The 57,421-nt window shown below is 57.3% G+C and carries 50 protein-coding genes and 5 pseudogenes (1 of these 55 cut by a window edge); 35 read left to right on the top strand and 20 right to left on the bottom strand.

Features of this window, described 5'->3' with window-relative positions; all coding sequences use genetic code 11:
* The 5 genes from V8L71_RS00280 to V8L71_RS00260 form a co-directional block, all read left to right on the top strand.
* On the top strand, nt 1-795 hold the 3' portion of the coding sequence (locus V8L71_RS00280; RefSeq protein WP_290702762.1) for a branched-chain amino acid ABC transporter permease. The gene continues 198 nt to the left of window position 1, outside the view; the window shows 795 of its 993 coding nt (coding positions 199-993); its start codon lies beyond the left edge, outside the window; it ends in the stop codon at nt 793-795.
* A 239-nt stretch (nt 796-1,034) separates the two neighbouring features.
* Entirely contained in the window at nt 1,035-2,189 is a 1,155-nt protein-coding gene (locus V8L71_RS00275) for an acyl-CoA dehydrogenase family protein (protein ID WP_295708962.1), read from the top strand.
* Between the two features lie 16 nt (nt 2,190-2,205).
* The gene (locus tag V8L71_RS00270) at nt 2,206-3,321 is read left to right on the top strand and encodes an enoyl-CoA hydratase/isomerase family protein (RefSeq protein ID WP_336272894.1); all 1,116 of its coding nucleotides are present in this window, start codon (nt 2,206-2,208) and stop codon (nt 3,319-3,321) included.
* A gap of 30 nt (nt 3,322-3,351) precedes the next feature.
* A complete protein-coding gene (gene mmsB / locus V8L71_RS00265; RefSeq protein ID WP_336273028.1) occupies nt 3,352-4,251 on the top strand; it encodes a 3-hydroxyisobutyrate dehydrogenase in 900 nt (299 codons plus the stop codon).
* Between the two features lie 96 nt (nt 4,252-4,347).
* Nucleotides 4,348-4,974 (top strand): glutathione S-transferase family protein, encoded by a 627-nt coding sequence (locus V8L71_RS00260; protein WP_336272893.1) that lies wholly within the window; start codon nt 4,348-4,350, stop codon nt 4,972-4,974.
* Nucleotides 4,975-4,999: 25 nt separating this feature from the next.
* Here V8L71_RS00260 and V8L71_RS00255 read toward each other — a convergent pair whose 3' ends face one another.
* Nucleotides 5,000-5,449, bottom strand: coding sequence for an Lrp/AsnC family transcriptional regulator (locus tag V8L71_RS00255; protein ID WP_336272892.1), 450 nt, complete (start codon nt 5,447-5,449; stop codon nt 5,000-5,002).
* Between the two features lie 107 nt (nt 5,450-5,556).
* On the opposite strand from V8L71_RS00255, the gene V8L71_RS00250 reads away from it, so the two are divergent.
* Complete coding sequence (locus V8L71_RS00250; RefSeq protein WP_290702727.1) at nt 5,557-6,150, top strand: LysE family translocator; 594 nt, start codon at nt 5,557-5,559, stop codon at nt 6,148-6,150.
* A gap of 178 nt (nt 6,151-6,328) precedes the next feature.
* A complete protein-coding gene (locus V8L71_RS00245) occupies nt 6,329-7,078 on the top strand; it encodes an SGNH/GDSL hydrolase family protein (protein ID WP_336272891.1) in 750 nt (249 codons plus the stop codon).
* Nucleotides 7,079-7,128: 50 nt separating this feature from the next.
* Here the strand turns inward: V8L71_RS00245 and V8L71_RS00240 are convergent, their stop codons facing one another.
* The gene (locus tag V8L71_RS00240) at nt 7,129-8,052 is read right to left on the bottom strand and encodes a ketopantoate reductase family protein (RefSeq protein ID WP_336272890.1); all 924 of its coding nucleotides are present in this window, start codon (nt 8,050-8,052) and stop codon (nt 7,129-7,131) included.
* A 132-nt stretch (nt 8,053-8,184) separates the two neighbouring features.
* Here V8L71_RS00240 and V8L71_RS00235 point away from each other — a divergent pair, with 132 nt between their 5' ends.
* The 9 genes from V8L71_RS00235 (at nt 8,185) to V8L71_RS00195 (ending at nt 18,465) form a co-directional block, all read left to right on the top strand.
* A complete protein-coding gene (locus V8L71_RS00235; protein WP_336272889.1) occupies nt 8,185-8,811 on the top strand; it encodes a LysE family translocator in 627 nt (208 codons plus the stop codon).
* A 143-nt stretch (nt 8,812-8,954) separates the two neighbouring features.
* Entirely contained in the window at nt 8,955-9,272 is a 318-nt protein-coding gene (locus tag V8L71_RS00230; RefSeq protein ID WP_336272888.1) for a GNAT family N-acetyltransferase, read from the top strand.
* Between the two features lie 476 nt (nt 9,273-9,748).
* Entirely contained in the window at nt 9,749-11,158 is a 1,410-nt protein-coding gene (locus V8L71_RS00225; protein WP_336272887.1) for an aminotransferase-like domain-containing protein, read from the top strand.
* A gap of 99 nt (nt 11,159-11,257) precedes the next feature.
* The gene (locus V8L71_RS00220; protein ID WP_336272886.1) at nt 11,258-11,713 is read left to right on the top strand and encodes a FixG Ig-like domain-containing protein; all 456 of its coding nucleotides are present in this window, start codon (nt 11,258-11,260) and stop codon (nt 11,711-11,713) included.
* Nucleotides 11,710-13,767: a putative bifunctional diguanylate cyclase/phosphodiesterase gene (locus tag V8L71_RS00215; protein WP_336272885.1), complete on the top strand. Its 2,058-nt coding sequence runs from the start codon at nt 11,710-11,712 to the stop codon at nt 13,765-13,767. The genes V8L71_RS00220 and V8L71_RS00215 overlap by 4 nt, the downstream gene beginning before the upstream one ends.
* A gap of 269 nt (nt 13,768-14,036) precedes the next feature.
* Nucleotides 14,037-16,775, top strand: a complete 2,739-nt coding sequence (locus tag V8L71_RS00210) for an ATP-dependent Clp protease ATP-binding subunit (RefSeq protein WP_336272884.1) — start codon at nt 14,037-14,039, stop codon at nt 16,773-16,775.
* A 142-nt stretch (nt 16,776-16,917) separates the two neighbouring features.
* Complete coding sequence (locus V8L71_RS00205) at nt 16,918-17,337, top strand: phosphate-starvation-inducible PsiE family protein (RefSeq protein ID WP_176303196.1); 420 nt, start codon at nt 16,918-16,920, stop codon at nt 17,335-17,337.
* Nucleotides 17,338-17,496: 159 nt separating this feature from the next.
* Nucleotides 17,497-18,018: an LLM class flavin-dependent oxidoreductase gene (locus tag V8L71_RS00200; protein WP_336272883.1), complete on the top strand. Its 522-nt coding sequence runs from the start codon at nt 17,497-17,499 to the stop codon at nt 18,016-18,018.
* Nucleotides 18,019-18,084: 66 nt separating this feature from the next.
* Entirely contained in the window at nt 18,085-18,465 is a 381-nt protein-coding gene (locus V8L71_RS00195) for an LLM class oxidoreductase (RefSeq protein WP_336272882.1), read from the top strand.
* A 48-nt stretch (nt 18,466-18,513) separates the two neighbouring features.
* On the opposite strand, the gene V8L71_RS00190 is transcribed toward V8L71_RS00195, so the two are convergent.
* Nucleotides 18,514-19,335: a CmcJ/NvfI family oxidoreductase gene (locus V8L71_RS00190; protein WP_336272881.1), complete on the bottom strand. Its 822-nt coding sequence runs from the start codon at nt 19,333-19,335 to the stop codon at nt 18,514-18,516.
* A gap of 244 nt (nt 19,336-19,579) precedes the next feature.
* Between V8L71_RS00190 and V8L71_RS00185 the strand changes: the two genes are divergently transcribed.
* Nucleotides 19,580-20,908 (top strand): DUF3422 family protein, encoded by a 1,329-nt coding sequence (locus tag V8L71_RS00185; protein WP_336272880.1) that lies wholly within the window; start codon nt 19,580-19,582, stop codon nt 20,906-20,908.
* A 291-nt stretch (nt 20,909-21,199) separates the two neighbouring features.
* Here V8L71_RS00185 and V8L71_RS00180 read toward each other — a convergent pair whose 3' ends face one another.
* Nucleotides 21,200-23,044, bottom strand: coding sequence for a monovalent cation:proton antiporter-2 (CPA2) family protein (locus V8L71_RS00180; protein WP_336272879.1), 1,845 nt, complete (start codon nt 23,042-23,044; stop codon nt 21,200-21,202).
* Nucleotides 23,045-23,062: 18 nt separating this feature from the next.
* Here V8L71_RS00180 and V8L71_RS00175 point away from each other — a divergent pair.
* Both V8L71_RS00175 and V8L71_RS00170 read left to right on the top strand, forming a co-directional pair.
* A pseudogene (locus V8L71_RS00175) lies at nt 23,063-23,716 on the top strand (IS256 family transposase); the annotation flags it as partial.
* Between the two features lie 24 nt (nt 23,717-23,740).
* Nucleotides 23,741-24,094, top strand: a pseudogene (locus tag V8L71_RS00170) (integrase core domain-containing protein); the annotation flags it as partial.
* A 120-nt stretch (nt 24,095-24,214) separates the two neighbouring features.
* Here the strand turns inward: V8L71_RS00170 and V8L71_RS00165 are convergent.
* The 6 genes from V8L71_RS00165 to V8L71_RS00140 all read right to left on the bottom strand — a co-directional run bounded on the left by V8L71_RS00165 (nt 24,215) and on the right by V8L71_RS00140 (nt 31,120).
* Entirely contained in the window at nt 24,215-26,866 is a 2,652-nt protein-coding gene (locus V8L71_RS00165; RefSeq protein WP_336272878.1) for an excinuclease ABC subunit UvrA, read from the bottom strand.
* A gap of 58 nt (nt 26,867-26,924) precedes the next feature.
* Nucleotides 26,925-28,259, bottom strand: a complete 1,335-nt coding sequence (locus tag V8L71_RS00160) for a DUF3422 family protein (RefSeq protein WP_336272877.1) — start codon at nt 28,257-28,259, stop codon at nt 26,925-26,927.
* A 185-nt stretch (nt 28,260-28,444) separates the two neighbouring features.
* Nucleotides 28,445-28,843 carry a VOC family protein gene (locus tag V8L71_RS00155; RefSeq protein WP_101146948.1) on the bottom strand — a complete coding sequence of 133 codons (399 nt, stop codon included), beginning with the start codon at nt 28,841-28,843 and terminating at the stop codon, nt 28,445-28,447.
* Between the two features lie 43 nt (nt 28,844-28,886).
* On the bottom strand, nt 28,887-29,996 hold the full coding sequence (locus V8L71_RS00150; protein WP_003291553.1) for an S-(hydroxymethyl)glutathione dehydrogenase/class III alcohol dehydrogenase: 1,110 nt from the start codon (nt 29,994-29,996) through the stop codon (nt 28,887-28,889).
* 59 nt (nt 29,997-30,055) lie between these two features.
* Entirely contained in the window at nt 30,056-30,280 is a 225-nt protein-coding gene (locus V8L71_RS00145; protein WP_336272876.1) for a metal-sensing transcriptional repressor, read from the bottom strand.
* 60 nt (nt 30,281-30,340) lie between these two features.
* Nucleotides 30,341-31,120, bottom strand: a complete 780-nt coding sequence (locus tag V8L71_RS00140; protein ID WP_431313158.1) for an SDR family oxidoreductase — start codon at nt 31,118-31,120, stop codon at nt 30,341-30,343.
* Between the two features lie 108 nt (nt 31,121-31,228).
* Between V8L71_RS00140 and V8L71_RS00135 the strand changes: the two genes are divergently transcribed.
* From V8L71_RS00135 to V8L71_RS00110, 6 genes are all read left to right on the top strand, one after another.
* Nucleotides 31,229-32,143, top strand: a complete 915-nt coding sequence (locus V8L71_RS00135; RefSeq protein WP_101146947.1) for a LysR family transcriptional regulator — start codon at nt 31,229-31,231, stop codon at nt 32,141-32,143.
* A gap of 181 nt (nt 32,144-32,324) precedes the next feature.
* Nucleotides 32,325-32,501: a hypothetical protein gene (locus tag V8L71_RS00130; RefSeq protein ID WP_336273040.1), complete on the top strand. Its 177-nt coding sequence runs from the start codon at nt 32,325-32,327 to the stop codon at nt 32,499-32,501.
* A gap of 17 nt (nt 32,502-32,518) precedes the next feature.
* Nucleotides 32,519-33,679: an alkene reductase gene (locus V8L71_RS00125; RefSeq protein WP_336272875.1), complete on the top strand. Its 1,161-nt coding sequence runs from the start codon at nt 32,519-32,521 to the stop codon at nt 33,677-33,679.
* Between the two features lie 66 nt (nt 33,680-33,745).
* Nucleotides 33,746-34,729 carry an LLM class oxidoreductase gene (locus V8L71_RS00120; RefSeq protein ID WP_336272874.1) on the top strand — a complete coding sequence of 328 codons (984 nt, stop codon included), beginning with the start codon at nt 33,746-33,748 and terminating at the stop codon, nt 34,727-34,729.
* A 137-nt stretch (nt 34,730-34,866) separates the two neighbouring features.
* Complete coding sequence (locus tag V8L71_RS00115) at nt 34,867-35,172, top strand: ArsR/SmtB family transcription factor (RefSeq protein ID WP_176305007.1); 306 nt, start codon at nt 34,867-34,869, stop codon at nt 35,170-35,172.
* A 212-nt stretch (nt 35,173-35,384) separates the two neighbouring features.
* Nucleotides 35,385-36,374: a zinc-dependent alcohol dehydrogenase family protein gene (locus tag V8L71_RS00110; RefSeq protein ID WP_003291522.1), complete on the top strand. Its 990-nt coding sequence runs from the start codon at nt 35,385-35,387 to the stop codon at nt 36,372-36,374.
* Nucleotides 36,375-36,720: 346 nt separating this feature from the next.
* Here the strand turns inward: V8L71_RS00110 and V8L71_RS20710 are convergent, their stop codons facing one another.
* On the bottom strand, nt 36,721-37,029 hold the full coding sequence (locus V8L71_RS20710; RefSeq protein ID WP_412458233.1) for a helix-turn-helix domain-containing protein: 309 nt from the start codon (nt 37,027-37,029) through the stop codon (nt 36,721-36,723).
* 768 nt (nt 37,030-37,797) lie between these two features.
* Between V8L71_RS20710 and V8L71_RS00100 the strand changes: the two genes are divergently transcribed.
* The 3 genes from V8L71_RS00100 (at nt 37,798) to V8L71_RS00090 (ending at nt 41,686) form a co-directional block, all read left to right on the top strand.
* The gene (locus tag V8L71_RS00100) at nt 37,798-38,100 is read left to right on the top strand and encodes a putative quinol monooxygenase (protein WP_007182542.1); all 303 of its coding nucleotides are present in this window, start codon (nt 37,798-37,800) and stop codon (nt 38,098-38,100) included.
* Nucleotides 38,101-38,401: 301 nt separating this feature from the next.
* Nucleotides 38,402-40,183: a DUF3422 family protein gene (locus V8L71_RS00095; RefSeq protein ID WP_101146943.1), complete on the top strand. Its 1,782-nt coding sequence runs from the start codon at nt 38,402-38,404 to the stop codon at nt 40,181-40,183.
* Between the two features lie 285 nt (nt 40,184-40,468).
* A complete protein-coding gene (locus V8L71_RS00090) occupies nt 40,469-41,686 on the top strand; it encodes a hypothetical protein (protein ID WP_101146942.1) in 1,218 nt (405 codons plus the stop codon).
* 17 nt (nt 41,687-41,703) lie between these two features.
* On the opposite strand, the gene V8L71_RS00085 is transcribed toward V8L71_RS00090, so the two are convergent.
* The 5 genes and pseudogenes from V8L71_RS00085 to V8L71_RS00065 all read right to left on the bottom strand — a co-directional run bounded on the left by V8L71_RS00085 (nt 41,704) and on the right by V8L71_RS00065 (nt 46,692).
* Nucleotides 41,704-43,584: a monovalent cation:proton antiporter-2 (CPA2) family protein gene (locus V8L71_RS00085; RefSeq protein WP_101146941.1), complete on the bottom strand. Its 1,881-nt coding sequence runs from the start codon at nt 43,582-43,584 to the stop codon at nt 41,704-41,706.
* Between the two features lie 413 nt (nt 43,585-43,997).
* Nucleotides 43,998-44,192 (bottom strand): annotated as a pseudogene (locus V8L71_RS00080) (IS1380 family transposase); the annotation flags it as partial.
* A 141-nt stretch (nt 44,193-44,333) separates the two neighbouring features.
* Nucleotides 44,334-44,954 carry a tyrosine-type recombinase/integrase gene (locus V8L71_RS00075; RefSeq protein WP_101146939.1) on the bottom strand — a complete coding sequence of 207 codons (621 nt, stop codon included), beginning with the start codon at nt 44,952-44,954 and terminating at the stop codon, nt 44,334-44,336.
* Nucleotides 44,955-44,996: 42 nt separating this feature from the next.
* On the bottom strand, nt 44,997-46,382 hold the full coding sequence (locus V8L71_RS00070; RefSeq protein ID WP_336269447.1) for an MFS transporter: 1,386 nt from the start codon (nt 46,380-46,382) through the stop codon (nt 44,997-44,999).
* Nucleotides 46,383-46,416: 34 nt separating this feature from the next.
* Nucleotides 46,417-46,692: a metal-sensing transcriptional repressor gene (locus tag V8L71_RS00065; protein WP_008957440.1), complete on the bottom strand. Its 276-nt coding sequence runs from the start codon at nt 46,690-46,692 to the stop codon at nt 46,417-46,419.
* 133 nt (nt 46,693-46,825) lie between these two features.
* Here V8L71_RS00065 and V8L71_RS00060 point away from each other — a divergent pair, with 133 nt between their 5' ends.
* From V8L71_RS00060 to V8L71_RS00050, 3 genes are read left to right on the top strand one after another with little or no spacing between them, the layout of a single operon-like run.
* Entirely contained in the window at nt 46,826-47,194 is a 369-nt protein-coding gene (locus tag V8L71_RS00060; protein WP_176304977.1) for a hypothetical protein, read from the top strand.
* 53 nt (nt 47,195-47,247) lie between these two features.
* Nucleotides 47,248-47,982: a HupE/UreJ family protein gene (locus tag V8L71_RS00055; RefSeq protein WP_176304976.1), complete on the top strand. Its 735-nt coding sequence runs from the start codon at nt 47,248-47,250 to the stop codon at nt 47,980-47,982.
* A gap of 16 nt (nt 47,983-47,998) precedes the next feature.
* A complete protein-coding gene (locus tag V8L71_RS00050; protein WP_336272873.1) occupies nt 47,999-48,814 on the top strand; it encodes a RodZ family helix-turn-helix domain-containing protein in 816 nt (271 codons plus the stop codon).
* A 396-nt stretch (nt 48,815-49,210) separates the two neighbouring features.
* Here V8L71_RS00050 and V8L71_RS00045 read toward each other — a convergent pair.
* Nucleotides 49,211-50,640 (bottom strand): annotated as a pseudogene (locus tag V8L71_RS00045) (IS1182 family transposase).
* A gap of 83 nt (nt 50,641-50,723) precedes the next feature.
* On the opposite strand from V8L71_RS00045, the gene V8L71_RS00040 reads away from it, so the two are divergent.
* From V8L71_RS00040 to V8L71_RS00020, 4 genes and pseudogenes are all read left to right on the top strand, one after another.
* Nucleotides 50,724-51,776, top strand: a complete 1,053-nt coding sequence (locus V8L71_RS00040) for an efflux RND transporter periplasmic adaptor subunit (RefSeq protein ID WP_336272872.1) — start codon at nt 50,724-50,726, stop codon at nt 51,774-51,776.
* Nucleotides 51,773-52,980, top strand: a pseudogene (locus tag V8L71_RS00035) (efflux RND transporter permease subunit). The gene V8L71_RS00040 and the pseudogene V8L71_RS00035 overlap by 4 nt, the downstream one beginning before the upstream one ends.
* A complete protein-coding gene (locus tag V8L71_RS00025) occupies nt 52,904-54,829 on the top strand; it encodes an efflux RND transporter permease subunit (RefSeq protein WP_336272869.1) in 1,926 nt (641 codons plus the stop codon). The pseudogene V8L71_RS00035 and the gene V8L71_RS00025 overlap by 77 nt, the downstream one beginning before the upstream one ends.
* Nucleotides 54,830-54,958: 129 nt before the next feature.
* Nucleotides 54,959-55,102, top strand: a complete 144-nt coding sequence (locus V8L71_RS00020; protein ID WP_336272868.1) for a hypothetical protein — start codon at nt 54,959-54,961, stop codon at nt 55,100-55,102.
* 200 nt (nt 55,103-55,302) lie between these two features.
* Here the strand turns inward: V8L71_RS00020 and V8L71_RS00015 are convergent, their stop codons facing one another.
* The 3 genes from V8L71_RS00015 to V8L71_RS00005 all read right to left on the bottom strand — a co-directional run bounded on the left by V8L71_RS00015 (nt 55,303) and on the right by V8L71_RS00005 (nt 57,117).
* Nucleotides 55,303-55,845, bottom strand: coding sequence for an invasion associated locus B family protein (locus V8L71_RS00015; protein WP_336272867.1), 543 nt, complete (start codon nt 55,843-55,845; stop codon nt 55,303-55,305).
* Between the two features lie 234 nt (nt 55,846-56,079).
* The gene (locus V8L71_RS00010; protein ID WP_336272866.1) at nt 56,080-56,835 is read right to left on the bottom strand and encodes a phosphatase PAP2 family protein; all 756 of its coding nucleotides are present in this window, start codon (nt 56,833-56,835) and stop codon (nt 56,080-56,082) included.
* Between the two features lie 150 nt (nt 56,836-56,985).
* A complete protein-coding gene (locus V8L71_RS00005) occupies nt 56,986-57,117 on the bottom strand; it encodes a hypothetical protein (protein WP_336272865.1) in 132 nt (43 codons plus the stop codon).
* Nucleotides 57,118-57,421 lie beyond the last annotated feature (304 nt).

Below are 57,421 nucleotides of genomic sequence, written 5' to 3'. Positions count from 1 at the left end.
GCGGGGTTGTTATCCTTCGGGCATGCAGCGTTCTTGGCCACCGGCGGCTACGTGACCGGCTACTTGCTAGCGAGCTACCCCGGGCTAACGCCAGAGCTGGGTATTATCGCTGGCACCGTGATGGCGACCTTATTGGGCGTGCTGTTCGGGGTGCTCTCCATTCGTCGCCAGGGGATCTATTTTGCCATGGTGACCCTGGCCATCGCCCAGCTGGTGTATTTTATGTTTGTGCAGGCGCCGTTTACCGGCGGTGAAGATGGCTTACACGGCGTACCGCGGGGCGAGTTGTTTGGCTTTATCAGCCTGAGCAGCAACCTGGCGATGTACTACTTCGTGTTTGCGATCTTCATCTTCGGCTTCGCGCTGATTCAGCGCACGGTGCACTCGCCGTTTGGCCAGGTGCTGAAAGCGATTCGTGAAAACGAGCCTCGCGCGGTATCGCTGGGCTACAACGCCGATGCCTACAAGCTGGTAGCGTTCGTGATATCTGCCGGTTTGGCCGGGCTGGCCGGTTCGACCAAAACCGTGGTCTTCCAGTTAGCCTCGCTCACCGATGCCCACTGGCATATGTCTGGCGAGGTCATTCTGATGACCCTGCTGGGTGGGGTAGGAACGCTACTGGGCCCCTTAATGGGCGCGGGCATAGTGGTTAGCCTCCAGCATATTTTGGCCCAATCGCCGCTGGGCAACTGGGTGAGCGTGATCCTCGGCATTATCTTTGTGTTCTGCGTGCTGAGCTTCCGCAGCGGTATCGTCGGCGAGCTGGACAAAATGTACCGGAAAAACTTCAAGTAGCCCTTAGAGACGGCTTTGTCTCGTGCTTATCGATTCTTCCCATTGGGCGCCGCTTGGCGCCCTTTTTTCTCGTCTCTTTTGTTATGCGACGCTCAAGATTTTCCATACGCCGCTTGAACCTCTACACCTAAGGTCGCAAGCGCATGCAGGTTGCTTGTGATCGGGTAAATGGATAAGTTAACGTTAACGTCAATTATAACGACAACAGCAGTGCGCACGCGCATTTGCGGAGATACGCCATGAATTTTGAACTCAACGAAGACCAGGTCGCCTTTGCCGATATGGCGCGGGCGTTTGCCCAAAACGAACTTGAGCCCCATGCGGCCGAGTGGGACCAAACCTCGTTCTTTCCGGTCGATGTGATTCGCAAAGCGGGCGAGCTGGGATTTTGCTCGCTGTATGCCCCAGAAAGCGTAGGCGGGTTAGGGCTTTCGCGGTTGGATGCCAGCATCATATTCGAGCAGCTCGCCATGGGCTGCACCTCGACCACGGCGTATCTAACCATTCACAACATGGTGACCTGGATGCTGGCGGATTTCGGCACACCAGATGCCGTAGAGCAGTGGGGCGCAAGGCTTGCTACGGGTGAACTGTTGGGTTCCTACTGCCTGACCGAGCCTAACTCAGGTTCCGACGCCGCCTCGTTAAAAACCACCGCCAAGCGCGATGGCGATCACTACGTGCTGACCGGCAGCAAGATGTTTATTTCCGGCGCGGGTAGCACCGATTTTCTGGTAGTGATGGCGCGCACCGGTGGTGAGGGAGCGAGCGGTGTGTCAGCGTTTGCGGTGGATGCCAAGAGCGACGGCATCAGCTACGGGCGCAAGGAAGAGAAAATGGGCTGGAACAGCCAACCCACCCGCATGATTACCTTTGAAGACGTGCGGGTGCCTGCCAATCACCTATTGGGCAACGAAGGCGACGGTTTCAAAATCGCCATGAAGGGCCTCGATGGCGGGCGGATCAACATTGCCACGTGTTCAATCGGCACCGCGCAGCAGGCGATCAACAAAGCGCGGGAATACATGCTCGAGCGCAAGCAGTTCGGCAAACGGCTCGCCGAGTTCCAAGCGTTGCAGTTCCGCCTGGCCGATATGGTCACCGAGCTGGTCGCGGCACGCCAATTGGTGCGCATGGCCGCTACCAAGCTGGACGCTGGCCACGCCGATGCACCGACTTACTGCGCCATGGCCAAACGCTTTGCTACCGATGTGGGCTTCAAGGTATGCGACGAAGCGCTGCAAATGTACGGCGGCAACGGCTATATCAAGGAGTACCCCATGGAGCGCTACGTGCGCGATACCCGGGTGCACCGGATTCTCGAAGGCACCAACGAAATCATGCGCCTGATCATCTCCCGCCGGGTATTGGCAGACGGCGCCACCGAGCTGTAAAGGATAAGGAATGCCCATGAGCAGTGTACTGTTTACCGAACACCCCGCCCAAGACGGCCACGTCATCGCCGAAATAAAGCTGGATGCCGAGCGCTCGCTGAACGCGTTAACGCTCGAGATGTGCGAAGCGATGTTGCCGCGCCTGCGCGAATGGGCCACCGACGAACGCGTGGTGGCGATACTGCTGGATAGCGCCGGCGAAAAAGCGTTCTGTGCCGGTGGGGATGTCGTCAATCTGTACAAAACAATTACCGGCGAGGGCGACCCCAGCTTTCCCGAACGCTTTTTCGAAACCGAGTACCGTCTCGACTATTTACTGCACACTTATCCCAAGCCGGTGATCTGCTGGGGGAGCGGTATTGTCATGGGCGGCGGCATGGGGCTATTGAGTGCCAGCAGCCACCGGGTGGTGACCGAAACCTCGCGCCTGGCCATGCCGGAAGTCACTATCGGCCTTTACCCGGATGTTGGCGCCAGCTGGTTTTTGAATCGCCTGCCCAACGGTACAGGGCGCTTTTTAGCCATGACCGGCTGTCAGGTCAGCGCGCCGGATGCCGTACACCTCGGCCTGGCCGATCGCTGTATTGCCAGTCACCACCGGGATGCCTTGCTACAGCAGCTCATCGATGCGCGCTGGGGTAAAGGCGCTGACACCGATGCCCACGGCGTGGTCAACCGCATTATGCGCGAGCTAGAGCAAACCTCGCAGCCGGTGTTTGCCGAGCTGGAAGCCCCCGTTTATCAGCACGCCACGCTGATTCGCGAATTGATGGATCACGACAGCGTCGAGCAGATCGTTGCCGCTATTGCCGCGGTAAAAAGCGACAACAAGTGGTTCAACAAAGCGCAGAAAACGCTGGCCCACGGCAGCCCGGTGTCCATCAAGCTGATCGATGAACAGTTGAAGCGCGCCAAACACATGTCGCTGGCGGAAGTGTTCCAGTTTGAGATGGCGCTTTCGGTACAGTGCTGCCGCCACCGCGAATTCCCTGAGGGCGTGCGTGCGCTGTTGGTCGATAAAGATGGCCAACCCGCGTGGACTTACCCGGATGTCGCTTCGGTGGAAGAAAGCTTTATCAATGAACTGCTGGCCTCTCCCTGGTCGCAAAATCCTCTGTCGGATCTGCGCTAACTTAATTTCCCAAACACGCTAACAAGGACAATAAAGATGACGACTGTTGCATTTATCGGTTTAGGCAATATGGGTGGCCCGATGGCCGCCAACCTATCGAAAGCGGGTTTTAACGTTCGCGCTTTTGACCTTTCAGAAGACGCACTAGAAACAGCCAAAGCCAACGGCTGCGAAGTCGCGTTTTCAGCCCAAGAAGCCGCCACCGGTGCGGATTTTGTCATCTCAATGCTGCCCGCAGGCAAGCATGTGCGCGGACTCTATGTTGAAGGCGATACGCCGCTGTTCGAAGTGATCAAGCAGAGCGCGCTGGTGATCGACTGCTCCACGATTGATGCCGATACAGCCCGCAGCGTAGCCGCCGAAGGCGAGAAGCTAGGCGTTGGCTTTGTGGATGCGCCGGTTTCCGGCGGGGTAGGCGGCGCGCAAGCGGGCACACTAACGTTTATCGTGGGTGGCTCGGAGGCTCAGTTCGAACAGGCCAAACTAGTGCTGGACGTGATGGGCAAAAACATCTTCCACGCCGGAGACCATGGCGCCGGGCAGGTGGCCAAAGTGTGCAACAACATGCTGCTATCCATCCTGATGGCGGGCACCTGTGAAGCGATCAATATGGGCGTCAAAAACGGCCTCGACCCAGCGGTGCTATCAGAAATCATGAAGCAGAGTTCCGGCGGCAACTGGGCTCTCAACGTTTACAATCCCTACCCAGGCGTCATGGAAAACGCCCCCGCTTCGAAAAACTACCAAGGCGGCTTCCAGGTAGACCTGATGATCAAGGATCTGGGCCTGGCCATGGATGTCAGCCAGCAAAGCGCCTCCGCAGTACCCATGGGCTCCGCCGCCCGCTCGCTGTTTACCCTGCATAAAGCCAAAGGCAACGGCAAACTCGACTTCTCCAGCCTGATGCAGTTTTATCAGGATAAAGCGTGAGGGTAAGTGGTAAGGCGTAAGGTGTGAATCGTGAAAGGCGAGGAGCACGGAGTGGTGTATTCTCTTCCCACCATCCATTAACAAAAAAGGACAACCATGATCACGCTTTGGGGCCGCAACAACTCCACCAACGTCAAAAAAGTGCTGTGGGTACTGGAAGAGCTGGAACTGCCTTTCGAGCAAATCCAAGCCGGTCTTCATCACGGTGTTAACAATACTCCGGAATACCTGACCATGAACCCCACCGGGCTGGTGCCGCTACTCAAAGACGACGCCACCGATAGCGTGCTGTGGGAATCCAACGCCATTATTCGCTACCTGGCCGCCCAATACGGCCAGAACAAGCTTTGGATCGAAGCACCCGCCGAGCGCGCCCAAATGGAAAAATGGATGGAGTGGGCCAACAGCACGCTAACGCCAGCTCACCGCAAGATCCTGATGGGATATGTCAGAACATCGCCCGAAAAACGCGATAACGCCGCCATTGAAGCAGCGGTGAAAGAGTCCGAAGCGCTATTCAAATTAATGGACAATGCATTGGCAAAGCAGGCTTGGTTCTCCGGTGACGAATTTGGCTTGGGTGATATCGCCATCGCGCCCTTTATTTACAACATGCTCAACAGCGGACTAACTTGGCAATCGCACCGCAATCTTGAACGCTGGTACCAACAGCTCACCGAACTACCCAGTTTCCAAAAAGTGGTGATGATCCCAGTAACATAAACAGTGGGCGCAAAATGAGCGGTGGTTAGCCCCGCTCATCTTTAGAAGAGTTCATCACAATGTGCGTAGCAATGGCACTCACATGTGTTTGAGTGCCCAGCACATCGGTATGAAAACGCTTGTAGCTGGCAAGATCGCTAGTTTCCACACGCAGCAGATATTCAAACGAGCCCGCAATGTTATGGCACTCGGCCACTTCACCGGCCACCAGCATGGCACGCTCAAACCCCTCTTGGGCGGCTTTGGTATGTGACGATAACCCCACCGTGACATAAGCCACAAACCCTTTGCCCGTATGCTCCGGCGCGGTCACCACGCGGTAGCCTTTAATAACGCCATTTTTTTCAAGCTCTTGGACGCGTCGCAAGCAAGCGGAGGGAGAAAGATCAACGCGCTGAGCCAGCTGTACGTTGCTGATTTTTCCATCATGTTTTAGTGCTTGCAATATTCTGCGGTCTATCGTGTCAATCTTCATGGTTTGTTGCATATAAAAAGAAACGAAGCCCACATTAGATCAAACGTTGCTCTATAACGCTTGTAAAATTCTTCTCTCACGTTGAGGTAAAGAGAAGGAGAGGCGCAATGACTTTTTCGGTAATAGTGGCGCTGGCTGCATTTGCGTTTGTTACCACGGTAACGCCAGGGCCTAACAACCTGATGCTGCTGGCCTCTGGCGCTAATTTTGGTTTTAAAAAGACGCTACCCCACATGGTCGGCATCGTTGTGGGGCTGAGTGCGCTAACGCTGGTGGTGGGCGGTGGGTTGATGGCGCTGTTTGAGGCTTACCCGATTCTCAATACCTGGCTAAGCATTCTTTCCGCTGCCTATTTGCTCTGGCTGGCCTGGAAAATCGCGACAGCCGCGCCGCTCAAAGAGAACGATGGCAAAGGCAAACCCATGACGCTACTGCAGGCGGCCGCGTTTCAGTGGGTAAACCCCAAAGCGTGGGCCATGGGCCTTTCCGCCATTACCCTTTACGCCCCCAATAAAACACTAGTCTCGGTGTTGATCGTAGCCAGCGTGTTTGCAGTGGTCAGCTTTCCCGCTATTTCTGTGTGGGCCTGGTTGGGCATCGTGGTGCGCCAATGGCTCAACAGCCACACCCGTTACCGTGTGTTCAATATCACCATGGCGCTACTGTTAATAGCATCGCTATACCCGGTGCTAAACCTTTAGAGCCTAAACATAGAGCAATGGCGTAGCGGGTGGTAACGAGTAGCGAGCGCCGCGAAGCTGCCCTAAGTTCCGCATACACAGTGACATCATTCCCGATTAGATAAGATTTAGGCACCGTGGCAAGTAGACACTTACTAGCCTAGTCTTACGTAGGAAAAACAAAAATAAAGGAATTCACATGTTTCTTACACGACACAGCTTCATCAGTGGCTTGGCAGCCATCGCGTTACTCGCTGGAAACATAACTTACGCTGCCGACGATGCTACCAAGCGAATTATGGTTTATGGAGACTCCAATACATGGGGTTATATGCCCGTCGAAAGCGGCCCTACAACGCGTTACCCAGCTGATGTACGCTGGCCCGGCGTCATGGAAACAGAGCTTGGCTCCGAATATGAAGTGATTGAGGAAGGCTTGAGCGCACGCACCACCGACGTACCTGACCCCACACTTCCTCACATTTCTGGAGCAGGACTTGATGGTTCCGCCTATTTGTCATCTGCTATCGCAACACATCACCCGCTTGATTTAGTTGTGATCATGCTTGGCACGAATGATGTTAAGGCAATGTTTGATCGCTCACCGTTTCGAATTGCACTCGGTGTGGGAAAGCTGATCGACATAGTGGAACAGACAGGCGGTGGGGTTGGAACCTCTTATCCAGCACCAAAGGTGTTGGTTCTCTCACCGCCTCCACTGGGAAATGTGGCGCCTGAGGGGCGCGCTGAAAGATTCGCTGGCGGCGTCGAGAAAACAGAAGCACTTCCACCCCTATACGAGGCAATTGCTGAGGCGGCTGGAGTGGAGTTTTATGACGTTGGTACGCTGGCAACCACGGATGGAATAGACGGCGTTCATTTCTCTCCGGAAACGCACAATGCGATTGGCGTCGGCGTCGCCGAAAAGGTCATGTCAATTCTTGAGTAGTCGTCGTTGGGTTCTGTAGTGCCTAGCATGCCTTCTCAATGATTAAGCGTTCATGAATAAGACGCTTCTAACACCGCTATCTCATCATTGAGCGCCTGCAACGTATCACATGCCAAGCCATGCCGCTCGGCGCTCTCAATCAACGGCCCCAAGATCGCCCCACGCTCGGTGGGGCGCTTGGCCTCCACATCCTGCAGCATTGAGGCTTTGTTATTTGCGGTGTTTTCAACCACCTGCCACACCAAAGCTAACCACGCTGCTTCATCTTGGCCGTTATTAGGTGGCGCAATGCCCTCGGCCAGCATAATCGCCGCGACTTCCTTCACCACGGTCACCACACGGCCCGCATACGCCTCACCGCGCAATTCCCCGTTACGCACATTATTCAATGCCACCAACGGATTTATCGCCGCGTTCACCGCCAGCTTCTGCCACAAACGCTGGCGAATATCAGTCACCGCCGTAGCAGTAAGCCCTGCCTGAGTGAGTGTTAGTGCCAGTGTTTCCGCCAACTCACCGTGTCGATTGTTCAAATCACCCACAAAGGTATGCCCGCGACCCGCATGCATGACGCCATCATCACCGGTTAAGTAAGCTCCTTCCGTGGTGGTCGCACACAGCACCGGGCCTGGCCACGCCTGAGTAATACGCGGCTGCGATAAAAATCCGTTTTGCCACAGTACCAATGGGGTAGTGGCAGGAAGGGCGTTAGCAACGCTTTCCAGGGCCCCCTCAGCAACCATCGCTTTCGTGGTGATATGCAAAAAGGCGGGTGGTTCATACGTTTCAGGAGCCAACTGAGCAACAGTAAGAGTGTTGAGAAGCTGCACACGCTGTTCGCCTTCCGGGGTGGTAAGCGTTTGCTGTGCAGGCAACGCTCGTCGGCCAATTAGCGTGGTGGCCGCTAAAGGTGAAAGCGAATGAGCCAATAGGCGGCCAATGGCCCCAGGGCCGATAATCCAGTGTGAAGACATGGCGAACACTTTGTTTGTGGTGGTAGCAGAAATTCAGAATGACAGAAAATGTTATAAAACCACTAGTAGAACGCTCCATCCCTTGTAAAGCTTATGCTAACTTAGCGTTAATCACTTGCTAGGTAGCGTCCCATGTCGATTGAAGTCTGGTTTGCCTTTGCTCTTGCATCTGTTGCCTTGCTCGCCATTCCTGGGCCGACAATTTTGACCGTGGTCAGCTACTCTATCGCCCAAGGTAAGCGTGCCAATATTCCGCTTGTCGCTGCGGTGGCGTTGGGTGATTCAACCGCGCTACTTTTTTCGCTACTCGGGCTGGGTGCGGTGTTAGCCACCTCGGCCTTTTGGTTCACCGTTATCAAATGGATCGGCGGTTTATATCTGCTTTATATGGGCATAAAGCTGTTACGTGCGGGCATATCGTCGGTGCAGCCGGTGTCATCAGCGGTATCAGGTTCGCGTTGGAAGCTCTTCAGCAATACCTATCTCGTTACCGCGTTGAACCCAAAGGGCATTATCTTCTTCGTCGCTTTCTTGCCGCAATTTGTTAATCCGAATAACGACGCGGGGCAGCAGCTTTGGATTCTTGCGGTTACGTTCGTAGTGTTGGCAACACTGAATGCCACTTTTTACGCCGTGTTCGCGTCATCAGTGCGTAAGTTACTGACATCACGCCGTGCGCAGCGCCGTTTTAATGTCGTAGGTGGAACGTTGCTTTTTTCCGCAGGTGTATGGGCGTTGCTTGCCAAGCGGCCCGCGTAATAAGCGTCCGGTGACATTAAACAGTCAGAATCTAAACGGAATAAATCATGATCAGAGATGCTGCAAAGGGCGATTCAGCCGCAATAGCGCACATTTATAATTACTAGATTGAAAATACCGTTATTTCATTCGAAGAAGCTCCCGTGTCGGATTCAGACATCCAACGTAGGATTGAGAATGTTCAGGGGGTAGGGTTACCGTGGCTGGTGGCTGTGGAAGACGATGCTGTGGTGGGTTATGCCTACGCTACAAAATGGAAGGAGAGAAGCGCCTACCGATTTTCAGTCGAAGCCAGCGTCTACCTTTTCCACCAGATGCAAGGCAGGGGCTTAGGCGCAAAACTCTATGAAACGATCTTTTCCAAGCTCTTAGAGGGCGGGATTCATACGGTGATCGGCGGCATTACGCTTCCCAACCCCGCCAGTGTCGCACTGCATGAAAAAATGGGTATAAGAAAGTAGCCTATTTTGAAAAAGTAGGGTTTAAATTCAATCAGTGGCACGATGTAGGCTACTGGCAGCTAAACTGGCACAGCTGATTGTAACGCACGCGCCTGTCCATCTCGTTCTCAATCAACAACGCTGAAACGCCCGGCGCTCCCTCCAGCCCGACATACAAAAAGAAGCTAATGATGTAGCCAATATTACGGGCGACTGATTTCTAATGACGGTAGTAGGCATAGTCTGGTAGCGTTGAGGCTAAGCAAAATTGGCCAATTGCAGGCTGCCTGAATAAGACTAAACGCAGTCGATTACTGCTGTGAGACTCTTTGCTAGGAGCCCGCTTTCGACCGAGGGTGTGTGAAAATGTAGTGGCCGTTATAGTTTGCCATGATGGCCTATGCACTACCTTTGAACCCCTTTTAAAATGGGTGGATTACTGAATCTATTACGCCAATGATGGCATGGTCCACACTAAGTTCCAGGGGAGGCTCTCTTTGGCTGAAGGAACGTACCGCTATCAGCAGTTGGAGCAGTGGATACTGCAAGGCATCATTGAAGGTCGTTGGACGCCGGGGGATCGTCTACCATCCATTCGAGAGATATGTACACAACAGGGCGTGTCAAAAGCCACAGTCCAGCATGCCCTGCAACGACTTGAGGCCCAGGGAGTTCTGGAGGTTAGGCCTAAGGCAGGACATTTCGTAACCCTGATGCCAAAAACCACGCAATCACCTCGGGTGATATCCCGTATCGATGCCCCGCGCCCCGTCAACGTTAGTGATTTCCTGCTGGACATTATGGATCGAAAGGCGGCGTTCGACCTTCTGCCCGAACTGCATGCCGGCAAACTGCCACCAGGAATCGTAAGTCTCAACCGGGCCATTGGGAGGGCGCTTCGGAGGCAGTGTGGTGCCGACTTCCAGTATTACGACACACCTGCAGGCGATATGAAGTTGCGGGAGCAGCTTGCGCTTCTGCTGGCTAAACGAGGGTGGCCAGTTACGCCAGATAAACTATGTATAACCTCTGGCTGTCAACATGCCTTATTCCTGGCGCTAATGGCCTGCTGTCAGCGCGGGGACGTCGTCGCCGTGGAATCGCCGGGTTTCTATGGTGTACTGCAACTGCTGGAACAACTCGGTTTGCAAGTCATGGAAATACCAGCCTCCACGGCAAGCGGTATGGATATGGATGCCCTTGAAGAAGCCCTGGGGCGCTGGAACATCCAGGCATGCGTCGTGTCTCCGGCGTTTGCCACGCCAGGGGGGGCGTTGATGCCTGAGGCTTCCCGGCGACGCCTGATGGCGCTGGCGGAAAAGTACGATCTGGCCATAATCGAAGACGATATATACGCCGAGTCCGGGTTTTCCCGGGTTCCCGACACCCTTAAGGCGCTGGATGATAGCAATCGTGTCATCCACTGCAGTTCGTTTTCCAAGGTGTTGTCCCGGGACCTGCGCCTGGGTTGGATTTCAGGGGCACGCTGGCATCAGCGGATACTGCATCTGAAAATGGTGACTCAACTGGCCAGTAGCCGCTATTTGCAACAGGGCGTTGCAGCCTATATGGAAGAGGGTGAGCTGTCCGCCCATCTTCGCAGGCAACGGAAGTTGATGAGTGAGCAACGCGACCGCCTACTGGCTTCACTGCTCGCATGGCCGGTGCCGGTAAGAGTGACGGCGCCCCAGGGCGGCCTGGCGGTCTGGCTGGAACTGCCTGCAACGGTCGACACCCTGGCTGCATACCCCAAGGCGCTTGACGCAGGTGTTGTGATCACGCCCGGCCCGCTTTTTTCCGCATCGGGTAAGTATGGCAATTGTCTGAGGGTCAGCTTTTCCCATCCCTGGGATGAGCGAAGAATCCATGCCCTGAATCAACTACCAGAGTTGCTGAATCTCACCTGACAGCCCATCTGTCCCTATCGAAAATTAAAAATTTGAACCTGCACCGATCCGGCGAAACTAGATAATCTCACTTTCAAATAGAACGAATGTAAGTGAGTAATGAGCCAGAATAAACTGCTTCGCAATATCGATACCAAGCCTTACAGCTCCAGGCTCATGGATAAAATTCATACCCGCAGTTTCAAGGGCTATTTCAGGCGCCTGAGAATCCTTGGTGGAGCCCTCCTCTTTGCCCTGTATTTTGGAACTGTCTGGTTAACCAGCGGAGACCGCCAGGCGGTCTTATGGGACCTTTCTGAATTGAAGATCCTCAATAAGGGTCAGCACAGCCAGAGTTATAACATCGGTGTGTCTGGAGTGGACGGCCTGCAACTGAGCTCTGTAGCGACTGTGTCTGTAGGAGCAGGGGAGAGAGTTGAGCTACCGGTTACCATATCCGTTGCACTGGAGTCCCTTGAGACTGAAGTCAGTGCTATCAATGTCCATCTTCAATCAGTGAAAGATCCGGCACTGAAACTCGTCGAGAACAGTAAATTTATGGGGACAATCCGATGACTGACCAGCCCGTGCATGAGGTCATGGATCGGCTTTCTCCCTCAATCTTCGCCGGTCTACTGACCGTCAATGGTGTGCTCACGTACGCCAATAAAGCCGCGTTGGATGCCATTGGCGCGCGAGCTGAGGATGTGCTGGGCCGACCGTTTGATGCTACCCCCTGGTGGGGATTCTCAGACCAGAGCCGGCAACGTCTGCGCGATGCGATACGGGCCGCCGGACAGGGGCATACATCCCGTTTTGACGTGCTTATCCTTGATCGCAACGGTCGAGTGCGGACCATGGATTTCAGCCTGCACCCGGTCTACGACGACAAGGGAAACGTCACCTATATGGTACCTTCCGCGCGCGACATCACGGAGCGCAGGCAGGCTGAGCGGGAGCTGCGGCTGACCCAGTTCGCAGTGGATCACGCGCGGGGCGCGATGTTCCAGATCGATGCCGACGGGCGAGTACGCTATGCCAATCGCGCGGCCTGCGACATGCTCGGGTACGCCCGCGAAGACCTTACAGGACGCTTGCTTTCCGATATCGATCCCACCATGACGGAAGGGGTCTGGCGGGAGCATTTGCACGAGTTGAAGGCGCAGGGCTCGGCACGACTTGAGTCACTCGCCCGCCGCAGCGACGGGGGACTGATCCCCATCGAGGTAACCGCCACCTACATCGAGTACGAAGGTGAGCCCGTCAGCTTCTCCTATGTCGACGATCTCACGGCCCGCAGGGCGTCCGAGGAGCGCATCCACTATCTAACCCGATTCGACGGTCTTACCCGGTTGCCGAACCGGACTGCACTCCACGAACGCCTCGAACAGGCCATCGAGTCGGCGCAACTCAGCAACTCGTCTGTGGCGCTTCTAATTGTCGGGCTCGACCGCCTGGGGCTGGTCAACGACGCCCTGGGGCACGCGGGCGGAGACGAGGTGCTCCGCGCCATCGCCGAGAGGCTGTCCGCATGCGCGGAAACACCCGCGACCGTGGCCCGTATTGGCGGGGACGAATTTGCGATCATGTACACGACAGATACGCAGCAGGATCTCCATGCCGAGTATTGGACTCAACGCATCCTTGAGTCGGTCTCAGAGCCCTTGCGGATCAACGATCAGGAGATCTGCGTAACCTGCAGCATCGGTTCTGCAGCCTATCCATTCGACGGAGCGGACTCGGGAGAGCTGTTCAAGAATGCCACGTCAGCACTGCGCCGCGCTAAGGGCCGGGGGCGCAACATGCACCTGGCCTATGTCTCGGCGGCGGCCAATCGGGATCCGGAGCGATTGGCCCTGGAGTTGGCGCTGCGCGGCGCGCTGAAGCACGGCGAGTTCAGCGTGCATTACCAACCCCGTATTGACGTGGACAGCGGTGCCCCCGTCGGCGCTGAAGCACTTCTGCGATGGCATCACCCCCACATGGGCATGATCTCGCCTGCGCGGTTCATCCCTGTTGCGGAGGAGACAGGCCTGATTGAATCAATCGGGGAATGGGTACTACGTGCGGCGTGCGAGCAGAACCGGCTCTGGCGTGAAAGTGGCCTGATGCCCGGACGCATCGGCGTGAACCTCTCTGCCCGACAGTTCCGCCACGCAGACCTCGCGCTGCGGGTGGTACAACTGCTCAAGGAGACCGGACTTGACCCGCAACACCTGGAACTCGAGCTAACCGAGAGCATGCTCATGGAGGATGTCGATACGGCGGTCGCAACGATGACGTGCCTCAAGAATTACGGCGTGAGCATCGCGGTGGATGACTTCGGCACCGGGTATTCCGGCCTGAGCTACCTGAAGCGTTTCCCGATCGATACGCTTAAGATCGACCAGTCGTTCGTCCGCGAAATCACCAGCGATCCGGCCAGTGCCGCGATCGCCGACGCCATCATCGCCATGGCTCAGCGCCTGAACCTGGATGTTATCGCCGAGGGCGTGGAGACACCGGAGCAGTGCCGATTGCTGCGTGAAAGCGGATGCCGGTATATGCAGGGTTACCTGTTCGCAAGGCCGGTGCCGACAGAGGATCTAACTAAACTGTTGCGTGTGGGGCACGTTGGCAGGCATCTCTGACGCGGTTTGTGGTGATGCGGCTTGTTCGAACACGGCCAGCAGTAAAACAGAACCAGGCTATGGAGTTGGTGCTGGCGGTTCATTCGCCCGGGATGGCGGGGCCCTGCTGCTTCGTGCCGCCTTGCTTTCAGTCTACCTCGGGCTATACTTATCTAATCTTCTCCCGGGCTCTGCCCCCTCCCAAGTTTTACTGGGCTCTGCCTCTTCTCCAAGGCTTAGCGGTTTCTATACGACTGTTGTAAGCCATACAACGGTACAAAGGAGGGATCATGAACAAGAGTCCAGAAAAATCACCCCAAGTATCATGCGATATCTGCCGGCAACGCCCTGCGGCTCTGCAGGTCACCGTTTCACAAGCCGGTCGAAGACGCACCCTCAACGTATGCCAAACGGATTATTTGCGTCTGAGAGCACGAAGTGCCTCTCCGTTTGAATCCCTTTTTGGAAGCGGGCTGCTCGCCGACGATTTCTTCGAGCGGCTGGCGCGAGACGAGGATTTCGGCTTTGGCAGTGTCGCCAGTCGAGAGAACGGCCGGCCGCAGGATAGCGAATCGGTCGCCCTCGGTGATCTGCTTAGCGAGCAAAGCGAGCAGATTCTGCAGCAAGCCGCGGCTACCGCGAAGGAGTGGGGTTCGCAGCTGATTGATACCAGCCACCTGCTTTACGCGCTGGCCGATAACGATGTGGTGCAGGCGCTCCTCAAGCGATACCAGCTATCGGCCAAAGACCTCAAGACCCAGGTTGAGCAACTGACACCCAAAGCTGCGAGCGAACCCGAAACGGACGGACCTACCAAGATCGGAGTTTCCCCACGGGTGAAAGCCGCGCTACAGCGCGCCTTCCAGGCGTCGAGAGACCTCGGGCATGGCTATATTGGTCCCGAACACCTTCTGATCGGTCTAGCCGAGGAGGAGGGGCTGGCCAGCGACTTGCTGAACCGTTATGGGCTCTCTGCACACGGTCTTCGGCAGAAGGCTGTGCAGGTGGTTGGAAAGGGGGCACAGGAGGGGCGGCTGCCGGAGCAAAGCGACACGCCCACCCTGGACAAGTACAGTCGGGATCTTACGGCATTGGCTAACGAGGACAAGCTCGACCCGGTGATCGGGCGAGCGGCCGAGGTCGAGACCCTGATCGAGGTTCTTTCCCGGCGCCGCAAGAACAACCCCGTTCTTATCGGTGAGCCGGGGGTCGGCAAGACCGCCATTGTCGAAGGGCTGGCGCAGCGAATTGTTCACAACGAAGTGCCGGACCTGTTGCAGAACAAACGGGTGGTTGAGCTAAACATTAACTCGCTGGTGGCGGGTTCCCAATATCGTGGTCAATTCGAGGAGCGGATCAAACAAGTCCTTGACGAGATTACGTCCCACCAAAACGAGATTGTGCTGTTCATTGACGAGCTGCACACCATTGTCGGCGCCGGATCGACCGGGGGCGAAGGCGGGCTGGACGTCGCGAATACCCTCAAGCCCCAACTGGCGCGTGGCGAACTGCATTTGGTCGGGGCGACCACGCTGGCCGAATACCAGAAGCACATTGAAAAAGACGCAGCGCTAGAGCGGCGGCTGCAACCGGTGTTCGTCGCCGAACCAACGATTGACCAGACCATCAATATACTAAGGGGGCTCAGGGATCGACTGGAGGCTCACCACAAGGTGACGATCACCGACGAGGCGATTGTCGCCGCCGTGGAGATGGCTGACCGCTACGTCACCAACCGGTTCCTGCCGGATAAGGCCATCGATCTGATAGATCAGGCGGCTGCTCGGGTACGAATCGGTGGCACTTCGCGGCCGCCGGAGCTTCACGAGCTCGGTGCACAGATCAACCAGCTGCGGCGTGAGCGTGACTACGCATCCAACCGCAAGAATTTTGAGCGCGCGAGCGCGCTGGAAGCTCGTATCGAAGAACACCAGGGCGACTATGACCAAGGCCTGGAGGAATGGAACACGACCCGGAGCACTAGCGCTAACCAGGTGGGCGTCGAGGATGTGGCACAGATCGTTTCGCGCCTGACCGGCGTTCCGGTGGCAGAGCTCACCACGGAGGAGCGCACCAGGCTGATGGAGATGGAACAGCGTCTGCATCAGCGGGTCGTCGGTCAGGACGAGGCGGTAAGAGCCATATCCGATGCCGTGCGTTTGTCTCGCGCCGGGCTGGGCGACCGTCGCCGTCCCATCGCAACCTTCTTCTTCCTCGGACCCACGGGAGTGGGAAAGACGGAATTGACCAAAGCCCTTGCGGAAACGGTATTTGGTGATGAAGAGGCGATGATCCGCGTTGACATGAGCGAGTACATGGAGCGGCATACGGTCGCGCGCCTCATCGGGGCGCCTCCCGGGTACGTCGGGTTCGAGGAGGGGGGGCAGCTTACCGAAAAGGTGCGCAGAAAACCGTACAGTGTCGTTCTACTGGACGAGTTCGAGAAAGCACACATGGATGTCCAGAACGTGCTGCTGCAGGTCTTCGAGGATGGGCGGCTCACTGATGGGAAAGGGCGTGTCGTAGACTTCACCAATACCATCATAATAGCCACAAGCAATATCGGTTCTGATCTCATCCGGGAAAACCTCGAGGCCCCGGAGGACGAGCGCAAGGACGCCGCGGAATTGAAGTCGGAACTGTTGAACGTGCTCCGTCGTTATCTCCGCCCGGAGTTCATCAACCGCATCGATGAGATCATTGTATTCCACGCACTCGACCGCAAACAGATCCGTGACATCGTAGGTATGCAGCTCGAGCGCGTGAAGCGTATCGCGCACGGACAGGGCTTGACGGTGGAGTTCGACGACTCGCTCATCGACCATTTGGCGGATGTCGGCTACCGGCCAGAGTTCGGTGCGCGCGAACTTCGTCGCCAGATCCGATCCCTGATCGAGACGCGCCTTGCGAGTGCCGTATTGCGCGGCGAAATAGAGGAAGGCGATAGCCTGCGCTTCATCTACGACAAGGATCGAGGTGAAATCCATTGGGAGAAGGAAACAAAGGTGCCTGCCACCGAACCGGAGTGACGAAGCCGCGCGGGCGGCGGACAGGAGGGCATGATACATGTCCAGAGGAAAGCCCCTACAAGGGGGTGGCGGTAGTAGGTCGCGCCGCGTAGGTTCCGCACTCGCTGGACGGTTCTCAGAGACACGCCTTGCTTGGCCGAACATGTCCTACTACCAGCGCTTCGAGCAGATTGTGGCGATAATTCTCACGCTGCTGCTCAGTCTCGTGGTCGCGGTGGCTCTCGTCCATCTGACCTGGCGCATCCTCACGCTGATTGTGCTTGGTGTTGTCGATCCTGCCAACCAATCTGTCTTCCAAGTGGTCTTCGGCATGGTCATGACGTTACTGATTGCCCTGGAATTCAATCATTCCGTGCTGAGTATAGCCGAGCGTCAGAATAGTATCGTGCAAATCAAGACCGTCCTGCTAATTGCGCTCCTCGCTCTGGTTCGAAAGTTCATTATCCTCGATGCCACAAAGATCGACCCCATGACTCTGCTGGGGCTGAGCGCGGCGATTCTGGCTCTCGGCGCAATCTACTGGCTGGTGCGAGAGCAGGAGGGGAGGCAGAAGCGCGAATAGTGAAGAGGCTAGCGGGAGGGTCGTTACGAGAGTGAGGTGCGCGCGAATCATGACACCATGATGCTCAGTGAGTATCAACCCGGGTCGGGTAGGCTTGTCGCACTCGACTGTACCGCTGTATCCCGCGGCCTTGCAGCGGGAATAAATGGAGGAAAGGGCATGTTTACTCCGAATTCCATTCCCTATCAGCAACAAGCTGGCTTTCAGCGCACCTATCGCCAAGGCCGCCTGAGCCTGGGCCTTTTCTTCCCTCTCGAAGCCTTTACCGGCGATATGCCAACTATGGCCAACCAGGTAAGCTTGGCCCAACTTGCCGAACAATTGGGTTTCTCTGCCCTCTGGTTTCGCGACGTGCCGTTACGCGATCCCAGCTTCGGTGATTCCGGTCAGGTGTTCGATCCCTGGGTCTACCTGGGTTTTATGGCAGCACACACTCGCTCGATTGCGCTGGGTACCGCCTCGGTCATCCTGCCAATCCGTAATCCCCTACACACTGCCAAGGCCGCAACGAGTGTTGATCAGCTCAGTGGTGGCCGTCTGTTACTCGGCGTGGCTTCCGGTGACCGTCCGGTAGAGTTTCCGGCATTCGGTGTCGACCCCGAGCAACGCGGCAGCCTGTTCCGCGAATACCTCAAGGTATTTCGCGAGGTTCAGCTCAGCAGTTTCGTGCCTTTGTCCTAGTCCGGCGGCACGCTTCAGGGAGCCGATCTGATTCCCAAGCCAACCACAGCGGAAATTCCGTTCTTCGTGACCGGCCATAGCCGTCAGACGCTGGAGTGGATCGCCCGCTACAGTCATGGGTGGATCAGTTATCCGCGCCCCCCGAAGGCCCAGCAAGTGGTTGTCGATAGCTGGCGCACGGCGGTTCGTGATGAATGTGGCGAGCTGTTCAAACCCTTCACCCAGTCACTTTACCTCGACCTGACAGATAACCCGCAGACACCACCACGGCCGATCCACCTGGGGTATCAACTGGGACGGCATCACCTTATTGCGCTGCTCCACAGTTTGCAGGAGATCGGCGTAAACCATGTGATTGTCAATTTGAAGTACGGCCAACGCCCTGCCGGCGAGGTCGTTGAGGAAATCGGCCAGTTCGTTTTACCTGACTTCGCCATGACGGCATAAAAGCCGGCCCGGAACTGCACGGGAGAGGTCACCGCCCGGGTTCAAAATCTAGCCGAAGAAGGCGAGGGTGCGAACCTCGATACTCTCTCGAGGCGGGGCTCCTGGCGGCGTATGGGGGTCCTGGAAGGCCGTATGGGGGGTGAAGCGGGCACGGCCGTCGTGACGCGAGTCATAGCCTTTGATCAGCAAGGCCTCGTCACGGAGCATGTCCGGAAAATAGTACCAGCGCTGGAGCGGATTGTACGCCAGGTGGTAGATCTCACCGATACGGTCCGGATAGACCAGGTCGGTGGCCAGCAGGTCATCGGGGTCGAGCGTCGATGCGTCCAGCAGGGCCAGCGGCGAACGCTTGACGGGCCCACTTATGGGGCGCCAGAGGTTGATCTGAGCTACCGGCATCGCCGCCAGCGTGTCGGCCTGCTCGCTGCCCAGCACGTCGCGGACACGCTCAGGCCCTGAGCGCTCGGTGTAGTCATTATGCACGCGGCTGGCCGGTCCTCGAATGCCCCGTTGCTCGGCATCGCTACGCCGGGTGTGGTCGAAGATGACGACCCGGCTCGCACCCGTCAGCTCTTTGATCAAAGCCTCGACTTCGGCGTAGTAGACGCTTTCCACCAACGTATCGTCGTAAAGGTTTTCGACCACCGTGTCCCGCCGATGAAGTTCGAACCCCTGCTTGTCCAGAGAAAGGCTGTCTACCAGCGGTCGGCCGTTGTGTATCGTGACGTCGCGCTCCTCCTGTTCTGCAAAGTAGTGCGGTTCACTGTCACCGGTCAGGGCTTCGGTATGCACATAGGGCTTCGCGTCATGCTTGACCAGATAGGTGAGCGTCGTGGTAATGCTGGCGGGCATGTCCTTTGAGTGCTGCAAGAAACACCTCCTGGTCCGCTGAACGCGTCCAGAGTGTGGTGTCATCGTGGGGGCGCGATAGCTTTAGAGTTCTTCACTACCAAGTATAGGCCATCAGACGGCAACTTTCCCTGCCTTGGCCCTGTTCTTTGGTCAAATGTTACGTCGCATCGTAATCGCTCACGGGGTGCACCTTCGCGTAGTGAGCTATAGTGTTAGTAGAGCCCCACTCAGTATTCTCTCAACCAGTCAACCTGAGGTCATTATGACCGAGTCGACCCACCCTCCGAACGATCAGCCGGCCTCAACCGACACCGTGTATGGAATGCCGGCCTATCCCGATAGGGCTGCGGCCGTCAACGAAGTGCATGCCCGCCCACACCTCATGATTCAGGCCCCGAGGGAGATGTTGCAGTTCGCTTTCATGACTGGAGGAGATCTGACTAAGGATAAGTTGGCGATGAATGAGTTGTCTGGTCGTCTCCACGTGGCTGAGCCTGACCAATCTACCGCATTTCATGGCTTGAGCTGGGAAGACGGAGGCTTGCATTGCGAAAAGCACTCGGAGTATTCAACGTATCTGTGGTGTGCCGAGCTCGATCCCGAAACCGGAGAACCGAAAGGCGAGAATCCTTTCAACCATGGATTCATACCTCCCGGCCCGGTGGTATCGGGCGTGCGCCTGACGTTTCTTCCATGGACGTCAGATACTGAGAAGGAGGTAGATCGCTTCGATCCTTCCAGCCTTTGTTACTCGCTGGTAGAAAGTGGGGACGCCGCCATCCTGACCGATTTTCGGCAGGATGACGAGGGCCTGACACACATCCTGATCCTTGCGCGTGATTTGAAACCCGCGCGAGCGGGTGCGCTGGCGCAACGTCTTCTGGAGATCGAGACCTATCGGACCTTGGCCTTATTGTCGTTGCCGTTGACCAGATCAATGAGGACGGAGCTGAGAAACATGGAGTCACAACTGGCCATGATGACCGATGAGATGTCTACGGACTCGGAAGCGCGGCGCGACAATCACCTCCTTCTGTCAGAATTGACCAGTCTGGCTGCAAAACTGGAGGCCTGTGTTGCTGCGAATCTCTATCGATTTGGCGCCAGCCGGGCTTACTACGAGATCGTTGAAGAGAGGTTGGCAGCGCTATCGGAGGAGGGCGTATCCGGATACTTCACCTGGCGGGATTTCCTTCAGCGTCGTATTGCGCCTGCGATGCGAACCTGCCTTTCGGTTAAAGAGCGCCAGGCCAAACTCTCTGACGAACTGACCCGAGACATCTCACTGCTGCGCTCCTGGGTCGATGTCGAGCTGGAACGTCAGAACCGGGACTTGCTGGCGTCGATGAATAACCGGGTCAAGCTGCAATTGCGTCTTCAGCAAACGGTTGAAGGCCTGTCTGTGGCAGCAATTTCATATTACGTCGTGAGTCTTTCAGGCTATTTCCTGAAGGGTATTCCATTCATTTACGATGTTGTCACACCGGTAATGTCGGTACTGGTACCCGTCGTGATGCTGTTGATCTGGTGGAGGGTTCGTCGGATCAGACATGCCCACGAGGATCCCTCGGCGTTGGAAAAATCTTACTGACGACCTGGCGGCTTGAGCGCGGAATGGGCTGGCGCCTTGGCGAAGGGGACTTGGCGGCTGAATCGACCCCCCTGGCATTTGACGGCGGCCCGACCTTCACCTTGGCCGGTGCACCGGTCGTCCGGGACACCAGTTAGCCAGTCAGAGCCAATAGGTCACCCCCATCCCTGGCAGTCAGTCCCTTCCGTCGTCAACGGCTCACGCCGTCCCCCATTCCTTTTTGTGACCATGAAGCCGCAGAACCACATTCGTTTCGGAACAATTCATCCAACCCGCCTTTTATTATGGTGATCAACCACTGTTCCTTGGTGGTGTCCACGCCGGTGCTTCGTCCTCGATTCGCCGGGCGTCTTCGCGCATGGCGTGCCCTAGCGACTCTTCCAGTTTCATGAACAGCTCCCCGTAGCGCGGGCTGAAGTGGATGCCTTCCTCGATGTTGTGCCAGGCGTTGAACAGTTGGTCTTCATTGGCTTTTTCGCTGGCGACAAAGGATTGGGTCATCCGGCGGGCGCGCTCTGGGTGGACGCCCATGGCGGTGAGGGCATCGCCGCCCAGTTCCAGGGCGGAGTAATAGGTTTCGCTTACCACATCGTCGGCGCCGGCCTCACGCAACTCGTAACCATGGCCTCGGTCGAAGGCGCGGGCCAGCACCCAGACCCCCGGGTACAGCTGTTTAACGTGACGCACCAAACGTACGGCCCGATCCCTGTCGTCAATGGCGACGACGAGCAGGCGCGCCTCGGCAATGCCGGCGGTTTCCAGTAGCTGGATGCGGGTGGCGTCGCCAAAGTAACTTTTCAGCTGGATCCGGCGCAGGTTTTCGATCTGCTCCAGGGCGTGGTCCAGGGCAACGCTGGGAATGTTGTTGGCGCGAAGCAACCGGCAGACGATCTGCCCGAAGCGGCCGACCCCTGCCACGATCACCGGCGCCTGCTCCTCTATCTCATCCGGCTCCGCTTCTTCATTGGAAGCCTTCTGATAGCGTGGCAGTACTACCCGGTCATAGACAATGAACAACAGCGGCGTCAGGAACATGGACAGAGCCACCACCAGTGACAGCATCTGCGCGGTGTCCGCCGGGATCACCCGGTTCTGGGTGCTGTAGGTCAGCAGGACAAACCCGAACTCACCGGCCTGGGCGAGCCCGAGAGTGAACAACCAGCCATCACTGCTGCGGATGCGGAAGGCGAGGGCCAGACCAACCAGAATCAGCGCCTTGCCAATGATCACCGCCAGGGCGAGAAGCAAGACGATATCCCAGGCCTCCGCCAGAACGCCGAAATTGATTCCCGCGCCCACGGTAATGAAGAACAGCCCCAGCAGCAGCCCTTTGAACGGCTCGATATTGGCTTCCAGCTCGTGCCGGAATTCGCTGTTGGCCAGCACCACACCGGCCAGGAATGCGCCAAGTGCCGGTGACAGGTTTACTAGACTCATGAGCGCCGCAATGCCGATAATCAGCATCAGGGACGTGGCAGTGAATACCTCCCGCATGCCGGACTGCACCACGTAGCGGAACAGCGGCCGGCTCAGGTAATGGCCGCAGACAATCACCAGCACGATTGCACCGACGACGGCCAGCCCATGCGCCCAGCCCGGCAGGTTCTCAACCAGGCTGAGGCTGCCGTGCCCTTGCTCTGCATCGGTGGCGGAGATTCCGGACACGGCCAGCAGTGGGATGACGGCCAGCATGGGAATCACCGCAATGTCCTGGAAGAGCAGCACCGAGAACGCACTCTGGCCACCTTCAGTTTTGACCAGGCCCTTTTCGGTCAGCGTCTGCAGGACAATCGCGGTTGAAGAGAGGGAGAAGAGAAACCCTACCGCCACGGCGGTTTGCCAGGCCATCCCCAGCGACCAGGCAAAACCGGTGGCGGCGGCTGCTGTCAGTGTGACCTGCAGGCCGCCGAGGCCGAGCAACCGGACCCGCATGGCCCAGAGGGATTTGGGATCAAGCTCCATCCCCACCAGGAACAGCATCATCACCACGCCGAATTCGGCAAAATGCTGAAGGGTGACGGCTTCCTGGCCTACCAGCCCGGTCACCGGTCCGATAACGACACCGGCCACCAGGTAACCGAGTACCGACCCTAGCCCGAGCCGCCTGGCCAGCGGCACCGCGATGACCGCAGCCACCAGGTATATAAACGCCTGAACAAGGAGCTGGTCGCCGTTGAGGACGGCTTTCGCGAGTCAGAAGCCAGTTGGTCAGAGCTGCTGCTGGGCCTGCGTGAGCGAGGCCTGACGACAAGTCCTAAGCTGGCGGTCGGTGACGGTGCTCTTGGGTTCTGGAAAGCAGTGGCCAAGTGTTACCCCGATACCCGTCATCAGCGCTGCTGGGTGCACAAGACAGCCAATATCCTGTCTGCACTGCCGAAGTCCGTTCAACCCAAGGTGAAGGCGGCACTGCATGATATATGGATGGCAGAGACACAGGACGAGGCACACAAAGCCTTTGACCGGGCGCTGGTTCGCTTCGAGTCGAAGTATCCTGGTGCCATGGAGCGCCTGCGCAAGGATCGGGAAGAACTGCTGGCGTTCTACGACTTCCCGGCAGAGCATTGGGTTCACATCCGGACAACCAATCCGATCGAATCCACGTTCGCGACTGTCCGGCTGAGAACCAAACGAGCGCGAAACTGCGGCTCGCGAGAGACCACGCTGGCGATGGTCTACAAGCTGCTGGAGTCAGCCCAGAAGAACTGGAAGCGGATCAAAGGATTTAATCTGCTGACTCTCGTGGTCAACAACGTGAAGTTCAAGGACGGCGAACAAGTACAGGATCAATCAGACAGGAACGTGGCCTGATGTCCGTACACCAGATTTGACAATAACTCCGATAATCCGTTTGCAGAGTCACTGTTCCGAACCTGCAAATATCGGCCGGACTGGCCATCAGCAGGCTTTAAAAGCCTTGATGAAGCAAGGGGATGGGTGCTGAAGTTTACGCGGTGGTACAACTACGAGCATAAGCACAGTAAGTTGCGGTTCGTCACGCCACATCAGCGCCATACAGGGCAGGATGTTGCGATACTGGCTCAATGCAAAGAACGAATTGAAGCCGCTAAAGCAGCTAACCCAAGTCGTTGGGGAAACCGCGAGGTTAGGAACTGCACACCAGTGGGACCGACAACGCTGAATCCTGAAAAACAGCAGACTAAACAGATAGAAAAAAAGGCCGCTTAAAACGGTCAATGGTGACAACTAACTTGAAAAACGCCGCTCAACTAGCCAAGATAGTTGTCATCAACAGGTCATCCTAATTGTCGCAAGCACCCAAATGGCCTGAACATTTGGCGAACTAAGCTACTCGGCCCGCGCTAACTCCCGTGCCAGGAACGGAGCGGTTCGGCTGCCAGACTTTCGGGCCACCTGCTGAGGGGAGCCCGCCACCACGATGCTGCCGCCGGCAGCGCCCGCGCCTGGCCCGACGTCGATCACCCAGTCGGCTTGGGCCACCGCACGCATGTCGTGCTCGATCATCACTACGGTATTGCCGGCATCGACCAGGCGCTGCAACTGCACCAGTAGCCGGTCGGCATCCGAGGCGTGCAGCCCGGTGGTCGGCTCGTCGAGCACGTACAGGCTTCGGCCGCGCTGGCTGCGCTGAAGCTCGGTCGCCAGCTTGATGCGCTGCGCCTCGCCACCGGAAAGCTCGGTGGCCGGTTGCCCCAGGGGCAGATAGCCCAGTCCGATGTCGCGCAGCAGTTGCAGGGGCCTTGCCACCGCGTCTTCACCCGCGAAGAATTCGCTGGCCTCGTCCACGGTCATCTGCAGCACCTCGGCGATGTTGCGCCCGTTCCACTGCACCTTCAGCGTGGCCTCGTTGTAGCGCGCGCCATGGCAGGCCGGGCACGGCGCGTACACGCTGGGCATGAACAGCAGTTCCACGCTAACGAAACCCTCGCCCTCGCAAGTCTCGCAGCGCCCCTTGGCGACGTTGAACGAGAACCGTCCGGCATCATAGCGGCGGCGTCGGGCATCGGGCGTGGCGGCGAACAGCTTGCGCACATGGTCGAACAGACCCGTGTAGGTAGCCAGGTTCGACCGCGGCGTGCGCCCGATCGGCTTCTGGTCTACCTGCACCTGGCGCTGTATGGCGTCCACGTCGCCCGCCAGATGGCCGCCGGTCGCTTCGACCACTGCCGGCCCTTCGCTGGTGGCGCTTTCGGCGGCATCGTCTTCAGGCTCGTGGCCCAGGTGCAGCAGCACCAATTCCGGCAGGGCCTGCGCGATGAGGCTGGATTTGCCGGAGCCAGAGATGCCGGTAACGGCTGTCAGCACGCCCAGCGGAATGCGCGTATCCACGCCATGCAGGTTATGGCGGTGGATGCCCTGCAGCTCCAACCAGCCGGTTGCTTCGCGTGCTCGGCTTCCGGGTGCGGGAATTTCGTCGAACAGGTAACGTGCAGTACGCGATTCGGCAATCTTGCGCAGCCCATCCGGCTCGCCGCTGTAGAGCACGCGGCCGCCACGCTCCCCGGCATCCGGCCCGACATCCACGAGCCATTGCGCGCGGCGCATCAGGTCCAGGTCGTGCTCCACCACAAACACCGAGTTGCCCGCGTCGCGCAGCCGGTCGAGTGCATCGTACAGGGCCTGGCTGTCGGAGGGATGCAGGCCCGCCGAGGGTTCGTCGAGTACGTACACGACGCCGAACAGCAGGGAACTTAATTGCGTGGCCAACCGCAAGCGTTGCAACTCGCCGGCCGAAAGCGTCGGCGTGGCCCGGTCCAGCGTCAGGTAGCCCAGGCCTAGCTCGCGCAGTTGGTGCAGGCGCGCCATCACGCCTCCAGCCAGGCGCTGCGCGGCGAGGCGCTTTTCTTCCGACAGCGCGGAGGTATGGCGCACGTCGGGCGATACCGCATGGACCGCATGGCCGGTGGCAGCGCGTTCGGCACGCTCGCGCCGGGTCGATTCCTTGTCTGTAGCCGCACCCGCTGCATGGGCGCGGAAATCGCCCTGTGCGATGGGTTCGAGCAATGCCGCCAAGTGGTCCAGCGGCATCTGCATAAACGCGCCGATGTCCACCCCAGCGAAGGTAACCGACAGCGCTTCGGGCTTGAGCCTCTTGCCGTGGCAGGTAGGGCACGGTTTGCCCTCCATGAACCGGGATACGCGCTTTCTCATCAGCGCGCTCTGGGTATTGGCAAAGGTGTGCAACACATACCGCCGGGCGCCGGTGAAGGTGCCCATGTAGCTCGGCTCCATCTTGCGTTTGAGCGCGGTGCGGGTTTCGGCAGGCGTGAAACCGGCGTACACCGGCACCGTTGGTGTTTCCTCGGTGAACAGAATCCAGTCGCGATCCTTTTTTGGCAGGTCCTTCCACGGCCGGTCAACGTCGTAGCCCATGCTGACCAGGATGTCGCGCAGGTTCTGGCCCTGCCAGGCGGGTGGCCAGGAAGCAATCGCCCACTCACGGATGCTCAGGGAGGGGTCGGGCACCATGTTCGCCTCGGTCACCTCGTACACATGACCCAAGCCGTGGCAGGTCGGGCACGCCCCCTGCGGCGTGTTCGGCGAAAAATCCTCGGCGTAGAGCATCGGCTGGTTGGCGGGATAGGCGCCGGCGCGCGAATACATCATCCGCACCAGGCTGGACAGGGTGGTCACACTGCCCACGGAGGAACGCGCATTGCTGGCCCCCCGCTGCTGCTGCAGCGCCACCGCTGGTGGCAGGCCGTCGATCGCATCTACGTCCGGCACGCCCGCCTGGTCGATCAGGCGCCGTGCATAGGGGGCCACCGACTCAAAGTAGCGTCGCTGCGCCTCGGCATAGATGGTGCCGAAGGCCAGCGAGGACTTCCCGGAGCCGGAGACACCCGAGAACACCACCAGCGCATTCCGCGGGATAGAGACGTCCACCTCTTTGAGGTTGTTCTCACGCGCGCCACGCACCTGCACGAGGCCGCTGGCCGCAGCGGTACAAGAGGATTCACCGAAAGAATTGCTTGGCATGTTGTTCTCCTCTGTTCAAACGGACGGCGCAGCTATCGCGCGCCAGGACGGCAGCTCGTCAGGAAGGTTTCTCTTCCGCCGCCGTGTCGCTGTGGGCGTGTCTTATCCTGCGGACGATCCACCAGATCGTCAGCATCACCGCAGGTACCAGAACCGCCATCACCTGCGCCACGCTGTCGTGAACGAGCGGAATGCCCTTGAGCAGGTAGCCGAGAAGACTCACGACGTAATAAGAAATTGCCGCGACCGACAGGCCTTCGACGGTTTGCTGAAGGCGCAATTGCAACTTGGCCCGGTTGTTCATCGAAGCCAGCAGATCGCGGTTCTGGCGTTCAAGTTCGACGTCGATCCACGAACGCAGCAACGCGATGGCTCGGGTCAGTTTGTCGGAGAGCTTGGCCTGGCGCTCCTTTACGGATTGGCACTCCCGCATGGCTGGAGCGATGCGACGCTGCAGGAAATCCGCCCAGGTGCTGTATCCGGATACGGCCACTTCTGAAAGCGCAGCCAGCCTTTCCTCGACGATCTCGTAGTAGGCACGGCTGGCGCCGAAGCGATAGAGATTTGCCGCGACGCCAGCTTCCAGTTCGGCGGCCAGACCTGTCAATTCGGAAAGCAGCACGTCGCTATCGCGGCGTTCTACCAAATTCGTACACATCTCGTCAGTGATCGCAGCAAGGCGCGACTCCATGTGTCGCAGCTCCGACGTCATCGATCGCGTCAACGGCAGAGACAGCAACGCCAAGGTACGGTACGTCTCGATCTCCAATAGACGTTGAGCCAGCGCACCTGCCCGCGCCGGGGTCAAATCACGAGCAAGGATGAGGATCTGCGTCAGGCCATCCTCATCCTGTCGGAAGTCGGTCAAGATGGCGGCAGAGCCGTTCTCTACCAGCGAGTAGCACAGGCTGGCAGGATCGAAGCGATCAGCCTCCTTCTCCGTTTCTGGTGTCCACGGAAGAAGTCTCAAGCGGATGCCGGATATGACCGGGCCCGGAGGAACAAATCCATGTTTGAAGGGATTTTCTCCGCAAGGCTCTCCCGTCTTGGAATCCAGCGAAGCGCACCAGAGATACGTGGAGAACTCGGTGTGCTTTTCACAGTGAAGGTCTCCCTCATCCCATGTCATGCCGTGTAGCGGCGTAGCGTGGTCGGGCTCGGCAACGCCGAAGCGATGAGACAACTCGCTCATCGCCATCTGATCCCTGGTCTGGTCACCTTCGGTCATGAAAGCGAGCTGCAATATACCCCGGGGGGCCTCAAGCAACAGATGCGGGCGCGCATGCACTTCACCCACGGCAGCAGCACGATCGGCATAAGCCGGCATGCCGTACACGGTGGCGGTTGGGGTGGGTTGTACGGTCGTCGTATTGATATTGGCCGGCTCTTTCATAACGACCTCATTTCTCATTGGTTGAAAAGCACGCTTCAAAACAAATGCCCGCCGCCATGTGTTTCGCACATGGCTGCGGGCCGATCTTCATGAGCATGCACCGCGTTACGCAGTCCGTCTAACAGGCTCGCCGTATAATAGAGGCTTGTGCTGACCCTGTCAGAACGCTCTCAGCTTCCTTGCTTTCAGACGAAGGTGTACGAGCAGATCTTGTTGCCCGCCGGATCACGCAGGTAGGCCGCATAGGCACCCGGCAGGTGACCACGTGCGCCAGGCTGGCCCTCGTCAGTGCCGCCTGCGGCAAGGCCGGCGGCGTGGAAGGCATCCACTTCAGCGGGAGTGGCGGCCGCAAAGCCGATCGTCACGCCGTTGCTGGAAGGCGCTTCACCATTGCCCGGGCGGGCGATGATGAAAGCCGGCTTTTCGCGACCGAAAAGTACCCATCCGTTGTTGAAAGGACCGAGGTTCTTGATGCCAAGAGCACCCAGAGCGGCGTCGTAGAACGCGACCGACTTCTGAAGGTCGGCAGCGCCGATAAAGATGTGCGAAAAGATGCCATCGCCAGAAATGACAGGAGTGGACATGATTAATTTCCTTGGTGGTTGGCGTTGAATGGGTAGTGGGCGATCAGTAGTGGATCACCGTGCGAATCGACTTGCCTTCATGCATCAGGTCGAAGGCCTTGTTGATGTCGTCGAGGCCCATGGTGTGGGTGACGAACGGGGCGAGATCGATCTCGCCTTTCATTGCGTCCTCCACCATGCCGGGAAGTTGAGTGCGGCCCTTGACCCCGCCGAAAGCCGAGCCCTTCCAGGTGCGACCGGTGATCAACTGGAACGGGCGCGTCGAAATTTCCTTGCCTGCACCAGCCACGCCGATGACGATCGACTGGCCCCAGCCACGATGTGCTGCTTCCAGTGCCGAGCGCATCACGTTGACGTTGCCGATGCACTCGAAGGTGTGATCGACACCCCAACCGGTCATCTCGATGAGAACCTCGTGAATCGGCTTGTCGAAGTCCTTCGGGTTGAGGCATTCGGTCGCGCCGAAGGTACGAGCCAGCTCGAACTTCGCTGGATTGGTGTCGATGGCGATGATGCGACCTGCCTTGGCCTGGCGTGCCCCCTGAATCGCAGCGAGCCCGATACCGCCGAGGCCGAAGATGGCCACAGAGTCACCCGGCTGAACCTTGGCCGTGTTGTGAACAGCGCCGATGCCGGTGGTCACACCGCAACCCAGCAGGCAAACATGCTCGGGATTGGCGTCCGGGTTGATCTTGGCCAGCGAGACCTCGGCCACCACGGTGTATTCGGAGAAGGTCGAGCAGCCCATGTAGTGGTATATCGGCTGGCCGTTGTAGCTGAAGCGGGTAGTGCCATCGGGCATCACGCCCTTGCCTTGGGTGGCGCGCACCGCCACGCACAGGTTGGTCTTGCCGCTCTTGCAGAACAGGCACTCACCGCACTCGGCGGTGTACAGCGGGATCACGTGGTCACCCGGCTTGACCGAGGTCACGCCCTCGCCGACCTCGACCACGATGCCGGCCCCCTCATGGCCCAGCACCGCCGGGAACACGCCTTCCGGGTCCTCGCCCGACAGGGTGAAGGCGTCGGTATGGCAAACGCCGGTATTCGTGATCCTGACAAGCACCTCGCCCTTGCGCGGCGGCTCGACGTCGATCTCGACGATTTCCAGTGGCTTTCCAGGCCCGAAGGCAACTGCTGCACGTGATTTCATGATGTCGCTTCCTTTACTAGCTAACTAAGTTTTCCCTCACCGAGGGTACCCTGGCGCCTCTACCGCAGGTAGGAGCGGACGATGGAAATGGTCTCGTCAATGGACTTGTTCTGCAAATCGCTCCTGATTTCGCTACTGGGAAACTCTTCCCTTAGATAGCTCTCCAGAACCGTTGCCATCAATCCGTTGACAGCTCCACGAACAGCCGCAAGCTGCTGAAGAATTGCAGGGCATTCAGCACCTGCATCGAGCGCTTGCTTCTTTTCTTCCGGGCCATGTGGCACTCACCGCTTTTCACTCCAGATAAGCGGGGCCTGACGCCGAAGAGACAGGCCCTCAACTCATTAGAATTCCTGCACGGTTGGGCGCAGAACGATCTCGTTAATATCCACGTCAGCAGGCTGCTCAATTGCGAAGGCGATAGCTCGCGCGACGGATTCGGCGGGAATTGCATGCTTGTAGAAATCCACCACGAAATCGCGGCTCTGTTGGTGGGTGCTGCCGAATTTCAGTTCGGAGTCCACGGCGCCCGGCTCGATAGTCGTGGTGCGGATGCTGCCACCGACTTCGTGACGCAGTCCTTCGGAGATAGCCCGCACAGCAAACTTGGTGCCACTGTACACGGTGCCACCCGGGCTGAACACCTTCACGCCTGCAACCGATGCGATGTTGATGAAGTGACCACTGTTTTGTTTCTGGAAGACTGGCAATGCAGCCGCGACTCCGTACAGCAGACCCTTGATGTTAATATCGATCATGCGATCCCACTCGTCAGTGCGAGTATCGCTGAGCGGTGCAATCGCCATCAGTCCGGCATTGTTGATCAGTACATCAATGCGACCGTAGGTGTCCACGGCACCTTGAATGAGTGTTTTGACCTCTTCCTGAGAGGTGACATCGGTCTGATACGCGATTGCCTGACCACCTGCATTGGTCAGCTCAGCCACCAATGCGTCGAGTTTATCTTTGCGGCGTGCAGCCAGCACTACGCGAGCGCCAAGCGCAGCAAGGTGGCGTGCAGTAGTCTCACCCAGGCCGCTGCTGGCACCGGTGATAACGACAACTTTTCCAGAAATGTTATTGCTCATGCTAAGAACCTCATCGGTGGTTTTATACTTCGCCATGGTTGGTTAACCTGGCAGTGCGCAAACTTTAGACCCATGATTGATCTCAATAAATGGAAATGATTGGATTATGCTATTCCTGAAAATGGAATAAATGGGAGGGGCAACATGCTTAACCGCATGGAGATGGTCAGGATTTTTTGCACAGCAGCAGAGGCAGGTAGCTTCCGCGAAGCGGCAACTCGATTAGGCATCTCCCCACAAGGGGTGACTCGAGCCATTCAAGCCCTGGAAACTGAGCTTGGCGAATCACTGTTCCACCGCAATACCCGCCAGGTGAGCATCACTGCTTTCGGTCAGGATTACGCCAAAGATGCCAGGTCAGCTCTGGATCATTTCGATACGCTATTCCGGTCGCACAGGACGGAGCCTGAGCTGTCAGGTAGGGTGGGGATTACGGCTCCACATGCTATTGGCAGGCGCTTCCTAATACCGTTTCTTCAGCCCCTGGCCGCTGCACATCCTGACCTGCAATTCGATCTCCGCTTGGAAGATCAGATGACTGATGCCGTTGAAGCGCATATCGATATTGGTATCCGGGTGGGGGTTATTCGCGACCGGCGCTACGTTGCACGTGCCTTAGCTCCCGTGCCGTTTTACGTTGTCGCGTGCCCGTCTCTCATAGGCCAAAAGACACCACCTGAATCTTTGGATGCCTTAGCTAAGCTGCCACTTTCAGTCCTGATCGACCGGAAAAATGGCCGCCCTTGGCCTTGGCTATTTGCCGACGGGCAAACGTTCGCGCCCAGGCAGCCAGCGCTTATCTGTGATGATCCAGATACGGAATTGGAAGCCACCCTGGCAGGCATGTGTTTTGGCCAAATTCCTGCCTATCTGGCTGAGCCTCATCTGCGGTCAGGAAAGCTGGTTGCCGTTTTGGCTGATCACGCTCCAGCACCATGGGATCTGTTCATATACCGCCCGCAGCAGGGTCCTGTATCGAAGCGGGTGCGATTGGTGTACGACCACCTTAAGCAGGCTTTCTCAAACCCCAGGCTATTTCCCCAGGGCCTGGGGGAATAGCCAGAGACTCATAGACAACCCTGGTGCGAAGCACGGCGCGTTCCCAGCTGATCCAGAAGTGAGCTGCAAGGGCGTGAAAATATGCATACGTGCCGGAAATAATAGCGACATATTGACATATATAGATATTGCGAATAGCCTTGACTCGTAACCCGCACTAGAAACCTCAGGTGGTACCCCCATGAAAGATTCCGGCGATACCTACCATGAGATCTCTGCCCATGCCCCCTTTGGTGGCGATAAGAAATCTGGCCCAGGACGGGAAACTCACAAGTCAATGCTGGAAGCCTACAGGCAGAAGAAGAACATCGACGTCAGCCTCAACGAAGCACCGCTCGGGCTCTTCAGAGCTCGTTGATCCATGTTTTTTGACTTATGGAATCGAATATTTTAGATATGCAGGTAAATGAAATGACACAATCAGAACTTTTTAAAACCACTCAGCTGGGCCCATACACCCTCAAGAACCGTATCGTTCTGCCGCCACTGACGCGTTCGCGCAGCTCCCAACCCGGCAATATTGCGAACGACCTAATGGCCACCTATTACCGTCAGCGCAGCGGTGCTGGCTTCATGGTGACCGAGGGCACACAGATCGAACCCCGAGGACAGGGTTATGCCTGGACACCCGGCATTCATAGCCCGGAACAGATACAAGGCTGGCGTAAGGTCACCGACGCTGTTCACGCCGAAGGAGGGGTGATCTTTGCTCAACTTTGGCATGTAGGCCGCGTGTCGCACACATCACTGCAACCCGGTGGCGAAGCGCCCGTCGCGCCATCAGCCATCCGCGCGGACAACGTCAAGGTGTTCATCGAAACTGGCCCCGGCACGGGTACACTGGCCGACCCTTCGACCCCACGAGCCCTGTCCACCGAGGAGGTAAAGGAACTGGTTGAGCTCTACGCCCAAGCAGCCCGAAATGCTCTGGAAGCAGGTTTTGACGGGGTGGAGCTTCACTGCGCGAACGGGTACCTGGTAAACCAGTTCATTTCGGCCCATACCAACCAGCGTGATGATGAATATGGCGGTTCGCTGCAGAATCGTCTTCGTTTCCTGCGCGAAATCACACTCGCCGTTGCTGGTGTGGTCGGCAAGGAGCGCGTTGGCGTTCGCTTCGCTCCGCTGTTCGCGACCACAGACGAAGACCGCGTTTACCTTGGCCTGGTCGAAGAAGATCCTCACCAAACCTACATCGAAGCAGTGAAGATCCTCGAGGAAGCGGGCATTGCCTACCTGTCGCTCGCCGAAGCCGATTGGGACAACGCACCCGAGCTGCCTGAGACGTTCCGGGAAGCTGTTCGTAAGACTTTCAGCGGCAAGATTATCTATGCCGGCAAGTACACCGCTGAACGAGCAAATCGCGTGATAAAAGCTGGCTGGGCCGACCTGATCGCTTTTGGTCGCCCCTTCATTGCGAACCCCGACCTGCCCGCGCGTATCGCCAACAACTGGCCGCTTAACCCACTTGATCCAGGCAGCATGTACGGCGGTACCGATAAGGGCTACATCGACTATCCTACTTACAAACCCTAAACGCTCAGAGCCACGCCCCATAACTCAGGGGCGTGGCTCTGCGTTTGCTGACCGAGGAAGTTAAGCATGTACCAACCGAGCACGATTCCTTACCAAGAGCATAGGGGATTCAAACGGACCTTCAGGCAGGGTCATCTAAGCCTTGGACTATTCTTTCCCCTGGAGGCTTTCCAGGGTGACACACCGCGCATGCTGGATCAGGTCGCGCTGGCCAAACATGCAGAGGCACTAGGTTTTTCGGCGCTCTGGTTTCGCGATGTGCCGCTCAGGGACCCAAGCTTCGGTGATGTCGGCCAGGTTTTCGACCCTTGGGTGTATCTGGGCTACATGGCAGCCCATACAACAAAAATCGCACTAGGCACCGCCTCCATCGCCCTTACTTTGCGTAATCCCTTGCACACGGCAAAGGCCGCAGCGAGCATTGATCAGTTGAGCGGAGGTCGCTTGCTCCTGGGAGTAGCCTCTGGCGATCGTCCCGTGGAGTTTCCCGCATTCAGCGTTGATCCAGAAAAGCGTGGCGAGACCTTTCAAGAAAACCTCAATGTGATACGCCAAGCCCATCGAACACACTTCGAGCCCATTCGCTGGAGTCACGGCGAGTTACTGGGGGCCGATCTCGTTCCCAAACCTACGACTCGGGAAATACCGCTATTCGTAACCGGACACAGCCGCCAGCCGCTCGATTGGATCGCGCGTGAAAGCCATGGATGGATCAACTATCCACGTCCGCCACAAATGCAGCGACTGATCGTGGAAGATTGGCGACAGGAAACGGCTAAACAGTGTGGCACTATCTACAAGCCATTCTTGCAATCGCTGTATATCGACCTGGACGAACACCCATCCACGCCGCCCTCGCCTATCCATCTAGGATTCCGGCTGGGACGTAACTACCTTCTGGCCTTGCTGGATACACTTCAGGAAATCGGTGTGGATCACGTCATCCTGAACCTCAAGTATGGTAAACGCCCCGCAGCAGAGGTTATCGAGGAACTTGGCAAACATATCGTCCCGCAATTCGGCGCACAGGAGCCCGATAGTTCTACCTGACAGGACGCCAGGATTTCCAGTCCAAGCCTGCCCATCACTGCGAAGGGCAGGCGCGGAGATCATGGTGAAGCCTTCCAATTTGCTGCGCGAATCAGGAAGATATCTAGATATCGAAAAAAACAGGTCTCAAAAAATTCATGACTATTGACGTCAACGAAGCCCTGAAAGCATTGGCGAACCCGATGCGCTTTACTATCCTTAATTGGCTCAAGGAGCCCAGGACAGCCTTTCCCGGGCAGGAGGTCGACCCAGAAACGGTAGGCGTGTGCGTCAGTATCATCCAAGAGCGCACGGGCCTCTCGCAGTCAACGACATCGCTTTATCTCGCCGCTCTACAGCGCGCGCAATTGGTGACATCGCAGCGGATCGGCCCCTGGACCTACTACAAACGCCACGATGAGAATATCGACGCCTTCTTAAAGGCGCTGCAAGAAAGAATCTAGGTATGCAGCCCCAGGAAGTCATGGTGCATTCTTCAGCCCTCATCAGGAGGATGCGCCATGGCTACAGGTCTTCATACTTTGACAGCCGCCAAGTAATACGCCGTCGTAGGCCATTATTTAGCGCCAACCAATGACTAAATTTTTGTTACCTTTCGAGTGCCCGGATACTTTCCGGATGTACGTCGAGGCCCATTGATAAACGAGGTATCTATATGGCACGCATTGTCAGAATTCATGAATACGGTGACGCCAGCGTTCTGAAGCTGGAGGATCTGGAAGTATCGGCACCAGCAGCAAACGAGGTGCAGATTAGTGTTAAAGCTATTGGCTTGAACCGAGCCGAAGTGATGTTCCGCAATCACGCATACCTACAAGAAGCGGAGTTCCCCAGCCGCTTAGGCTACGAGGCCGCAGGCATCGTAACGGCAGTTGGGAGCGACGTAACCGAGATCACTATTGGTGACTCGGTCGCTCTGATCCCACCTTTGGATATTGCTCGCTGGGGCACCTACGGCGAGTTGGCCAATGTACCAGCCCACCTGGTGGTAAAGAGCCCTGAGAACTTGTCCTTTGAAGAGGCTGCGGCGTCTTGGATGCAGTACGTCACCGCCTGGGGAGCATTGATTGAACAGGCGAAGCTACGGCAGGGCGATTTTGTCATCGTTACCGCCGCGTCAAGCAGTGTTGGCTTGGCCGCCTTCCAAATAGCTCGAATGGTCGGCGCCACATCGATTGCGATCACTCGAACTCACGCGAAGAAGCAAGCCCTGCTTGATGCAGGCGCTGCGCATGTCATCGTCAGCGATGAAGAGGATATCGTCGAGCGTGTTATGACGATAACTGCCGGTCAAGGCGCTCGCGTTGTATTCGATCCTGTAGGCGGGCCGTCCTTTGAACCTCTCACGCAGAGCATGGCGCGGGGCGGAATTTTGCTGGTGTACGGCGCACTCAGCTCTGAACCGACACCATTCCCACTGTTTACCGTGCTGGGCAAAAGCCTGACTTTGAAGGGTTATCTCTACGCAGAGATTGTGGCCGACCCTGAAGCCCTGGAGAGAGCGAAGGCTTTTATTCTGCAAGGGTTGAAGTCCGGTGCGTTGCGCCCGATCATCGCAAAGACATTCGCACTTAGCGACATCCAGGATGCCCATCGTTTCCTTGAAGCCAATCAGCAGATCGGCAAGATCGTGGTAACTGTCTGACCAGCAATTATGGGGCTGAGAGCGTAATCCTTCGGCCCCGACTCAAGCCAGCCCTGATGACCGCTATTGGCCGACTCTGTTGAAAAAGTAGCTGCTCCCCCATGCTGTCGGCAGAATTGCTCTGTCAGCTAGCGCGGGGACGGTGAGCCGCCGCATCGTCAGGGCACAGCGTTGCTCAATCATTGATTTGCTCAACTACGGCATTGCCAGCAAAACTTTGTCCAGGGTCAAACTGGAGCTTGCGCGCCGTGGCGGGCAGTAGTTTTGTCAGTTTGTCCAAATGCGCCGTTTGGCCTGCGTCAGTTTCGCGGCGGTCTCCAGCCGTACATATACCAAACGCCTCTGGTCATCCGCCGCGTCGCAACTCCCTGACACCCCGGCCCAGCTTGCGGCGCAGCAGGGCCCGCAGGGTCGCCCCATCCGAATACCCGACCTGTGTGGCGACCTGGTCGACGCTGGCGTTTCCGGTGCGCAAGAGATGGACGGCATGCTCCACGCGCAGGTCCTGGAAATACGACAGTGGTGTCTTGCCCAAAACGCTTTGCAGCCGCCGCGCCAAGGTGCGCTCGCTTGTGCCCGCGGCGCTGGCCGCCTCCGCCAGCGAGAACCCCTGCGCGAGCCGACGTCTGGCCCAGCTCTCGAAGCGCTCCACCATTGGGTCGGCATGCGCAAGGTGGTCGGGAATCACGAACTCGGCTTGCGAACTGCGTGCCTCGACCAGCAGATAGCGTGCCACCAGGGCCGCCAGCGCCGGACTGCGCCCCCGGATGATGTGCAAGGCCAAGTCAACGTGGGCCAAAGCGGCACCCGCGGTAGTGAAGCGTGTCGAGTTCACGATCATGCGTGACTCGTCCAACGTGACGTTCGGATAGCGCTGCCGAAACATCGGCCCCAGCCACCATGACGTCGTCGCACGATGCCCATCAAGCAGGCCACTCTCTGCAAGTAAGAAACTACCGGAGCAGGCGGCACCAAGGTGCGCGCCAGCGGTGGACCACAGCTGTAGCGCGGCGACCGCATCGGGCACGTCGGGGCGTGTGAGCCGAGCCGAGAGCGTGTCAGGCATCTTGTCACCAAACGCGGGCACGAGCACGACGTCTGGTTCCGGCACACCACGCGCAGTGACCACGGGGACCGTCAAGCCCTGCGCCGTTAGGATGCGACGCCGCACGCCCACCAGCGTGAGCTCTATGTGCGCGGGAGCCTGTGGCAGCGAGCTCGACATCGCATTGGCCAAGCCCACTGTGTCAGTGAGCGCCGCAAGCCCCAGATCAAACACGCCATCACAAACAAGGATATGAAGTTTCATGGCAATAATGATATCAAAGTTGTCATTTTTGTCTATATAAATGGTTGTCATGAAGACTTAGACTGCAGGCTCGTCGGTGCTTTCACCTAAACCATTTACCCAAAGGATTACAATATGACCAAGCTCGCCCTGTTTGTTCGCCTCGAAGCCAAACCCGGCCAGGAGGCTGCGCTTGCCGACTTCCTGGCCAGCGCACTGCCGCTCGCCAACGCCGAATCCGGCACCACTGCCTGGTTTGCATTGAAGTTTGGCCCTTCGACGTTCGGTGTGTTCGATGCCTTTGCCGATGAGGCAGGTCGCCAGGCACATCTGAACGGCCAGATCGCCGCGGCCTTGATGGCCAACGCCGCGACCTTGCTCAGTTCTCCGCCCAATATCGAGAAGGTCGAACTGCTTGCAGCCAAACTGCCTGCATGACAACCCGGCCTTGACTCAATCAGGTCACGCTGCGTAGGGCCACACGGCCCTACGCAGCCCCCCTCGATTGCCGGGGGGATGTTCGGCGACAATTAGGATGACCAGTTGACGACAATTCTCTTGGCCGGTTGGGTGTCTCAATAGGTACCTTGTTTTCTGTTCGGAGTTCAAGGTGCCAAGAATATTAAACGCGCATACATGTAAAAGCGAAGCTCACCTGAGATTACGGTAAGGCGCATTCCTTAAGTACTCTTAGCTATCTAAGCCCAGAGAGGAGGACAAGCGCAAGGACGACGCGGAATTGAAGTCGGAGCTGTTGAACGTGCTTCGTCGCTATCTCCGCCCGGAGTTCATCAACCGCATTGATGAGATCATCGTGTTCCACGCGCTCGACCGCAAACAGATCCGTGACATCGTAGGCCTGCAGCTCGAACGCGTGAAGCGTATCGCGCACGGGCAGGGCTTGACGGTGGAGTTCGACAACTCACTCATCGACCACTTGGCGGATGTCGGCTACCGGCCGGAGTTTGGGGCGCGCGAACGTCGTCGCCAGATCCGATCCCTGATCGAGACGCGCCTTGCGAGTGCCGTGTTGCGGGGCGACATAGAGGAAGGTGATAGCCTGCGCTTCGTCTACGACGATGATCGAAGTGAAATCCGCTGGGAGAAGGAAGCAAAGGTGCCCAGGGTTTACCTTCGCGTAGTGGGCTATAGTGTTACTAGAGTTCCACTCTGTATTTCCTTTACCCGTCAACCTGAGGTCATTATGGCCGAGTCGACCCACAATCCGAACGGTCAGCCGGCCTCAACCGACACCGTGTATGGAATGCCGGCCTATGCCGATAGGGCGGCGGCCGTGAACGAAGTGCATGCACGCCCACACCTCATGATTCAGGCCCCGAGGCAGATGTTGCAGTTCGCTTTCATGACGGGAGGAGATCTGACTAAGGATAAGTTGGCGGTGAATGAGTTGTCTGGTCGTCTCGGCGTGGCTGAGCCTGACCAATCCACGTCATTTCACGGCTTGGCCTGGGACGACGGAGACCTGCACTGCGAAAAACACACGGAGTATTCGACGTATCTGTGGTGTGCCGAGCTTGATCCCGAAACCGGAGAACCATGCGGCGAGAATCCGTTCAAGCATGGATTCATCCCTCCAGGCCCGGTGGTATCGGGCGTGCGCCTGACCTTTCTTCCATGGAATTCAGATACTGAGAAGGAGGTAGATCGCTTCGATACTTCCAGCCTTTGTTACTCGCTAGTAGAAAGTGGGAACGCTGCCATCCTGACCGATTTCCGACAGGATGACGACGGCCTGACGCACATCCTGATCCTTGCGCGTGATTTGAAACCCGCGCGAGCAGGTGCGCTGGCGCAACGTCTTCTGGAGATTGAGACCTATCGGACTTTGGCCTTATTGTCGTTGCCGTTGACTAGGTCAATGACGAAGGAGCTGCGAAGCATGGAGTCACAACTGGCCATGATGACTGATGAGATGTCGACGAACTCGGAAGCGCGGCGTGACAACCACCTCCTTCTGTCAGAACTGACCAGTTTGGCGGCAAAGTTGGAGGCCTGCGTTGCTGCGAATCTCTATCGATTTGGCGCCAGCCGGGCTTACTACGAGATCGTTGAAGAGAGGTTGGCAGCGCTATTGGAAGAGGGGGTGTCCGGATACTTTACCTGGCGGGATTTTCTTCAGCGTCGTATTGCTCCTGCGATGCGAACCTGCCTTTCGGTTAAAGAGCGCCAGGCCAAGCTCTCCGACGAACTGACCCGAAACATCTCACTGCTGCGCTCCTGGGTCGATGTCGAACTGGAACGCCAGAATCGGGACTTGCTGGCGTCGATGAACAACCGGGTCAAGCTGCAATTGCGTCTTCAGCAAACGGTTGAAGGGCTGTCTGTGGCAGCAATTTCGTATTACGTCGTGAGTCTTTCAGGCTATTTCCTGAAGGGAATTCCATTCATTTACGATGTTGCCACACCGGTGATGTCGGTACTGGTACCCGTCGTGATGCTGTCGATCTGGTGGAGAGTTCGTCGGATCAGGCATGCCCACGACGATTCCACGGCGTTGTAAAAGTCTTAATACGATCTACCGGCTGAAGCGCGGAATGGGGTAATCGTGGAGCGTCCAGTAGGGATGCCAGCATTTAATGGACCCAGTCATCTAATCTCTTGGGGTAGGGGTAGGGCAGCGAGCAAGGCCGGCTGATGGGACCCGGCTTCAATTTTTGGTTTCAATTTCTCCAATGACTATAGCGAGAGTCGCGCTATGCTAATCTTCATCTAAGCTTGGATATACTAGGCGGGCTTTACAGGGTCCCACTCCTAAGTCCGCTAGCTACGTCGTCAAGGAGCGCTTATGACCAAGGCTCAAAACGAGGTCTACACCAAGCAGCCCGCAGCAGAAGGGATCCAGACGGTTAACCCATGCCGAAAAGTGGTGGGCCTAGTACCTGCTCCGGAGATGTCCGCTGAGATGGCCGAAAAGGTAATCGACCAGTTACCCGAACTTCTGGCCAACTACGTCGATGACCGGTTGAACTGGGAGGTGCAACTGATCGTCGATCCGTTGATCGGTGCTGCAGAGGCTTCCAACGATATTATTGGGAGTATTCTCGAGTATAAGCGGGACCAGCAGTGGGACTACGCGATCTGCATTACCGATTTGCCGATCTTTAAGGACGGGCGCTTCGTAATCGCTGAAACCAGCACGGTGCATGGCGTTGCGATGATTTCATTGCCTGCCTTCGGCATTACCGCAATACGTCGTCGCCTGAACGAAGCGATCCTGCAACTGGTCAACGAATTGCACCATGGCAGTTCCGAAGAGGACCGTACTCGTCAGGAGCAGCGTACCCAGCAATCCGATAAAGTCCACGAGAGTCTGCGTGGCAAAGGTGCGCGGCAACTATTGGGCAGGCACCTCTACGAGAAGCTGTTTCCGATACGTCGGCTAACGCTATCGGGCGAGGGAGAGTCCTTTGACGTGCGCTTCATTGCCGATTCGTGGATCAACGGGAACCTTCGCATCCTGGCAGGCATGGTGCGCGCCAACCGCCCCTCGACCATCTTTCCTGCTTTCAAGCGCGTCATCGCCGTCGCGTTCGCGACCGGCGCCTATGGTCTGGTGTTTCCCACCCTTTGGCAGCTCAGCGCCAATTATGGCCGGCCACGCCTTGTTCTGCTGATGGGAGTGGCCATGGTGTCGATGATTGCCTGGATCATTATTGCCCACACGCTTTGGGAACCGATAAAAAACGCCCGATCACCACGTCTGGTTCGGCTCTATAACACGGTCACTGTCCTGACGCTGAGTGCCGGGGTCGTATTCTATTACGTGATCCTGCTGGGCCTTTTCTGTTTCACGGTCCTCGTTTTCATTCCGGCCAACATGCTGGAAGCGCAACTTGATCACGGGGCCAGTCTTCTCGATTACACCACTCTTGCCTGGCTCGCGACTTCGGTTGCCACTATCGCTGGCGCCCTGGGGGCCGGACTGGAAGATGAAGAAACCGTCAGAAACGCTACTTACGGCTACCGGCAGCGACGCCGCAACCAGGAAGCGAATAAGCGCTGACAATTCTGTTTTAGTGATCAGCCGTTGTTCCTCGGTGGGGTCCACGCCGGTGCTTCGTCCTCGATTTGCCGTGCGTCTTCCCGCATGGCGTGCCCCAGTGACTCGTCCAGTTTCATGAACAGCTCCCCGTAGCGCGGGCTGAAGTGGATGCCTTCCTCGATGTTGCGCCAGGCGCTGAACAATTGGTCTTCGTTGGCTTTTTCGCTGGCGACAAAGGATTGAGTCATTCGGCGGGCGCGTTCTGGGTGGACGCCCATGGCAGTGAGGGCATCGCCGCCGAGTTTCAGGGCGGAGTAATAGGTTTCGCTCACCACATCGTCGGCGCCGGCTTCACGCAGCTCGTAACCATGGCCGCGGTCGAAGGCGCGGGCCAGTATCCAAACCTCCGGGTAAAGCTGTTTGACGTGACGCACCAGGCTCACGGCCCGGTCGCGGTCATCGATGGCGACGACGAGCAGGCGTGCCTCGGCAATGCCGGCGGTTTCCAGTAGCTGGATGCGGGTGGCGTCGCCAAAGTAACTTTTCAGTTGGATCAGGCGCAGATTTTCGATCTGATCCAGAGCATGGTCCAGGGCTACGCTGGGAATGTTGTTGGCGCGAAGCAAACGACACACGATCTGTCCGAAGCGGCCGACCCCTGCCACGATCACCGGGGCCTGCTCTTCTATCTCATCCGGCTCTGCTTCTTCATTGGAAGCCTTCTGATAGCGCGGCAGCACCACCCGGTCATAGACAATGAACAACAGCGGTGTCAGGAACATGGACAGGGCCACCACCAGTGACAGCACCTGAGCGGTGTCTGCAGGGATAACTTGGTTCTGGGTACTGTAGGTCAGCAGCACGAACCCGAACTCACCGGCCTGGGCCAGCCCGAGGCTGAACAACCAGCCTTCACTGCCGCGGATGCCGAATGCGAAAGCCAGGCCAAACAGAATCAGCGTCTTGCCAATGATAACCGCCAGGGCGAGAAGAAAGACCGTATCCCAAGAAGCCGCCAGAACGCCGAAATTGATTCCCGCGCCTACGGTCATGAAGAAAAGCCCTAGCAGCAGCCCCTTGAAAGGTTCGATATTGGCTTCCAACTCGTGCCGGAATTCGCTGTTGGCGAGGACCACACCGGCCAGGAATGCGCCGAGCGCCGGCGACAGATTCACCAAGCTCATCAGCGCCGCGATGCCGATAATCAGCATCAGGGACGCGGCGGTGAATACTTCCCGCATGCCGGATCGCACCACGTAGCGGAACAGCGGCCGACTCAGGTAATGGCCACAGATAATCACGATCACGATCGCACCGACAACGGCCAGCCCATGCGCCCAGCCCGGCAGGTTCTCAACCAGGCTGAGGCTGCTATGCCCGCCCTCGCTGCCACTACCGGACATTGCGGACACGGCCAGCAGCGGGATGACGGCCAGCATGGGAATCACCGCAATGTCCTGGAAAAGCAGCACTGAGAAGGCACTCTGCCCACCTTCGGTTTTGACTAGCCCCCTTTCGGTAAGTGTCTGCAAGACAATCGCTGTTGAGGAAAGGGAGAAGAGAAACCCTACCGCCACGGCTGTTTGCCAGGCCATCCCCAGGAACCAGGCAAAACAGGTGGCGGCGGCTGCAGTCAGTGTGACCTGCAGGCCGCCAAGACCGAGCAGCCGAACCCGCATGGCCCAAAGGGATTTGGGGTCAAGCTCCATCCCCACCAGGAACAGCATCATTACCACGCCGAACTCAGCAAAATGCTGAAGAGTGAGGGCCTCCTGGCCCACCAGTCCTGTCACCGGTCCTATGACCACACCGGCCACCAAGTAACCGAGTACCGACCCCAGCCCGAACTGTCTGGCCAGTGGCACCGCTATTACCGCCGCCACCAGGTAGATAAACGCCTGAACAAAGTAGTCAGTCATCAGTCATGTCCGTGGGTCGAAAATCACATACCCATTCTTCTAACATTAGACCAACGGCTGCATTTCGCTTCCGGTATCGAAAATGGGGGACAAAAATGGGGACATACCTGTTTTTCTTCACCACAATGCTCAGTGCGGCCATAGCCGTCAACTGGTATCCCGCGTGATTCATCACGGTCTTGTTAAAGTGGCTGATCGCACGCTTCCGGCTCTTATTCTTCTGCCAACGACATGGCAGCACCGCCACATATGCTCATTTATTCTCTAAATACTTGTCGCTTATAATATCAAGTAAAGAGGGTGGGGCGCTTGCTCACGGCCCCCTCGACCACTGGACGATGCCTTAAGAAAGGCGGTCGTGGTGGCGGTTAGGACAATGCGGCCAATCTTGGCCCTCCTCGCATCAGGGTTGGTCACCAATTGTCGGCGGCGGCTCCCAGGTGCAAGGTCACCCGCAATGCATGCATGGTGAGCGTGGCGGCGACTTTCAGCACCTGCTCGCGAAACCTCATTAGGCTCCACCTCTTACGGTTTTGATTCCCCATCAGGCAGCTCAGGCCGTGCGGATATTGTTTCAATCTAACCATTAGTTCTAGTTCGTTCTGGGCCTTCGGCCCTCCACCGGATGGCCTTTTCTCCGCTTCGCTACGTAAAGGCCGCTGCTGAATGTTGGCGTTACATCAGGAAAGTCTCAATGGCGGCTTCTGGCCGGACAATGACGGCCCAAAATAGGCCGTCGTTCAGCCTCATCAAACTTCAGTCTGTTCTGCCATTTCCAACGCGTCATCTACCTCAACCCCTAGATACCTGACGGTGCTTTCCAGCTTCGTGTGACCCAGGAGAAGTTGCACTGCCCTTAAATTTTTCGTGCGACGGTATATCAGCGAAGCTTTTGTACGTCGCATCGTGTGCGTGCCATACATTGATGCATCTAGTCCTATTTCGGTAACCCAGGCTTTCACAATACGGGCATATTGGCGCGTTGAGAGAGGCTTTGCGCTATTGATTCGGCTGGGAAATAGGAAGTCTTCGCTTCGGAGCTGAGCCAGCTGTATCCAGTCGATAATAGCGATACGGGCTTGCTCGGTTATTTCGAACTGGACAGGTCGATGCGTTTTTTGCTGCATCACGATGGCTCGTGGGGATATGCACGCACCATGGGCTATATCTCGGACTCGTAAATTGACGAGGTCGCAGCCTCGTAATTTGCTATCGATGGCTAAATTGAAGAGGGCGAGGTCTCTTGTCTTTTTGGCAATCTGTAGACGAACACGGATCGCCCAGATATCTCTGAGGCGCAGTGGTGTCTTCTGCCCAACCAACTTGCCTTTATTCCAAGGAGTGAAGGGGTTTTGAGTAGAAACGTTCATGGCAAGATCCTCCATCGGGTGGAGATCAAAGAATGGAACATTTCACCTAAGCTTGTGCTGTGATGGCCACTGAGAATGGTGGTCATCGATAACAAAGACGTGCCGATGTGAGCCTCGAAAATGATGGTGGGAATGGCGATGAGGTTCCGGCCCCTCCCATCCCTCATGCTCGTGTTGATGGTGTTCATCGTGGTAGTGCAGATGGGTATGGGTTATGGCTGCGTGCTCGTGCTCAAGAGTTCTCAGGTCAGATTTATGCCAGATAAGGGCTGTGAGCGCCGTTGCTGCCAGAGCAATCGTTCCCAGCAAAGCGAACGTTCCCGTCAGTCCCACGTTTACCCCCAGCCAACCTGCCAACGGATAAGTAACCAGCCAACAGCTGTGTGACAAGGAAAATTGGGCAGCAAACAGCGCTGGACGATCCTCCGGCTGACACGAGCGTTTGAGCAGGCGTCCGGAGGGGGTCATAACCAACGAGGCCCCCGCGCCCAACAGCAACCATAGCCCGGTAAGCCCCGTAAACGATGGGCCTAGCCAGCCCAGGTAAAGGCTGAGTGCCATCATAACGCCGCCCAACAGCATGACTGGCCGCTCGGGCATCCGATCCAGCACCTTGGGCAGCAATAAGGCCACCAGCATGGAACCTCCACCTGCTGCGGCAAAGGCCAGGGCTACCTCTTTCTCGCCCAAACCCAACACCGAGCGCACAAGCACCACCGTGTTGACGATTTGCATGGCCCCGGCGGCTGAAACCGCCAAGTTCAACGCCAGTAGCCCGCGCAGCCGGGGCGTCTTCAGATAAATCCGCATGCCGCGGGTAACACGACGCCAGACGCTAGGGGCTTCCTCTAGGGCAAGAGGCGCAGGCAGGGTTACCGATATAACCAGGGCGGCAGAGATAACGAACGCCAGAGCGTTGAGTACAAACAGGACATCAAACCCCATCACCATCAGCAGTGCCGCCGCCACCATCGGGCTAAGAAGGTTCTCTAAATCATAGGCGAGACGTGACAGGGATAATGCTCGTGTGTACTGCTCTTCGTCTTCGAGAATGTCAGGTATCGTCGCCTGGAAAACGGGCGTAAAGCCAGCTGAACAAGCATTGAGTAGAAAGATCAGCACATAGATTTGCCACACTTCTGTAACAAAAGGCAGTGCACAAACCACGGCTGCACGCAGTAAGTCCAGGCTAACCAAAAACGTGCGCCGAGGCAGGCGTGATGCATAGGCGCCGACCAGAGGGGCAATGCCCACGTAAGCGACCATCTTGATCGCCAGCGCCGTGCCTAGCACGGCACCCGCCTGACCTTCAGCGAGATCGTGAGCCAGTAACGCCAGCGCAACCGTGGTTAGGCCAGTGCCGATCAGTGCAATGACCTGTGCTAGAAAGAGGTGGCGGTAAATGCGATGGGCGAGTACATCGAGCATAGAACTTCCTCAAATGAGGGGTGCCTAAAAGCGCTTACAGGTAGCGTGCAATCGTCTTGAACTCTTCAGCCCGTGCCCGTTGCGTTTGATTCTGAGTACCCAGGGCTTCGTCTAGGCAGTGGTCGATGTGATCCAGCACTAAGGTGCGTTTAGCTTGCTGAATGGCTTTTTCTACCGCATGGAGTTGTTGAGCGATGTCCAGGCAGTGGCGTCCATCCTCTACCATCTGGGTCACACTCGAAAGGTGCCCCCGAGCGCGGTTCAGGCGCTTGACGATATCGGGATGTGACTGGTGAGTATGCATTGTCATTTTCTTTTCCCTTATTATATTCCTATCCCCCCGGAGGGGATGGTAATCTATCGCCGTTATTCTGCCAACGCTATGGTTCAAGGCAGACGGTTATCTATTTTTATGATTTTTACTTTTATCCTGGTTGCTCTACATGCTCAATCGGCTGCGCCACCGCCTTGGCTATCTGACCTTTCTGTTGCTGTTCCTGCCTAGCCTGGTACTCACCAGTGTGGGTGAGGCGCGTGCGCATGGGGCGGCGAGCATGGTTAGCGTTGAGTTGTCTCTCCATGAGAATGTGCAGAAGGGCCATGGGCATACCCATGGCCACGAGCACGAAGATAGTCGCCACCTCCATAATGAGAGTGGCAGTCACTTTCACGAAAAAGCGGATCGGCCTGGGACGGGCATTGCCGTCGAGTCGAACTTCCGCGACGCCCTGCGGCTAGGCGAACGCAGCGGCCTACCGCTGCGTCGTGTCTACCGCTTGGAGCGTCCTCCACGGCCGGTCATTGCTGGATGACTGGGGCCGTCCACTGGACGGCCAACACTTAATGACAGACCCGTGGAGGTTTTATGTTTCCATCCCAACTAGGGGGTGCGTTCGGCTTGCCTGTTTTGGCCCGACGCCACGCGCTGACCCTTTTCACACTGCTGGTGATGCTCCTGGGAGCCAGTGGTGAAGCCCTTGCCCACGCCGTTGCTGAAGGCGACAAAGGGTACATCCAGGAGATCTATGGCGTTCACCTGATCTCATTCGTCTATCTCGGTGCCAAGCACATGGTGACGGGGTATGACCACATCCTGTTTTTGCTAGGGGTGATTTTTTTCCTCTATCGAATGCAGCATATCGCCATCTACGTCAGCCTCTTCGCCATCGGTCACTCTACGACCATGCTGCTAGGGGTGTACTTTAATATCGGCATCAATAGCTACCTTATCGATGCCATCATCGGTCTCTCCGTTGTCTACAAGGCACTCGATAACATCGGTGCTTATCAGCGCTGGTTCGGCTTTCAGCCCAATACCAAGGTGGCGACGCTGGTCTTCGGCCTGTTCCATGGCTTTGGACTGTCGAGCAAGATCATTGAGTACGATATCGCTTCTGATGGATTAGTCCCCAATCTCCTGGCGTTCAACGTTGGGGTAGAGATCGGCCAGCTACTGGCCCTGAGTGCCATCCTTATCGTGATGGGTTTCTGGCGACGCACCAATGGCTTCTTACGCCACGCCTACACCGCTAACGTCGCCATGATGTGCGCTGGCTTTATGCTGGTTGGTTATCAGCTCACCGGCTATTTCATCGCCTAATTCAGGAGAGACCCAAATGTACAATACCGACCTTCCCACCCGTGCCGAGTTACCGTCAACAGGTAAGTTACTTCGTTCTACGCTGATGGCAGCCGTCATTGCAGTCGCTTTGCTGATCACCGTCGTGCTGCCTGCTGAGTATGCCATTGACCCCACCGGCGCTGGCCGCTTGTTGGGGCTGACAGAGATGGGCGAAATCAAGACCCAGTTGGCTGAGGAAGCCGAGCTTGATCAGGCCAATGATCAAGCCAGTGCTCAGCAGGCGTCTCAACCCGCTGCATTTCAAGAGACCGTCAGTGATCGCCAGCCTGAGACGGCAAGCGATGCTGATGCTCAAACTTCCACTTCGGATGCAGAGATGGCTCCCCAAACAGCCAATTCAGCTTCAGCGAGTGATCCAGTTGCACCTTCGCCCACTGATTCTGAATGGGTGATGACCGATGCCAGCGTGGCTCTGGCAGGGGCATTGGCTACTGAGGAAGCCGTTTCCCAGACGGCGCAAGCGGAAGAAGCGTCCCCGTGGAGCGATGAGGTGAGCTTTACCCTGACGCCAGGGGAAGGCACGGAGTACAAACTCACCATGCAAGAAGGGGCGGTTGCTACCTTTGCCTGGGCATCAGAAGGTGGCCCCGTCAACTTTGACACGCACGGTGATGGAAATGGGAATTCCATCAGTTACGAGAAAGGCCGTGGCGTGCCCGAGGATGAAGGTGAGCTAGAAGCCGCTTTCAATGGCAATCACGGTTGGTTTTTCCGTAACCGCAATGATAGCGATGTGACTATTGTCTTGCGTGTGGGTGGAGATTATGGGGAGTTAGTTAAGGCCCTTTAACGGATTAGCCTCTAGCGCTCTCTTGAGTGCTAGAGGTTTTCTTCGAACCAGTGTCATTAAAGTATTCGTAGCTGTATTGGTTTATTGATATACCACTTGATATAAAAAATTATCTTCAAGCGCATGAGATGATGCAATAGCTCAGTTAGCAAAACCATTTAGGCGTATATGCGAAATATCTTAAAGTCGGCTTCTGGTCGAGGCTGTGTGAAAACTCCCAAATCCGTTGCCTGTTTCCGCATCCGGCTGTCAGGCCACGTCCAGCGGCCAACGAGACGTCTCAAAGCACTTCCGCCATCGCCACAGACGAGGTTATTCAAGATCACGCGCCCCGAGAAATCCTTCCTAGAGAGCGTCATAGGGCACTACAGGCGCTATTAAAGAGCAGCAGGCACGCTATGCCCGCATCGCCTGAATCAACCCCTTGGTTCCAAGGATCTTTATGACACGTTTCATATTATAGGCCAGCACGTGAAGACTCATTTCCGTGCTGACGCTCTTGAGGCTCCTGGTCAGAAAATGCGTCGATTCCATCCAGGCCTTCAGTGTGCCGAACGGGTGCTCGACTGTCTGGCGTCTGAGACGCATCATTTCCGGTTTCTGGTTCAGCCTAGACTGTACCGCCTCGAGCACATCCTCATGCTCCCAGCGCTTTATACGCCTGTGTTTACCAGTGGTACATTTCCCTTTCATCGCGCAGGTTGGGCAGGCTGAACTCCAGTAGCAATGCAGCGTCTGACCTTTTTCGACGCTCTTGAAACGCCAGATCAGTCGCTCTCCCGCAGGGCAGTGGTATTCGTTGCTTTCGGGGATGAAGCGAAATGCCTCTCTGGGAAACATTCCCTTGGCCTGGCTCGGTGAGGTTTTCGGTTTGGGGAGATAGATGGTGATACCGGCCTTGTAGCACGCGAGAATTTCTTCTCCCTTAAAGTAACCGCGATCCGCCACGACACTGAGATCTTTGATGCCGCTGGCATCATGTGCCTGCTTGGCCATCCCGGAAAGTTGACGCCGGTCACTACCGACGTTGGTGACCTCATGGGCGATGATCAAATGATGCTGACTATCGACGGCCGTCTGTACGTTGTACCCCACTAGCCCGGTGCCTCGCGTCTTCATGGAGCGAGCATCGGGATCCGTCAACGAGACCTGCTGGTCAGGTGCCTGGGTTCTTTGTATCTCAATGGCCTGTAGTCGCTGCACTTCCTCGGTGAGAGCGGCGATCTTGTCCTTCAGCTGTGCTGTCTGCGCCTCTGTGACAGCGGGGTCGCCTTGGTCAGCTGAGTCGAGTTGGCGCAGGTAACGCTCGATGCTCTTCTCGATCTCCTCTGCGCGCCGCTTCATCTTGGCAAACGTAAAGTTGCGGTCACGGTTGTTGACCGCCTTGACTTGCTACCGTCGATGGCCACGATCGCTTGTGTGAAGAGCCCCAGGCGCCGGCAAAGCACGACAAAGTCTCGGCAGATGGCGCGGATTGCCTTGCCGTTGTGCTTTCGAAAATCGGCAATCGTCTTGAAGTCCGGTACCAAGCGTTCTGTCAGCCACATCAGCTCGACATTGCGCTGCACCTCGCGCTCCAGGCGACGGCTGGATTGAATGCAATTGAGGTAACCGTAGAGGTAGATTTTCAGGAGTACCGCAGGGTGATAGGCGGGCCGGCCGGTAGCATGGGGATCGACACCCTTGAAACCGAGTTGCCTGAGATCAAGGGCCTCAACGAAGGCCTCGATGGCTCGGACCGGGTTGTCCTCCGAGACAAAATCATCAAGAAGCTCAGGGAACAACGTGGCTTGAGACCGGGACTCACCTGCAACGAAGCGCTTCATCGGCACCTCCACGAGCTGTCACGGGTAGAGTATAGCGGTAGCCTCGTTTTCACACAGCCTCGGCCGAAAGCGGCCTTTCAATTGTGTCTATCAAACTAAGGGCGATTCACTCCTTATCCGTCAACGTGACGACATTAGAACCTCAGACGCTTCCGACCACTATCGCGGCCAATGGTGATATCGCGGCATGGCAGGAGATCATTATCGGTACCGAAATCGGTGGCCTGCGGCTGGTAGAGGTCAAGGTAGGCGTGGGTGATGAGGTCACGGAAGGGCAGGTGCTGGCCGTGTATAACGCCACGACGGTGCGCGCAGAGCTTGCCAGGAGCCGCGCCGCCGTGGCGGAAGCCGAAGCAACGCTTGCGGAAGCGAATGCCAACGCCCAGCGCGCCCGCGGTTTGAAAACCACGGGATCGCTTTCAGAGCAGCAGATTCAGCAATACGAAACCGCAGAACTCACCGCCAGGGCGCGGCTAGGCGTTGCGCAAGCGCAGAATGAAGCCCAAGCGCTACGCTTGGCTCAGACGCAGGTGGTCGCCCCAGACGACGGTTTGATTACCTCCCGCACGGCCACTGTTGGCGCTGTTACAGGCGCCGATCAGGAATTGTTCCGATTGACGCGCCACGGTCGGCTGGAGTGGCGGGCCGAGGTCGCCGCTTCCGATCTGAATGAGCTGCGAGCCGGCCAGACTGCCAGGGTCACCGTGCCCGGTGGATATGAACTCGAAGGGAGGTTGCGCACCATTGCGCCGCTAGTGAACACCGCTACACGCAATGGGCTGGTTTATGTCGACCTACCGTTAAGCGACGTTGCTCGGGCGGGGATGTTTGCGCGGGGTGGATTTGAACTGGGTAGCCGCCAAGTAATGACGCTACCCCGTGCCGCAGTGCAACTACGCGACGGTTTTGGCTACGTCCATCGCGTCAGCGATGAAGGCCAGATAACGGAGCAGAAAGTTGCCTTGGGTCAGCACACGGAGAATCGAATCGAAATTCGCGCCGGGCTTGAACCCGATTCCCGAGTGGTCGCCTCGGGCGGTGCTTTTCTCGGCAACGGTGACCAGGTGCGGGTGATTGAGGGAGAGCCAGTTTATTCACCCCGAACGAACGATACCGACGTCGAGGAGGGGGTATGAAGTTGAATACCTCCTCCTGGGCGATTCGCAATCCTATTCCGGTTGTTCTGCTCTTCATCCTATTGACCTTCTGGGGGCTCATCTCCTTCCGAGGCTTGCTTATTCAGGACTTGCCGGATGTGCAGCTGCCCCTCGTGGAGGTCTCCGCCTCGTTGCCGGGGGCGGCCCCCGCCTTAATGGAGACCGAGGTTGCCCGCAAGTTCGAGGACTCCATCGCTACCGTCTCCGGTGTCAAAAACATCACTACAACGCTGACGGATGGCAATGCCGACATTGCTATCGAATTCAGGCTGGAAAAGTCCGTGCAAGAGGCTGTTGAGGACGTGCGCGACTCTGTTGCTCGCATCCGCTCGGATCTACCCGCCGACCTGCGTGATCCAATGATTCGGAAGGGTGAGTTTTCCAGAGAGCCGATTGTACGCTACGCGGTGACCTCCTCCGATCTAGACGATGAGGCACTCTCCTGGTTCGTCGATGACAAAATGACCAAGGCCGTATTGGCGGTGCCCGGTGTTGGTTCGGTTCGGCGTATCGGCAGGGTCGATCGCGAAGTCCGCGTGGCATTGGCTCCGGATCGTCTGCTGGCGATGAACACGACAGCGCTGGATATCTCCCGCCAGTTGCGTCAGGCGCAGTTGGAGGCCCCCGGTGGCCGCGTTGATGTCGGCGGAGCCGAACAGGCCGTGCGCATCATCGCCAACGCTGAATCCGCAGCTGAGCTTGCGACGATGGAGCTGGCACTCAGCGATGGCCGGCGTATTCGCCTTGATGAGGTGGCAACGGTTACCGATACCGTGGCTGAGCGGCGCTCATTGCATTTTTGGATGGCGTGCCCGTCGTAGGCGTCGAGATGACCCGTGCCGAGGGGTACGGCGAGGTGGATGTGGCCGAGGGCGTGCAGTCTGCGCTCGCGGCGTTGCAGGTGCAATATCCTTATGTCGAGGTCGAAGAAGCCTTCAATTTCGTTGGGCCGGTGCTGGAGAACTATCAAGGCTCCTTGCACATTCTGTTCGAGGGCATGGCGCTGGCAGTGCTGGTGGTGTTCTGCTTTCTGCGCAATTGGCGTGCCACACTGATTGCGGCGGTTACGCTGCCTGCCGCTGTTGATCATCCCTACCTTCGCTTTCATGCACCTGATGGGCTTCACGCTCAATGTGGTGACGCTGCTGGCGCTCTCGCTGGCGATCGGGGTGTTGGTCGATGATGCCATTGTCGAGATTGAGAACATCGAACGGCACCTGCTAATGGACAAGCCCCCGCGCCAGGCTGCTATGGATGCGGCGGCGGAAATTGGCCTGGCCGTTGTCGCCACCACCTTTACGTTGATTGCCGTTTTTCTGCCCACGGCCTTCATGAGCGGCACCGTCGGGCAATTCTTCGTTCAGTTTGGTTGGACAGCCTCGGTAGCGGTGCTGTTTTCGCTTCTGGTGACGCCCATGCTGGCTGCGTATCTGCTGCGAAAACCCCAACATCCCTCGCGCGATCCAACGTGGATTAGCGTCTATCTTGTCGTCGCCCGTTGGTGCCTGCGCCAGCGTAAGACAACGCTCCTCGCGGCGGCGGCCTGCTTTGCAGGAGGTATCTGGCTGGCCTCGACCCTGCCGGGTACCTTCATACCCCCCGATGATAATTCCCAGGCGCAGGCGACGCTCACCTTGCCGCCCGGTAGCATCTTGTCTGAAGCGGAGGCGCTTGCCGAGCAGGCACGCTCACGACTGGCGACGCAACAGCATGTAGTCAGTGTCTTCGCGGCTGTCGGTGGGGGCTCCGGCAGCAGTGACTCTGATGTGACCTCGGTGGAACTGACCGTTGGTTTGGCGGATCGCGCAACCCGCGCGGGCGTTACGCAGCAAGACATAGAGCAGCAGTTACGTGTTGCACTCGCCACGCTTCCCGGCGTGCGAACTCGCGTAGGCGACGAGGGAGATGGCTATGAGTTGGTGCTCGCCGGTGAGGATAGCCGGGTGCTTGAACTTCATGCCCGCCAAGTCGAGCGGGAGATGCGCGCCATTCCCGGCATCGGCGCGGTGAGTTCGACGGCCAGCCTGGTCAGGCCTGAGCTCATTGTACGCCCTGATTTTGCCCGCGCCGCCGACCTGGGGGGCTCAGCTCAGGCCATCGCCGATACGCTGCGCATCGCGACAGTGGGGGATAACGCCGAGGACCTTCCTAAGTTGAACTTCAGCTCGCGTCAGGTGCCGGTGATGGTCCGGCTGGCGGATGCCGCTCGGGAGGATATGGCGACCCTTAAACGGCTACCAGTGCCTGGTGCGAACGGACCAGTGCCGCTGGAGAGCGTGGCTAACGTTGAGTGGGGCAGCGGACCTTCGGAAATCACCCGGCATGATCGTCTGCGCAACGTCAATTTCGAGGTGAGCCTGCAAGGGCAGCCTTTGGGAGAAATCGAACAGGCCGTGCAGGCACTGCCCAGTTTACGTCAGTTGCCGCGCGGCGTGTTTCAGAAAGCAGAAGGCGATGCAGAGGAAATGGCGGAGCTTGCCTCAAGCTTCGGGATTGCCATGCTGACCGGCGTGCTGTGTATCTATATGGTGCTGGTGCTGCTGCTCAAGGATTTCATGCAGCCGGTTACGATTCTGGTAGCACTAATACTCTCCATCCCCGGAGCTTTTCTGGGTTTGTTCCTCACGCAAACGCCTGTGTCGCTGCCTGCCATGATCGGATTGATCATGCTGATGGGGATTGCCACCAAGAACTCGATCCTGCTGGTGGACTACATCATCATCGCCCGTCGGGTGCACGGGTTGGAACGCGTGGACGCCATTCTTGATGCCTGCAAAAAACGTGTCCGGCCTATCGTGATGACGACGATCGCCATGGGGGCAGGCATGATGCCGGTTGCCTTGGTATGGGCCGGCGATCCCAGCTTCCGGGCTCCCATGGCCTTCGTCGTGATCGGCGGGTTGATCACCTCGACGCTGCTGAGCCTGCTGGTTATTCCGGTGGTGTATAGCTGCCTGGACGATGCAGTGAGATGGGCCACCAAGCGCTTAGGACGATTGACTCATACGCCTACGCCTCCAGCAACGGATTAGGACAGCCTTAATCAAGAGTGGGCGTCGGTGTCATCCTGATAAAGAATGATCTTCGCGTTTGTGTAGGATAGAAAGATAGGAGAGTGTGTAGCGATGACAAATTGCGAGTGATCCTCGACAAGCTGGTGAATGGCGGTGCACGTCGTCGGCGCGAACACTGTCTTCGGCGTACTTTTCGGTTACTTGTTCTGGCGATACGGCTTGGAGGCGGCGATTATCGCTCACGCGTTTGCACATGTGGTGGGCTATGTCGTTAGCATTGCAGCGGAATAACAATGTCGATGCAGCGGACACCAGAAAGCGTCATCTACCGTATCGTTCGAGACTCAGACAATCGTGCCGGAATGCTACGTGGTAGAGGGTCGTTTGTGCATTAAGTCCACTGCAGCAGGCGGAAACGCAAGCCTGCTGACAGCGGCTGGGTAGACTTGCCGGCCCTAGTGGGCCGGCTTTGTTGGGGAAGGCCCCTAAGATCAGCGAGCGATGCGGGTACTGGCGTCGGTGAAGCCGGTCAGCGAAATATCCAGATCCAGGCGTTCACCGCGTGGATCAATCATGCTGAGGGTTGCTGTACTGCCACTGCGGAGTTGCTGTAGCATCGCTGGTTCAATGGGGACGTCAGCACGGCAGCCTTGCTCCTGGCAGACCTGATAGGGGAACTGGATTGGCTCACCGTTATCCACACTCAATTGCAAGCCTGCTGCCAGACGTACCCCCAGCGGCACGAAGAAGCTCATCACCGGGTCATCGATCTGGGGCGGGTAGTCAAGAATTACCTGCATCAAGGGCTGATCGCTGCCAGGTTGCGTAACCATTTGCGCCATCGCACACGGAGTCGGGCCCTCGGCATTACGCTGGCAGCGGACTTCCCAATCCTGGAAAGATTCGGTGGTGACATCATTACCGGAAGCCGCCCCCGATTGTTGGCTGAAGGCGTTGGGAGACAACGCTAAGAGCGATAATAGCCCCATCTTGCATAGGTTTTGAGTCAGGTTTTGAGTCAGATTGTGCGGCATTGGCGTACCCTCCTGTTGGTTCGCTGATGGTGAATAATCATACTCACCATGCCTGTTTGTTCGCTTGAGGTCGAGCCCCTTAGGTTAACAGAGCTGGGTTAGCAGAGCGTAGCTGGGCGGTTTACTTTCCTCACCACCCAGTCTTCTATTCTTAGTCGGCTTCGTAGCGACTACCGTTTTTCCCACGCCACTGGACAACACTCATTGGTATTGCCCAGCGCTACTTTAGCCACGTTATTCAGTGTCCGAACTGCTAACTTCTGTCTCTACCTCCCCGCGCCGCTGCATCCAGCGCATTACGATCCAGCACAGCGCTGCCCAGCTTGCCCCGGCTGTCCAGCCAGCAAGCACATCAGTCGGCCAGTGAACCCCAAGATAGACGCGGCTTATGCCGACCAGCAGGGTCAGTAATATCGCCAGAATCAAAAGGTAAGCCTTCAGCCTCAGTGCGGGCTGCACGCGGGTGAGTAGCGCGGCCAGGGTGAGGTAGGTCACCGCAGACATCATTGAGTGGCCGCTGGGAAAGCTCGCGGTGTAAACCATGGCTTCATGAGGCACGAGATCCGGGCGAGGACGATCAAAGCCCAGCTTCATCACGGTGCTGAGAAGTATGCCGCCCGGCACTGCAATTGAGGCAAAGAGGGCCGCGCGATAGCGGCCGGCGAGTAATAGGTAGCCCAGGGCGCCCAGCGTGATGAGTACCAGCACACCGACACCGCCAAGCGCGGTAAAGTCCCGCCCCATTTCCTCGACCCAGCCTGGCCCGATCGGGTCGCTAAGATCGGCGGGATTGCGAAGCGCGAGCAGCAGGCTCTCATCAACGGTCTGGGTATCTCCCTCAGTGACTTCATCGGCCAGCGCGACGAATCCCCACACCCCGCCGGAAAGTACCGCAACGCAAAGCAGCATCGCTAGTTCGTAGCGGCCGAGCCGAGCCAGCAAGGAGAAGCTATGGCGTCCAGCTTGTCTAATTTTTTCATGGCGCTTCATTTGCAACTCCTTTGCTTTGATAAGTGGTACGCAACGTCTATTCTGACGCTTTTATGGTGTCAGTGTTATCACTAGCGCAGAAAACTACTTACTTCTAAAGCAGGATGACGTTTTACCAGGGGGCCGTAATTTCCACCACCGCTTAGGCACTCAAGATAGCGCCAACGTACAACAGCCCAATGTCAGTGTTACCTTTTCGAGATCAGGCAATAGGCGATTCAGTTCTTCTTCCGGCAGTCGGCTAAGCAACGCGTTTTGTTGAAAATCACGCGGTTCAAGCATTGAATACCCCTCTCTCATTATTTCAAGCGTCATGCAGTCTTGTTTAAACTAGCACTGGGGAGCATGTGTTATAGGTATTTTTATACGGTGATTTACGCCGATTCACATACACTTACCTGAATCCGTGAAGCCGGCGCCGACACTTTCCCTATCACCGCCAGCGAGCACTTTTTGATCATTCGCCCCGTGCAAGTTGGCTTTCGCAAGCCCGTTATTGCCAAAACCCACCGTGCTGATCGGTGCTGACGGCCCGTTTTGTCATGCCTTTCCACCCGCCAGGCACGACATATCTGGCGATCGCGTG

The sequence above is a fragment of the Vreelandella indica genome, assembly GCF_037070225.1.
GTDB classification, from domain to species: domain Bacteria; phylum Pseudomonadota; class Gammaproteobacteria; order Pseudomonadales; family Halomonadaceae; genus Vreelandella; species Vreelandella arctica.
This window is presented reverse-complemented; position numbering and strand designations above follow the sequence as displayed.

Bases quoted from the DNA above. Each gene is read 5' to 3' on its own strand.
- V8L71_RS00275 (WP_295708962.1), top strand. From the start codon at position 1,035: ATGAATTTTGAACTCAACGAAGACCAGGTCGCCTTTGCCGATATGGCG.
- V8L71_RS00270 (WP_336272894.1), top strand. From the start codon at position 2,206: ATGAGCAGTGTACTGTTTACCGAACACCCCGCCCAAGACGGCCACGTC.
- V8L71_RS00260 (WP_336272893.1), top strand. From the start codon at position 4,348: ATGATCACGCTTTGGGGCCGCAACAACTCCACCAACGTCAAAAAAGTG.
- V8L71_RS00255 (WP_336272892.1), bottom strand. From the start codon at position 5,449: ATGAAGATTGACACGATAGACCGCAGAATATTGCAAGCACTAAAACAT.
- V8L71_RS00250 (WP_290702727.1), top strand. From the start codon at position 5,557: ATGACTTTTTCGGTAATAGTGGCGCTGGCTGCATTTGCGTTTGTTACC.
- V8L71_RS00245 (WP_336272891.1), top strand. From the start codon at position 6,329: ATGTTTCTTACACGACACAGCTTCATCAGTGGCTTGGCAGCCATCGCG.
- V8L71_RS00240 (WP_336272890.1), bottom strand. From the start codon at position 8,052: ATGTCTTCACACTGGATTATCGGCCCTGGGGCCATTGGCCGCCTATTG.
- V8L71_RS00235 (WP_336272889.1), top strand. From the start codon at position 8,185: ATGTCGATTGAAGTCTGGTTTGCCTTTGCTCTTGCATCTGTTGCCTTG.
- V8L71_RS00220 (WP_336272886.1), top strand. From the start codon at position 11,258: ATGAGCCAGAATAAACTGCTTCGCAATATCGATACCAAGCCTTACAGC.
- V8L71_RS00215 (WP_336272885.1), top strand. From the start codon at position 11,710: ATGACTGACCAGCCCGTGCATGAGGTCATGGATCGGCTTTCTCCCTCA.
- V8L71_RS00210 (WP_336272884.1), top strand. From the start codon at position 14,037: ATGAACAAGAGTCCAGAAAAATCACCCCAAGTATCATGCGATATCTGC.
- V8L71_RS00205 (WP_176303196.1), top strand. From the start codon at position 16,918: ATGTCCTACTACCAGCGCTTCGAGCAGATTGTGGCGATAATTCTCACG.
- V8L71_RS00200 (WP_336272883.1), top strand. From the start codon at position 17,497: ATGTTTACTCCGAATTCCATTCCCTATCAGCAACAAGCTGGCTTTCAG.
- V8L71_RS00185 (WP_336272880.1), top strand. From the start codon at position 19,580: ATGACCGAGTCGACCCACCCTCCGAACGATCAGCCGGCCTCAACCGAC.
- V8L71_RS00165 (WP_336272878.1), bottom strand. From the start codon at position 26,866: ATGCCAAGCAATTCTTTCGGTGAATCCTCTTGTACCGCTGCGGCCAGC.
- V8L71_RS00160 (WP_336272877.1), bottom strand. From the start codon at position 28,259: ATGAAAGAGCCGGCCAATATCAATACGACGACCGTACAACCCACCCCA.
- V8L71_RS00155 (WP_101146948.1), bottom strand. From the start codon at position 28,843: ATGTCCACTCCTGTCATTTCTGGCGATGGCATCTTTTCGCACATCTTT.
- V8L71_RS00150 (WP_003291553.1), bottom strand. From the start codon at position 29,996: ATGAAATCACGTGCAGCAGTTGCCTTCGGGCCTGGAAAGCCACTGGAA.
- V8L71_RS00140 (WP_431313158.1), bottom strand. From the start codon at position 31,120: ATGGCGAAGTATAAAACCACCGATGAGGTTCTTAGCATGAGCAATAAC.
- V8L71_RS00135 (WP_101146947.1), top strand. From the start codon at position 31,229: ATGCTTAACCGCATGGAGATGGTCAGGATTTTTTGCACAGCAGCAGAG.
- V8L71_RS00130 (WP_336273040.1), top strand. From the start codon at position 32,325: ATGAAAGATTCCGGCGATACCTACCATGAGATCTCTGCCCATGCCCCC.
- V8L71_RS00125 (WP_336272875.1), top strand. From the start codon at position 32,519: ATGGAATCGAATATTTTAGATATGCAGGTAAATGAAATGACACAATCA.
- V8L71_RS00120 (WP_336272874.1), top strand. From the start codon at position 33,746: ATGTACCAACCGAGCACGATTCCTTACCAAGAGCATAGGGGATTCAAA.
- V8L71_RS00115 (WP_176305007.1), top strand. From the start codon at position 34,867: ATGACTATTGACGTCAACGAAGCCCTGAAAGCATTGGCGAACCCGATG.
- V8L71_RS00110 (WP_003291522.1), top strand. From the start codon at position 35,385: ATGGCACGCATTGTCAGAATTCATGAATACGGTGACGCCAGCGTTCTG.
- V8L71_RS20710 (WP_412458233.1), bottom strand. From the start codon at position 37,029: ATGGTGGAGCGCTTCGAGAGCTGGGCCAGACGTCGGCTCGCGCAGGGG.
- V8L71_RS00100 (WP_007182542.1), top strand. From the start codon at position 37,798: ATGACCAAGCTCGCCCTGTTTGTTCGCCTCGAAGCCAAACCCGGCCAG.
- V8L71_RS00090 (WP_101146942.1), top strand. From the start codon at position 40,469: ATGACCAAGGCTCAAAACGAGGTCTACACCAAGCAGCCCGCAGCAGAA.
- V8L71_RS00085 (WP_101146941.1), bottom strand. From the start codon at position 43,584: ATGACTGACTACTTTGTTCAGGCGTTTATCTACCTGGTGGCGGCGGTA.
- V8L71_RS00075 (WP_101146939.1), bottom strand. From the start codon at position 44,954: ATGAACGTTTCTACTCAAAACCCCTTCACTCCTTGGAATAAAGGCAAG.
- V8L71_RS00070 (WP_336269447.1), bottom strand. From the start codon at position 46,382: ATGCTCGATGTACTCGCCCATCGCATTTACCGCCACCTCTTTCTAGCA.
- V8L71_RS00065 (WP_008957440.1), bottom strand. From the start codon at position 46,692: ATGACAATGCATACTCACCAGTCACATCCCGATATCGTCAAGCGCCTG.
- V8L71_RS00060 (WP_176304977.1), top strand. From the start codon at position 46,826: ATGCTCAATCGGCTGCGCCACCGCCTTGGCTATCTGACCTTTCTGTTG.
- V8L71_RS00055 (WP_176304976.1), top strand. From the start codon at position 47,248: ATGTTTCCATCCCAACTAGGGGGTGCGTTCGGCTTGCCTGTTTTGGCC.
- V8L71_RS00050 (WP_336272873.1), top strand. From the start codon at position 47,999: ATGTACAATACCGACCTTCCCACCCGTGCCGAGTTACCGTCAACAGGT.
- V8L71_RS00025 (WP_336272869.1), top strand. From the start codon at position 52,904: ATGCACCTGATGGGCTTCACGCTCAATGTGGTGACGCTGCTGGCGCTC.
- V8L71_RS00020 (WP_336272868.1), top strand. From the start codon at position 54,959: ATGGCGGTGCACGTCGTCGGCGCGAACACTGTCTTCGGCGTACTTTTC.
- V8L71_RS00015 (WP_336272867.1), bottom strand. From the start codon at position 55,845: ATGCCGCACAATCTGACTCAAAACCTGACTCAAAACCTATGCAAGATG.
- V8L71_RS00010 (WP_336272866.1), bottom strand. From the start codon at position 56,835: ATGAAGCGCCATGAAAAAATTAGACAAGCTGGACGCCATAGCTTCTCC.
- V8L71_RS00005 (WP_336272865.1), bottom strand. From the start codon at position 57,117: ATGCTTGAACCGCGTGATTTTCAACAAAACGCGTTGCTTAGCCGACTG.